This window comes from Rhodoferax mekongensis, assembly GCF_032191775.1.
In the GTDB taxonomy this organism is placed as follows: Bacteria; Pseudomonadota; Gammaproteobacteria; order Burkholderiales; family Burkholderiaceae_C; genus Allorhodoferax; species Allorhodoferax mekongensis.
In genome coordinates this window covers 1715640-1772998 of sequence record NZ_CP132507.1, presented here as the reverse complement: position 1 = coordinate 1772998, position 57359 = coordinate 1715640, and the positions used below count along the sequence as shown (strand labels likewise).

Sequence of the window (57359 nt, the reverse complement as noted above, 5' to 3'; positions counted from 1 at the left end):
TCAACAGCAGCGGCCCCCTGAGCGCCGCGCCCGAGGTGGACTTTGTGACTTCGCTGCGCCAGCCCGGCTCCACGCTCAAGCCGTTTTTGTACGGGCAGGCACTGGCGGAGCGGCGCATCACTGCCGCCTCCCTGCTCGAAGACTCTTCCACCCAGATCCAAACCACCGGTGGCCTCTACATCCCGCAGAACTACGACCGCCAGTTCAAAGGCTGGGTGTCGGCCCGCACCGCACTGGGCGCCTCGCTCAATGTGCCGGCGGTGCGCACGCTGGTCATGGTGTCGCCCGACGCTTTTCAGAAACAACTGGCCCGCATGGGAATGCCGCTCAAGGAGAGTGGCGACTTCTATGGCTACAGCCTGGCTTTGGGCAGTGCTGAGACCACGCTGCTCAACCTGACCAACAGCTACCGCACCCTGGCCAATGGCGGCCGCGCCAGCCCCACCCGCCTCACCGTGGGTCGCACGCCTCCGCCCTTCAGCCCGGCGCTGGATGCGCGGGCCGCCTTCATCGTAGGCGACATCCTCAGCGACCCCATGGCACGTGCCCGCACCTTCGGCACCGACAGCGTGCTGGCCACCCGCTTCTGGGCCGCGGTCAAAACCGGCACCAGCAAAGACATGCGCGACAACTGGGCCGTGGGTTTCAGCCAGCGCTATACCGTTGGCGTGTGGGTAGGCAACGCCAGCGGCGCCCCGATGTGGGACGTGAGCGGCACCACCGGCGCCGCCCCTATCTGGGCGGCAGTCATGAACCAGCTGCACCGCCAGCGAAGTAGCCGTGCGCCCCAGCCCCCTGCCGGTCTGGTGCAAAAAACGGTGACTGTAGAGGGCGAAGCACCCCGCAGTGAATGGTTCATCAACGGCACTGAGCAGAGTGTTTTTGCTATGGAAAAGGGAGCTACCCGCGCATATTCCACGGGCGCCAGAGGCCAAAATGATTCGAAAAGCTCCGGTAACAGCACCACCAACACCGCCCGCATTACCGCCCCGACCAGCGGCACCATCCTCGCGCTGGACCCCGACATTCCGCCCCAGGCCCAGCGCCTGAGCCTGGAGGCCGAAGGCAGCAATCTGCGCTGGTTGATCGACGGCAAGCAAATCGCCAAAGGCAACACGGCTTTGTGGCTGCCCTGGCCGGGGCGGCATGTGATCCAGATCGTCGACAACAAAGGCAAGGTGCTGGACCAGGTTCGGCTGGAGGTGCGGGGCGCCGGCGTCAAGGGCGGTGCGTCGGCCGCACCAGCACCCACACGGCGACCATAGCCACGGCCAGAGGCACCAGAAACCAAGCCCACAACACCGGGCCGCGCACCTTCCAATGTGCGGGCATCAGCGATGCGGCCCACAGCTGGGGTGCCCCGGGCAGCACGGCCCGCAGCTGCTTGACCGGCCGCAGCGGCACGATGTCGGGCACCATCGCAGGACCGGGAATCAGGCTTTCCAGCTCCACGGCAGCCTGCGCGGTGCCGGCCCGGCCGGCTGCCACGGTGTAGGGCCCTTGGCCTGTGGCCAGAAACAAAACCTGCATGGGCGACAGCTCTGCCGCCAGGCGCAAACCGCCGGCCGGCAAAGGCACGCCGTTACCGGCCTCTATGCGCAATTGCGCAATCTGTGCATCCGGCAGTGCTTGTGGCGGGTTGCTGCCCAATCCGCCCGGCAAGTCTTGCCGGTACACCACGGTTGAGGCCAGTAGCTTCCAAGGCTGTGCAGGGTCGGCGCGGGCCGAGATGCGCAAGGGCACAGGATCGTCACCCTGCAGCATGTGCAGGTGCACCGCGCTCAAGGGCGTAGCGAACGGGAAAGACCAGACAAAGCCTGACGCGCCATCGGCCACACCGGCCCCCAACTCGGCGCGCACTGCGGGCACCGGAGGACGCCAACCGGCCACCCGCCCTGTGAGGCTGGCGAGCTTGACGCCGGTATGACCCGGCCAAGTGATCCGCAGGTAGCGTCCCTCCACGCTCAAAGGCTCTTGCAGCTCCAACACGGTGTTCACCGGCGGCTCGGCGCCTTCAAAGCGGTAGACCGGCCCCTTCACGGGCACCGGGGTCCAGTCTTGCAGGTTGTCACTCACTGCCACTTGCAAAGAAATAAGCGTGTTGCGGTGCCACACACCCTTGATGTCCAGCGCTGCCAGCAACTGCACCTCGGTGCGCAGGTCGGCAATGGCCTGAGTGGCGGTGGATGTGAATGAAAAAGCCCGTGTCTGCACCGCATGGCGCTGGCGCACCGGACCGTCGCCCCCCGTCACCGCATAGGGGATCACCTCACCCGCGGCATTCAGCACCCGCACGTCATGGCCGGCGCGGCTTTGCAGGCGGGTCAATGCATCAGCAGGCAGGGCAATGCGCACCAAGCTGCCGGATTCCACCCCGGCCACGGTGCCCAACCATGCAAATTCGGACACCCGGGGTGCAAGGGAGGGCGGCTCGGCACCGGCCGCCATGGTGGCCAGCAGCAGGCCGGACACCAGCAAGCAGCGCGCCGATTCAATAATTTCACGCGCCGCAGGTCGGATTTCACGGGCAAACCACCGCCTGCGGACTACCATGCCGCATCGATGAAGGAGACTTTGCATGCCTGTGATCACGAATATTGAAGACTTGCGCGTTCTGGCTGAGAAGCGGGTTCCCCGCATGTTTTACGACTATGCCGACTCCGGCTCCTGGACCGAAGGCACATACCGTGCCAATGAAGAGGATTTCCAGAAGATCAAGCTGCGCCAGCGGGTCGCCGTGAACATGGAAAACCGCAGCACCGGCACCACCATGGTGGGCACCGCGGCCAAAATGCCGGTGGCCATCGCCCCGGTAGGCTTGACCGGCATGCAACATGCCGATGGCGAGATCCATGCTGCGCGGGCTGCCGAAAAGTTCGGCATTCCTTTCACGCTGTCCACCATGAGCATTTGCTCCATCGAAGACATTGCGGAGAACACCAGCGCCCCCTTCTGGTTCCAGCTCTACATGATGCGGGACCGCAAGGCCATGGCCAACATGATCGAGCGCGCCCGCGCTGCGCGCTGCAGTGCCCTGGTGCTGACCCTGGACCTGCAAGTCATAGGCCAGCGCCACAAAGACCTGAAAAACGGCCTGAGCGCCCCACCCCGCCCCACCCTGGCCAACATTATCAACCTGGCCACCAAGCCGCGCTGGTGCCTAGGCATGCTGGGCACCCGCCGCCACACCTTCCGCAACCTGGTGGGGCATGTGGAGTCGGTGAGCGACATGAAGTCCCTGGCCGCCTGGACCAACGAACAGTTCGACCCTCGCCTGTCGTGGGACGACGTGAAATGGGTCAAGGAAAAATGGGGTGGCAAGCTCATCCTCAAGGGCATTCAGGATGTGGAAGACGCCGTGTTGGCAGCCCAGAGCGGAGCGGACGCGATTGTGGTGAGCAACCATGGCGGCCGCCAGTTGGACGGCGCACCCAGCAGCATCAGCGCACTGCCTGCCATCGTGGCTGCCGTGGGCGATAAACTGGAAGTCTGGATGGATGGCGGCATTCGCAGCGGGCAGGACGTGCTCAAGGCCTGGGCTCTGGGCGCCAAGGGCACCATGATCGGCCGTGCGATGGTTTACGGCCTGGGCGCCATGGGCGAAGCCGGGGTGACCAAGGCGTTGCAAATCATCCACAAAGAGCTGGACGTAACCATGGCCTTCTGCGGTCACACCAACATCCAGAACGTGGACCGCAACATTCTGGTGCCCGGCACCTTCTGAACCGGCCCCTTGCGCCTCAGCGGTAACCCGCTGCGGCCATGATGTCGTTCACCCGGCGCACGATGTCGCTCAGGGCTTTGTCCGCCGGTTTCGCGCCGGTCATGCCCTGGTACACCGCGGCTCCCAAAGGGCCGGTGTTGATCTCATCCCACTCGGGGATGATGGGGCGCCAGTCAGGCTCCGAATAGCGCAATTGTTCTTTCAGGGTGATGAACTCTGGATACTGGCGCACGACCTCAGAGTCCGACATGGTAGACAAGCGGCTGGGCCCGCCCCCCAGCCGCACCACCGCCTTGTCTTGCGCCTTGGACGTCAACCACTGCAAAAGCAGGAAGGCCGCCTCACTGCGCGCCGAGTTACGCGCGATGGCCAGCCCCAACCCGCCGGATTGCGAGGCATAGCGGGTGCCACGCGGATGCAGCGCATAACTCACTTTGCCGTCCACCTTGGACAGTGGGGAACTGCGCACCGCGCCGAATACAGCGGTGGAGTCCAGGTACATCGCGCTCTCGCCCTGCAGAAAGCTTGCGAGCGAGTCGTTGTACGAAAACTGGGGTATTCCTTTGGGACCGGTATCGGCAATGTGCTTGAGCAACTCCAGCGCCTGCACGCCTTCACTACGGTGAAACAGCGGCATCCACTGATCGTCAAAAAAACGACCGCCCAGGGCATTGAAGTGCAGCAACCAAGCGTGTACACAGTTGTGCCCGGATTGGCCACGCGAGGTCAGTGCGCCTATGCCGGTTTTCTCACGCAAAGGGCCCAGCATGTCAGCCAGATCGGCATAGGTGCGAGGAGGTACAAAACCATGTTTTTCAAATACGTCTCGCCGGTAGGCCAGCACGGACGTCTCTGCACCGTAGGGCAAGCCGTACAGCTTGGCGCCCGGGCCGGGCAAATAACCTTTGGGCCCACCCACCAGGCCGATGTTTTGCACATAGCGCGGCACCAGGTCGCCAAAAGCGTAGTCCGGGTCGGCCAGCAGGCGGTTGTTCAGGAAGCCTTCCAGTGGCGCAATGAGTTTCTTTTTGACGTACTCGCCCTTCCAGGTGACGATGTAAGTGACGAGGTCCAGGCTACTTTGTGGCTTGGCCAGCTCGGCCATTTGCACATGTTTCATGCGCAAGATGTTGTCGCGCGCCACGTCCACCTTGATGCCCGTCTCTGCCGTGAACTGCGGCAGCAGCTTGAGCATGGCGTCAAAGTGCGGGTGATCCGGGATGCTGAAGGCCACCGTCTGCCCCTTGAATCGGGCATGGCGGTCCTGCGCGTGGCTGCTGGCCACCGGCAGCGCGCTGCCGAATAGGGTAAGCGCACTACCGGCCAGAAGTCTGCGGCGGCTGACGGCTTTGGAAAACAACGACGTACCTGCTATCCGTTTGTGCAGCGCTATGTAGTGTTTTGGACGCCGCGGATATCCCCGTGACCATGATATCCCAGCCGCTGGACAGGAGGCTTACGACTCCTCGGGCTTGATATCCTCGTGGACATGCAAGCTGAAAAGTCGCCCTCATCCCTTGTGCGCCGCATTGCGCACCTGGACATGGATGCGTTTTATGCGTCAGTGGAGTTGCTCCGCTACCCGCAGCTCAAGGGGCTGCCGGTGGTCATAGGCGGCGGGCGGCGGCATGCGGATGACGCGCTGCTGGTCAAACACGCAGACACGCCGCTGCACAAAATTCCGGTCGCCGATTTCCCGCTTTTGGGGGGCTACACAGGAAGAGGCGTCATCACCACCGCCACGTATGCCGCCCGGCAGTTCGGCGTGGGCTCGGCCATGGGGCTCATGAAGGCGGCCAAGTTGTGCCCGCAAGCCATTCTGTTGCCGGTGGACTTTGCGCAGTACCGGCACTACTCCCAGCGCTTCAAGGCCATCATCACAGACATAGCCCCGGTCATGGAAAACCGCGGGGTGGATGAGGTGTACATCGACTTCACCCACGTGCCCGGTGGGCAACGCCAGGGCGGGCGCGTGCTGGCGAGGCTGATCCAGAAGGCGATTTTTGATGACACGGGCCTCACCTGCTCGGTAGGCGTGGCCCCCAACAAACTGCTGGCGAAGATGGCCAGCGAGTTCAACAAGCCCAACGGCATTGCCATCGTACATGAGGAGGATCTGGAGTCCATGATCTGGCCTCTGGCTTGCCGCAAGATCAATGGTATAGGCCCCAAGGCGGACGAAAAGCTCAAAAAGCACGGCATAGAAACGATTGGCCAGCTCGCCTCACAAGAGTTGCAGTGGCTGATGGACACCTTCGGCCCACGCACCGGAGCCTGGCTGTTTGCTGCCGCCCACGGTAGGGACGACAGGCCGGTGGAAACCGAGAGTGAGCCGGTAAGCATGAGCCGCGAGACCACGTTTGACCGCGACTTGCACGCGGTGCGGGACAAAGCAGAGCTGGGCGCCATCTTTACCCGCCTGTGTGAACAAGTGGCGGAAGACCTGCAGCGCAAGGGCTACCGCGGAAAAACCGTGGGAATCAAACTGCGATTTGATGATTTCAAAAGCGTGACCCGAGACATCACGGTGGACTACTTCACGGCTGACGCCAAAGACATACGCCGCATTGCGGGCCTGTGCCTCAAGCGCGCGCCATTGCAAAAACGCCTGCGTCTCTTGGGCGTGCGTGTAGGCGCACTGCTCAGTGAGGACGAGGCGCTGGAACACACGAAAAACAAGCCTTCAGCGCCCATGAGGCATGCACATACAGCTACGAAAAATATAGCAAATGACCCTCTGACGGGTCAGCTTTTTTGAGGTGATCCGGGGACAGGCATGCATCACCCGCCACCCTCACAGCCCCAAGGGAAATTGCCCAGATCAAGTTTCCAGCCGGCAATTGACCTAAGTCAATCAGCCCGCAGGGACGTGCTATTTCCGGGCTTTAGAGAATTGACTTCAGGACCCGCCCTGAGGCCAAATGGATACAAAAGGGAGCTTCTAGCTTAAAACCACGTGTAAAGGGAGAGAGTCGACATGCGCGTCAATTTGCCGGTCAGCCAGCGGGAATACGACTACCCATCCGACAGGATGCTGGTATCGATGACAGACACCAAAGGAATCATCACCCACTGCAATCATGCTTTTGTGGAGACCAGCGGATTCAGTTACGAGGAGCTGATAGGTCAAAACCACAACCTGGTACGCCACCCGGACATGCCGCCAGCGGCCTACCGTGACATGTGGAACACGATAGGACGCGGGCATCCGTGGACAGCGTTGGTCAAAAACCGTCGCAAGGACGGAGACCATTACTGGGTGCAGGCGAATGTCACGCCTATCCTGGAGAACGGCAAGCCCAAAGGCTACATGTCCGTTCGCATCAAACCCAGCCGGCAGGATATCCAGGCAGCTGAGGCTCTCTACGCGCAGATGCGGGAAGAGGAAAAGTCCGGCAAGACCACCATCTTCCTGCGCGGTGGCCAAGTTCGTTACCAGGGATTGCGCGGTTGGGCCGGGGCTGTGGGGCGCATGACACTGACAGCGCGGCTCGGTGTGGCTCTCGGAATCATGGTCTTGCTGGGCATGTCGCCGCAGTTGATGGGGCTGCAGCCGGACACCTTGTTTTGGACCGAGCTTCTTTGCTTGCTCGCCGGTGCTGCCGGTGTGATGACCTGGTTCCAGATGCGCTTCTCCTCAGCCATCAGGGCTGCAGAGGAGTTCGCCTATGACTTGGCAGGCTGTAATTTGAGAACCAGCGTGGCGGGTGACTATCCACCCCCGCTGGGAAACATGATTGCAGCGCTGCGACAGATCCAGATCAACCTTCGTGCCGTGGTGGGGGATGTGCGTGAGGAGATTACCAATCTGGGCCGCTCTGCGGCAGAGATTGCTTCAGGAAGCATGGACCTGTCGGCCCGCACAGAGGCACAAGCCAGCAGCCTGGAGGAAACTGCGGCCTCCATGGAGGAACTCTCCAGCACGGTAAAACAGACCGCAGACACCGCAGCCCGGGTCTCCGAGCAGAGCGCTCGCAGCTCCCAGGTTGCCACAGAAGGAGGCGAAGCGGTCCATCACGTGATTGCCGCGATGGAGCGCATTGATCAATCCTCCAGCAAGATGCGGGACATCATTACCGTCATTGAGGGCATTGCCTTCCAGACGAATATTCTCGCGCTCAATGCTGCCGTAGAAGCCGCGCGTGCCGGGGAGCAAGGCCGGGGCTTCGCTGTCGTGGCCTCAGAAGTGCGGGCTCTGGCCCAACGCAGTGCCACCGCCGCCAAGGAGATACGCGAGCTGATTGCCCAATCGTCCGAGCAGATTTCCGAAGGTTCCAGTCAGATGAAGAACGCTGGGCGCACCATCGACGCGGTGGTTGCCAATGTGCAGGAAGTCGGCAACCTGATCCAGATGATCACCAGCGCCACCAAAGAGCAGGCCATTGGAATCTCTCAGGTCAATGAAGCAGTCACCCAACTGGATACGGTGACCCAGCAGAACGCCGCCCTGGTGGAAGAGTCTGCGGCCTCCGCTGACGGGCTCAATGACAGCGCCTCTTCCGTGGCGCGTGCGGTGCAGGTCTTCCAGCTACCATAGAAACTTGAACACACCACGCGCCGAACGTTCCCCCCCATGCCCGACAAGTTCCTGCGCACGCTGCAACAACATGATTTGATTCGGTTGCTGGAAGGAGTGCCGGTCCCGCTGTTCGTGAAGGACGCGCAGGGTCATGTCGTCTACGTCAACCAGTGTTGGCGTGAATCCATGGCTCCTGCGCTGGGGGGTGCACCGACGGACCGAGTCGGTGACATCCTGAGTGAAGAGCAACTTGTTTTCTTTCACCGCCGGGATCTGGAAGCATTCGGTACGGGAAGCGCAGTCACCCATGAGGATGTGCTTCAAGTCGGTTATCAGCACGATGCGCGCCACACCCTGACCACCCTGGTCCCCCTGTTTGACAACCAAGCACAACCCCAGTTCATTGTGGGGTCCACGGTCGATATCACCGAACAACGCCAACTACAGCAACAGAATGCGGCAGAGCGCGGCCTGTTGGAGATGCTGGCCTCTGATGTGCCCTTGCAGGACATCATGTCGGAGTTCATCCTGCGCTACGAGGCCATATTCACCGGCGTGATGGGCTCGGTGCTATTGATGGACGAAGAAGGCAAGCACCTGAGACATGGCGCTGCCCCGAATCTCCCCATCGAATACTGCAAAGCTATAGATGGCGGCGCCATCGGCCCCTCGGCGGGATCCTGCGGCACTGCAGCATTCACCGGCAAGGAAGTCCTTGTTTCGGACATCGCAAATGATCCCTTGTGGGCTGCCTACAAGGAACTAGCTTTGAGCCATGGGCTGCGGGCCTGCTGGTCGGTGCCCATCCGGTCCACCAAGGGCAAGGTGATCGGTACCTTTGCCAACTATTACGGCGTAGCCCGCATTCCGTCTGACTCTGAACTCCAGTCGGCACGCCGAAGTGCCTACCTGCTCAGCCTCGCGATTGAAAACGACTTGAATGACCGGCAGATCCGGCAGGACCGCCAGGCCATTGAAGAAGCGGGGCTCTATCGCCAGGCCATCCTCGACAGCATGGTTGACGGCTTGGTCACGCTGGATCTAAATGGGCGCATCCACACTTTCAACAATGCCGCCTGCCGAATGATGGGGCGTGACCCCGAGGCACCCCGCCCGCAGACGCTCAGCGAACTGTTGGGCACGCAACTTCCGCTCAATGCACAAGGACACCTCGAGTTGCTGAGCACGGTGGATGGCATTGAAGGCGCAAGCGCCGAGGTCACCGGACGGCATGCCAACGGGGCCATACGGCCCATCAGCGTGTCTGCCTCACGCATACCGCACACCGAGCACGATACCTTTGTGGTGACGCTGCGGGACATTACCCAGCAGCGCCAGGACGAAGAAGAAATCCGCCGCCTCGCCTTCTACGACCCGCTCACCGGCTTGCCCAACCGGCGCCTGCTGATGGACCGGGTGCGCCAGGCCATGGTCAATAGCGCGCGGCTGGGTCAGCATGGCGCGCTGATGTTTCTGGACCTGGACCATTTCAAGCTGCTCAATGACACCCTGGGCCACGATGTGGGGGACGAACTCTTGCAGCAAGTGGCCTACCGCCTGCGCAACTGCGTGCGCGAAGGCGACAGCGTGGCGCGTCTGGGCGGCGATGAATTTGTGGTGCTGCTGGAAGGCTTGAGCGAGAACCGCACTGAGGCCGCCAACCAGGCAGAAGTGGTGGCCCACAAGATTCTGGACGCACTGGCACTGCCCTACAGCCTGCGCGGTCACGGCTACAACAGCACCCCCAGTATCGGCATTGTGGTGTTCATGGAAGACCATGAAACCATGGACGACTTGTTGAAGAAAGCCGATGTGGCTATGTACCAGGCCAAGGCAGCCGGCCGCAACACCGCCCGATTCTTCGACCCGGTCATGCAAGCGGCGGTCACGACCCATGCCGAGCTGGCGAAAGAGATTCGTCTGGGCCTGCAACGACACGAGTTCGTGCTGCACTACCAAGTGCAAATCGACGGACAGGGCCGTTGCACCGGTGCAGAAGCCCTGGTGCGCTGGAACCACCGGGTGCGCGGCTTGGTGTCGCCCGCCCACTTCATTCCGCTGGCCGAAGAGACCGGCATGATCCTGCCACTGGGCGAATGGGTGATGGAGTCCGCCTGCCAACAACTGGTGGAGTGGAGCCGCAACCCCATGACCGCCCACTGGACCCTCGCTGTCAACGTGAGTGCCTCGCAGCTGGCGCAACCCGAATTCGTGGCCAGCGTGCGAGAGGCACTGCAACGCTCCGGTGCGCCGGCCGGTCAGCTCAAGCTGGAACTGACAGAGAGCATGCTGGTGGACGATGTGGAAGACATCATCGTCAAGATGATGGCGATCAAGGAGCTGGGAGTGAGCTTTTCGCTCGATGACTTCGGCACAGGCTATTCGTCCCTGTCGTACCTCAAGCGTCTGCCCCTGTCGCAACTCAAGATCGACCAGTCCTTTGTTCGCGACGTACTGACTGACCCTAGCGATGCGGTGATCGCTCGCACCGTGGTCGCACTGGGCCAGAGCCTGGGTCTGACGGTAATTGCGGAAGGCGTGGAAACCGCTGAACAACGCGATGCGCTGGCCGCGATGCAATGTGATGCCTTCCAAGGCTATTACTTCGGGCGCCCGGCGCCCGCTGATGCATTGATCTTGTCCGCTGGGACCCAAAATCTGAATCTGTGAAGGTTTTCACATAAAACTTTGCTCCTTGGCGTTAGGATGAAACCTGCAGATCAGCAGGAGGCGTACTGTGGAGAAAAAACTAAGCCCCCGCACGTTGTTGGCTTGGATGTTGGTACTCTGGACTAGCCTTGCGCAGGCTTGGGCTCAGGCCGCGCCACCAGCACCCGCGGGCGGACAACGCTTGCGCATCGTGGGCGGCTTGGCGGGCATACACCAGTACGTGCGCAATGAGGAGCCTTTCTGGACCCAAGAGCTGTCCCGTCTGACCGCAGGCAAATACAGCGCAGAGATAGCTCCTTTTGACCGGTCCGGAGTTCCTGGTGAAGAAATGTTGCGCTTGATGGAACTCGGCGTCGTGCCCTTCGGCACTGCGCTCATGAACCTGTCCTCCGCTCAAAACCCCATGTTGGGGGCGATAGACCTGGCAGGCTTGAACCCCGACATCGCCAGCCTGCGCCGCAACCTCGCCGCGTACCGCCCCTATTTGCAAAAGATGCTGCGGGAAAAACATGGGGTGGAACTGCTGGCTGTATATATCTACCCGGCGCAAGTGCTGTTCTGCAAACGCCAGTTCAGCAGCCTGCTGGATCTTGAAGGTCGGCGCATCCGTGTTTCCTCACCCACCCAATCCGACATGGTCGCTGCGTTGGGCGGAGTGCCCGTGCTGGTGGGATTCAGCCAGATCGTGGCGAATATGCAGTCCGGCAACACCGAGTGCGCCATCACCGGCACCATGTCCGGTTACACCATCGGTCTGCATGAAGTCACCGAGTATTACCACCCCATGCCCATCAGCTGGGGCTTGGCACTTTTCGGCGCCAATCTGAATGCTTGGAACGCACTGCCTGCAGACTTGCGCGCAGTGCTGGGGCGCGAAATACCCAAGCTGGAGGCCAACATATGGGCCGAGAGCGAACGTGAAACTGCCGAAGGACTTGCCTGCAACCGAGGCGATGCGTCCTGCACAGGTACACGCAAAGGCCAAATGAAAGAAGTCGCTCCTTCCAAGAAGGATGCTGAAAGAATGCAAGAAATCCTGCGCTCAGTGGTGATTCCGCGCTGGATGCAACGGTGTAACCAGCGCTGCAAAGACATGTGGGACAACACCATCGGCAGCGTATGGACCGCCGCGCCGCCCGGCGCCGCCACTCGCTGATGCCACAACGCTACTCCAAGGCCACTTTGTCTGCCGTCGTGGTGACGGTGGCCTTGATTTTGTCAGTAGCCGCCGCCACCACGCTGCTGGCCAGAAACCTTTACACCGGTGCCATCACGGATGGCAAATCGCAAGCAGACCGCTTTGTCACTGGAGCGCAAGCTGCAGTCAACCGCAGCTTGCTGGGGGTCGATGTGCTGCTGGCCAGTCTGAGCAGTCTGCTCAATCTGGACAGCATGCAGGCCGACTGGCTGGAGGGGCCGCTGGCCGGCAAACTGATTCAGGGTGCCACCCGGCAAAACCTGTTGGTGCGCAATGTCTGGCTCATGGACGCGCAAGGAACAGTCGTCGCCAGCTCCGAAAGCCAGGGTGCGGAGACCAACCCTGAGACACCACCGAGCTTTGTGAGTGAGGCCATCAACGTGCCGGTGTCTACCCTCATCATCAGCCAGCCGGTGATCAGCCCGCGCAGTGCGGAGCAGGTCTTGTTTTTCGGGCGGCACCTGAAACTGGCCGATGGCAGCAAGCTACTTGCAGTGGCGGAGGTACCAGTCAACCTGATCACCACCATCCTCGTGCAAGGGGCCGACATCAGCCAGCTGGAAGCCACCCTGGAGCGGGGGAACGGGCAACTTCTGGCCAGCATGCCGGCACAGGACGCGCTGAACGGCGTCATCCTCAACCCGGCTTTGGGTAGCAACGCCAGTGTGAACGCCCGGGAAATGCAGTCGCGCATCCAGCAGCGCCCTGCCCTGGTGGCCTCGCGCCCCATGCTCTATAACGACCTGCTGATCACGGCCAGCATTCCCATGGAAACCGTCATGGCAGATTGGCGCTTCCAGGTGCGACTCATCGGTCTGGTGGGACTGGCCTTCAGCCTGTTCCTGGCCGGGGCAGGCTTTGCCGCGGTGCGCTACCTGCAGAGCATGGGCCGCGCCCAGCGCTCCATCAGCGACGCCAAGGCCACGACCGACCGCGCCCTTGAATCCATGGAGAGCGGCTTTCTGCTGCTGGATGCCCAGCGCAAAGTCGTGACCTGGAACCGGCGCTACCTGGAGATGTACCCATGGCAGGCGGGTGAGATCAAGGCAGGCGCTTCCTTCGAGAAGATGCTGATGGTCACGGCACTGGAAACCCTGGGCGATGTGCCGGAAGAGGCCAGAGTGCAGTGGGTGGCCAACCGCATGTTGCTCATGTCGCAAGGGGTGCACAGCCACGAGCGCGAGTTTCCCAACGGCCGCATCATCGAAATCACGGAGCGTGGCACACCGGATGGCGGCGTGGTCATCGTCTACCAGGACGTGACCCGCCTGCGCCGTGCCAGCGCCGAGATCGAGCAGCTGGCTTTCTTCGACCCCCTCACCGGCTTGCCCAACCGTCGGCTGCTGACCGACCGGCTGCAACAGGCGCTGGTGGCCACCGTGCGCAGTGGCCGGCATGGCGCCCTGTTGTTCATGGACCTGGACCACTTCAAAACGCTGAACGACACCCTGGGGCACGATGTGGGGGACCTGCTGTTGCAGCAAGTGGCGCAGCGCGTGAAAGGCTGCGTGCGCGAAGCAGACACGGTGGCGCGGCTGGGCGGTGACGAATTTGTGGTCATGCTCTTGGACCTGAGCCCGGACGCCGCGGAAGCCGCCCGCCAGACCCGACTGGTGGGCGACAACGTGCTGCGATCCATCAACGAGCCCTATACGCTCAAAGGCAAGCACTACCGCAGCTCTTGCAGTCTGGGTGCAGCCATGTTCGGCGATAGCCAACAGAATGCGGCTGAGCTGCTCAAACAAGCGGACATTGCGATGTACCAGGTGAAAAACACCGGGCGCAATGCGCTGTGCTTCTTTGACCCTGGCATGCTAGCCATCATCGAGGCCCGGGCCAACCTTGAAAACGATCTGCGCCGCGGCATCAGCGAATCCCAGTTTGAGCTGTACTACCAGTTGCAGGTCACTGACAACGGTACACCGGTAGGCGCCGAGGCCTTGATCCGCTGGCACCACCCGTTGCGCGGCATGGTGATGCCGGCAGAGTTCATCAGTCTGGCGGAAGAGACCAACCTGATTCTGCCTATGGGCCAGTGGGTACTGGAGCAGGCGTGCAAACAGTTGGCCGAGTGGCAAGCTACCCCGGAGACAGCGGATTTGCAGCTGTCGGTGAATGTGAGTGCCCGCCAATTCCGGCAAGCCGAATTTGTGGAGCATGTGCGTGCCACGCTGCGCGCCAGCGGTGCCCGGGCCAGCCTGCTGAAACTGGAACTGACCGAGAGTCTGGTGCTGGACAACGTGGACGACACTGTAGAAAAAATGCACGCACTCAAGTCACTGGGTGTGCGCTTCTCCATGGACGATTTCGGTACCGGCCATTCGTCGCTGGCCTACCTCACGCGCCTGCCGCTGGACCAGCTCAAGATCGACCAATCCTTTGTGCACAACATCGGACTGCAGGCTACCGACTCGATGATCATCCAGACCATCATCGGCATGGGGAACAACCTGGGATTGGAAGTGCTGGCCGAGGGCGTGGAAACCGAAGCCCAACGCGCCTTCCTGGCCGCGCACGGCTGCCACTTGTGCCAGGGCTACCTGTTCGGGCGACCCCAGCCGGTAGATGCCTTCAACGGCGGGTTGATTTCTGAAGAAATCACTGCTTAGCGCACACCGGCTGTGCGCTAGCAGCTACTGTTTCAATAGCAAATACATGCCGGCGACCTGCCGGCAACAGGGTCACTGGCGTGCAGTGCGGGTGTTGGCAGGCAGCGCCTGTGGGTGGCTGGTCCGGAAAGGGTTGATATCCAGCCCGCCGCGGCGCGTGTAACGGGCATACACCGTGAGCTTGGTGGGGTGGCAGCGGCTCCAGATATCCATAAAGATGCGCTCTACGCACTGCTCATGGAACTCATTGTGGTTGCGATAGCTGATCAGGTACTGCAGCAGGCCTTCCTGATTGATCTGCGCGCCGGTGTAGCTGATCTGCACGCTGCCCCAGTCCGGCTGGCCGGTCACCAGGCAATTGCTCTTGAGCAGGTTGCTCACCAGCACTTCACTCACCACGCCCTCTTCGGCCGGCGCGGTGTTCAGCAGTTCCGGCGCGGGTTGGTAGCGGGTGCACTCCACGTCCAAGCGGTCCAGGTTCAGGCCGTCGAGCTCATACACCGGCTCGCGGTCAAACTGGTCGGCCGCTATCAGGCGCACCCCCACCGACTGCACGGGCCCGCCGCGCCAAGCGGCTTCTGCAATGTCGGTGCGCAGGCGCTGCAGCACGTCGGAAGCGTCAGCAAACTGCGTGTTGTTGAAGCTGTTGAGGTAGAGCTTGAAGGACTTGCTCTCGATGATGTTGGGCGACTCGGCAGGAATAGTGAAGTGCACCAAGGCCACTTGGGGCTTGCCACGTGTGTTGAGCCAGCTCAGCTCAAACGCAGTCCACATGTCGGCGCCGAAAAACGGGGCCGCGCCGGTAATGCCGATCTCGGCACGCTTGCCTGAGCGGGGAATGGGGAACAAAAGCGAGGCGTCGTACTGGTCAACATACGCCGACGATTTGCCGAGTTGGGATTGTTCAGGGGTGTTCATGCGATGTTCTCAAGCTGCTGGGTGGGCCGTGATGTGGGACAAGAGCGCGGCCAGAATGCGGCGCACCGGTTCCGGGGGCAGATCGTGCCCCATGCCTTCAATGGTCACCAGCTTAGCACCGGGTATGCGGCGCGCCGTGTCTTGGCCGCAGGCCAAAGGCACCAGCGGGTCGGCAGTTCCGTGCACCACCAAAGTAGGCGCCGCAATGCGCCCCAGCAGTGCTGCCCGCGCATGGTCGGATACCACGGCCACCATCTGCCGCAAGGTGCCCACGGGATAAAACGCCCGCTCCACCCCACGGGTGATGCGTGCTCGCAAATCCGCTTCCGGCAATGGGAAGGCCGGGCTGCCGATGGCGCGGAATAGCGCGAGGGAATGCTCAATCACGGCGGACTTGCTGCTGCCTGTTGGGCGACTCAGCATGGCGCGCAGCACCTCGGGGGTGGGACCCGGCAGGCCCTTGGCGCCGCTGCTGCTCATGATGCTGGTCAGGCTCAGCACCCGCTGCGGCACCGCCAGTGCCACGCGCTGCGCAATCATGCCGCCCATGCTCACGCCCACCACATGGGCTTGGCGCACCCCCAAAGCGTCCAGCACGCCGATCGCGTCTGCTGCCATATCGCTCAAGGAGTAAGGGGCTGCAGGCGTAAAGCCCAGCTTGTACTGCAGGCTGGCCCACATCAGGTTGGGCTTTCCTGCAGCATCCATACGGGTGCTCAGGCCCACATCGCGGTTGTCAAAACGGATGACGCGGTAGCCCGCATCCTCCAGCCCCTGCACCATGTCGGTCGGCCAGGCGATCAGTTGCAAACCCAGCCCCATGATGAGCAGTACCGCCGGCTTGGCCGCGAACGACGCGTCCTGCGTGACGCTGTCTTCGACTTCGATTTCGATACCATTCGCTCTTATTTTCATAGCTGCTCGCGCAAATTCAACGGGCGCTCAGGCCTGTTTTCTTCTAAAAACCAGCCGCTCGGGCGTGGACTCTTGCGCAGCAAAGGCGTAGCCGTCCACATCAAAGCCCCTGAGCTGCTCGGGCGTACTCAGGCGGTGCTCAATGGCATAGCGCGCCATCAGGCCGCGCGCCTTTTTGGCAAAGAAGCTGATGATCTTGTAGTTCCCGTCTTTGTATTCCTGGAACACGCACTCCACCACCCGGCCCTTCAAGGCCTTGAGGTCCACCGCTTTGAAATATTCGTTGGAGGCCAGGTTGACCACCACGGGCGTGGTGTCGACTTTCAAGCGCTTGTTCAGGTAGTCGGAGAGCTGGCTGCCCCAGTAGTGGTAGAGGTTGCTGCCGTGCGGGCCCTTCAGGCCGGTGCCCATTTCCAGGCGGTAGGGCTGCATCAGGTCCAGCGGGCGCAGCACACCGTAGAGGCCACTCAGGATGCACACGTGCTCTTGGGCCCACGCCAAGTCATCGGCGCCCAATGTCTTGGCATTGAGGCCGTCGTACACATCGCCGTTGAAAGCCAGCACGGCCTGGCGTGCATTCTTCTCGGTGGCTTTGGGCGACCAAGCCGCGTAGCGCGCCACATTGAGGGCAGAAAGCTTGTCGCTCAGATCCATGAGCCCGGCTATGTCCTGCGGCGAATACGCACGCAACAGGCTGATCAATTCCTTGGACTGCTTGACGAACAGAGGCGCGGTATGGGGCTGCCCATTCAAGGGCGTTTCATAGTCCAGCGATTTGGCGGGAGAAAGCAAAAACAACATGGCAATTCGGGGCTGCGCGAGGCGAGCCGACCAGTTTATCGCTAAGGCTTATGTCGCACAGATCGCAGGCGTGAAGGCCCGTGCAAGCGTCACGGTTTCTTCATATGCGCGGCTTAGTCTCGGCGCCTTCTTCAACCGGGAACCTTGACCACCATGAACGCTTTCTCCCCCACCCGCCTTGCAGCCGCGCTTGCACTGGCTGTGACCGCCTTCAGCGCCTCCGCCCAAACGGAAGTCACGGCCGTGCTGGCCGGCCACGCCGCCCTGCCCGCCTCCACCACGGTGGAAGCGCCCAAGTCCGCCGGCCCGTTCTTTGAGACCGCCGGCAAGTTCAACGCGGCGAACCGCCAGCGCACCGAGGCACTGGGCAGCATTGACGGCATCAGCTTTGTGGGCGACCCCAAGTACCCCCGCAAGTCCGGTGGCAGCTTGCCCATCAAGGGCCAATCCGTTCAAGGGTTCTCCGGCATCGTGTCGCTGGGCAACAGTGAATTCCTGGTGCTGACCGACAACGGCTTCGGCAGCAAGCTCAACTCGCAGGACGCGTTGCTGATGGTGCACCACGCCAAAGCTGACTGGGCCAAGGGCGAAGTCACCCGCCTCAAGACCACTTTCCTCCAAGACCCGGACCGCAAAGTGCCCTTTGCCATCCAGAACGAAGCCACCGCAGAACGCTTCCTGACCGGTATCGATTTCGACCCTGAATCCATCCAGATCGTGGGTGACGAATGGTGGATCGGTGACGAGTTCGGCCCCTATGTGCTGCGCGTGACCCCCCAAGGCAAGGTGCTGGGTGTGATCGAAACCGTGGTGGGCGGTAAGGCTTACCGCAGCCCCGACCACTACATGAACGGCCGCTTGCCCAACTACCCCGGCGAGGCCAACTTTGAAGTGCGCCGTAGCGGCGGCTTCGAGCCCATGGCCAAGTCTTTGGACGGCAAGACCCTCTACCCCATGTTTGAGTGGCCTCTGTGGGACGCTACCACCAAGGCCCAAGAAATGCACAAGGGCAAGCCCTACACCCGCATTCTGGAACTGGACGCCGCCAGCAAAACCTACAGCACCCGCCAGTGGAAGTACGCGTTTGAAGAAGCCGGCAATGTGGCGGCCGATTTCCAGATGCTGAGCGCTACCACTGGTCTGGTCATCGAACGCGACGACACGACCGAAGGCTCCGGCAACGTCTGCAAGGACGAGCCGCGCACCGACTGTTTCACCCGCCCTGCCAGGTTCAAGCGTGTCTACAAGATCGATTTCGCCCAGACCGACGCCGATGGCTTTGTGAAGAAAGTGGCCTTTATTGACCTCACCAAAATCGCCAACCCCAACCGGCTGGCCAAGCGCGGGCCGAATGAGGAAACTTTTGTGCTACCCCACCTCGGACCTGAAGGCCTGACCGTGGTGGACGCCAAGCACATCGTGGTGGTGAACGACAACAACTTCCCCTACTCCAGCGGCCGCACTCTGGGCAAACCGGATGACAACGAGTTGACCCTGCTCAACATCCAGGCGCTGATCGACGCGAAGTAAACAAGGCCCCCACGCTCCGCCGCTGCGCGGGTCACTGCCCCCCTAGGGGGCGCATTTTGCTTGGGAGCGGCCCGGCGCAAAACGGGTTCTCTCCCAGTGAAGCGTGTGGGCGGCGGTGCCATGCACAATGGCGGCACCATGCCTCTTACTACTTCGCCCCCCGTTTCTCTGGCGTTTTCTTCCCGGCCCCGCAATGCCGGGGCTTTGTTCCGCAGCCTGCTGGCGGGGCGTCCGGCGCAGGCCGCACCGGATCAACTTTCCATCGCCATCGATGCCCACTGGCACGGTGCTCAAGCAGACGCAAGGCGGCTGAAGCAGTACCGAGAAGTGTGCGGGCTCACGGATGTCGGCTTTCTGCCCCCGCTCTACCTGCACGCCATGGCCATGCCCCTGCATATGGCGGTCATGAGTCACCCGCAGTTTCCCCTGCGTCTGCTGGGCCTGGTGCATCTGGCCAACAGCATGCAGTGCCTGCGCCCCATCGGAGACTTTGAAACCTTGGACATGGACTGCCAGCTCCATGGCATAGAGGCGACCGAACGCGGCCAGACCTTTACTTTGCATACCCGGCTGCAAACTGCGGGCGAGACGGTATGGACCGAGACCAGCACCTTTCTGGCCCCCCTGCCCCGCAACGGGAAGCGTCAACCACCTGACGATCTGCCCGACTGGGGCAGCCCTGTGGCTCGCTGGGAGGTGGCAGGCAACGCCGGGCGCCGCTTTGCGGGCCCGTCCGGTGACTGGAACCCCATCCACATGAGTGCTTTCACGGCACGCCTGTTCGGCTACCCACGGGCGATTGCGCACGGCATGTTCAGTGCTGCCCGCTGCCTAGACTTGCTCTGCCGCGACCTGCCCGCTTGCGCCCCCCTGCACATCGACCTGCGCTTCAAGCGCCCCCTGTTGATTCCTGGCGAAGTGGCCTTACATACCCGCCAAGAGGCAGATAGCACCCGCTTTGTGCTGAACGTGCTGCCGCAGGGCGAGCCGCATATCGAAGGCACCTTGCGCAGGCTGTAAGCCCGCACAGCACCCGGCCCGGAAGCTGCCCGCCTCACCCATCATTGATTGCGAACGAGGAAACCACCATGAGCAACCCCGCAGATGCAGGCTCCGCCCTGACCCATTTCGACAACAAAGGCGATGCCCACATGGTCAATATCGCCGGCAAACCGTTGACGCACCGCAAGGCAGTAGCGGGCGGGCGCATCCAGATGCAGCAACACACGCTGGACCTGATCCAGAACGCGCAGGCTGCCAAAGGCGATGTGCTGGGCGTTGCGCGGGTGGCCGGCATCATGGCCGCCAAGAAAACCAGCGACCTGATTCCCCTGTGCCACCCCATCATGCTCACTCGGGTGGCTATCGAATTTGAAGTGATTCACGCCACGGCCACCACCCCGCCCGCCATCCAGTGCTTGGCCATTGCAGAAACCACCGGCGGCACCGGCGTGGAAATGGAAGCGCTGACCGCGGTGCAGGTCACCCTGCTCACCATTTACGACATGTGCAAGGCCGTCGACAAAGGCATGGTCATGACCGACGTGAAGCTGCTTGAAAAGCACGGCGGGAAGTCGGGCACCTACCTCGCCCCGCCCACCGCCTGACCTCGCTGCAAGCCGCTTAGTCCCCTGGCTGCGCGCCCTCGTAGCCCTCGATCAGGATCAAGTCGATCACCGACACGTCTTTGCGCAGGGTGATGGCGGCTTGGTATTCGGGCGAATGCCAGCAGTCCACCGCCGCCTGGTAGCTGGGGAATTCGATCACCACGTTGCGGCTGCGGCTCTCACCCTCGGGGTTCTCAAAGCGCCCGGCGCGCACCAGAAAGCGGGCGCCGTACTTTTTGAACGGCGCGGCGTTCGCGGCCTGATACGCCTTGTAGGCCTCGGGGTCGAACACTTCTACACGGCCTATCCAGTAACCCTTGGGCATGTTTGTCTCCTGTGGAATGCTGCGCAACAGTGTAGAAGATGCCGCCCCCGGCTGCCCCGTGCACGATTGCAAATGAAATATACCCCTAGCGCTCGTTGAATATGCGCCAATAGCTATCAAAAGCATAGCAAATACCGGGGTATCACCCTGCACCGGTAAAATCGCCGCTCGCTCTTAGAAGAACCTCCATGTCTGACAACGCCAACACCCCCATTGCCGCCCCCACCGCCCCCGAACAACCGGGTCTGCAATCCCTCTCCAAGTCGTTTGAACCCGCTGCGCTGGAAGCGCACTGGGGCCCTGAGTGGGAAAAGCGCGGCTACGGCATCGCCGGCTTCCGCGGCACCAGCGCGCCGGATGCGGCGGCGGCTGCACAGGGCAAAAACTTCTCCATCCAGCTGCCGCCCCCCAACGTGACGGGCACGCTGCACATGGGCCATGCGTTCAACCAGACCATCATGGACAGCCTGACCCGCTACCACCGTATGGCCGGTTTCAACACCGCATGGATTCCGGGCACCGACCATGCCGGCATTGCCACCCAGATCGTGGTGGAGCGCCAGCTGCAAGAGCAAAAAGTCAGCCGCCACGACCTGGGCCGTGAGGCTTTCACCAAGAAGGTCTGGGAGTGGAAAGAAAAGTCCGGCAACACCATCACCACCCAGATGCGCCGCATGGGCGACAGCGTGGACTGGAGCCGCGAATACTTCACCATGGACCCCAAACTGTCGCAAACGGTCACCGAGACCTTTGTGCAGCTCTACGAGCAAGGCCTGATCTACCGCGGTAAGCGCCTGGTGAACTGGGACCCGATCCTGATGAGCGCGGTGTCGGATCTGGAAGTGGAAAGCGAAGAAGAAGACGGCTCGCTATGGCACATCCGCTACCCGCTGGTGGACACGGATGGCACCCTTGCGGCTGCCGGGCTTCCGGCTTCCATCACCGTGGCCACCACCCGCCCTGAAACTATGCTGGGCGACGTAGCTGTGATGGTGCACCCCGAAGACGAGCGCTACACCGCGCTGATCGGCAAGCAGGTCACCCTGCCCCTGTGCAGCCGTACCATCCCTGTGATTGCGGACGATTACGTGGACAAGGCCTTTGGTACCGGAGTAGTGAAGGTCACCCCCGCGCACGACCAGAACGACTATGCCGTCGGTCAACGCCACAAGCTGCCCATGATCTGCGTGCTGACCCTGGACGCCAAGATCAACGAAAACGCCCCCGCTGCTTACCAAGGCCTGGACCGCTTTGTGGCCCGCAGGAAGGTCGTGGCGGACCTGGAAGCCGGCGGCTTTTTGGTGGAGGTGAAAAAGCACAAGCTCATGGTGCCGCGCTGCGCCCGCACCGGCCAGGTGATTGAGCCCATGCTCACCGACCAGTGGTTTGTCGCCATGAACCAGGTGGGCAAAGGCGACGCCACCGGCAAGTCCATCGCCCAAAAAGCCATCGACGCGGTGCAAAGCGGCGAGGTGAAATTTGTGCCCGAGAACTGGGTCAACACCTACAACCAGTGGATGAACAACATCCAAGACTGGTGCATCAGCCGCCAACTCTGGTGGGGCCACCAGATTCCCGCGTGGTACGACGAAGAAGGCAACGTTATTGTTGCCCGCAATGAGGCTGAGGCACAAGCCAAAGCTCCGGGCAAAACCTTGCGCCGTGACGAAGACGTGCTCGACACCTGGTACTCCAGTGCGCTGGTGCCCTTCAGCACAATGGGTTGGGGCAACGACGGAGCCAGTGGGCGTGCCGGGCACGAACCGGGCGATTTGGCGAGCGCAGCGAGTATGAGCACGGGGGTGTCCGGCACGCCCACTGGCGGTGCCAAAGCCAACAGCCTTGCAGACTACGACCTGTACCTCCCCAGCAGCACGCTGGTCACCGGCTACGACATCATCTTCTTCTGGGTCGCCCGGATGATCATGATGACCACACACTTCACCGGCCGCGTACCATTCAAACACGTTTACATCCACGGCCTGGTCCGCGACGCGCAGGGCAAGAAGATGAGCAAGTCCGAAGGCAATGTGCTCGACCCCGTGGACTTGATCGACGGCATCGCACTCGCCCCGCTGCTGGACAAGCGCACCACCGGCCTGCGCAAGCCCGAAACGGCACCTGCTGTGCGCAAAAACACCGAGAAGGAATTCCCCGAGGGCATTCCCGCCTACGGTGCCGATGCGCTGCGTTTCACCTTTGCCGCGCTCGCATCATTGGGCCGCAGCATCAACTTCGACAGCAAGCGCTGCGAGGGCTACCGCAACTTCTGCAACAAGCTGTGGAACGCCACCCGCTTTGTGCTGATGAACTGCGAAGGCCAAGACTGCGGCCTGATGGAGCACACCAAAGAACAATGCGCACTTGGAGGCGTTGCACATGGCTACCTGGAGTTCAGCCAGAGTGACCGCTGGATCGTTTCGCTGTTGCAAAAGACCGAGGCTGACGTGGCCCAAGGCTTTGCCGACTACCGCCTGGACAACGTCGCCAACACGATTTACGACTTCGTGTGGAACGAGTTCTGCGACTGGTACCTGGAAATCGCCAAGGTACAAATCAACACCGGCACTGATGCGCAAAAACGCGCCACTCGCCGCACCCTGATCCGCACCCTGGAGACCATCCTGCGCATGGCACACCCCATCACGCCCTTCATCACCGAAGAGCTGTGGCAAAAGGTGGCGCCCGTCGCGGGCCGTAGCGGTCCCTCGATCTCGATTGCGGCCTACCCTGTCAGCCAGCCCGAGCGCATTGACGAAGCCGCGATTGCGCACGTCGCCAAGCTCAAGCAACTGGTGGACGCATGCCGAAACCTTCGTGGTGAGATGAACGTATCGCCCGCGACCCGCCTGCCTTTGTATGTGGTGGCCCAGACAGAGGCCGAGGGTGCCTTCCTGCAATCGTCTTCCGCCGTGCTGCAGGCATTGGCCAAGCTGAGCGAAGTCAAGCTGTTCGACAACGAAGCTGCATGGCAAGCCGCAGCTCAGTCTGCCCCTGTAGCGGTGGTGGGCGAAGCCCGCGTGTGCCTGTTTGTGGAAGTGGACGTGGCGGCCGAAAAGCTGCGCTTGGGCAAGGAAGTGACTCGCTTGGAAGAGCAGATTGCCAAAGCCAGCACCAAGCTCAACAACGAGGCTTTTGTCGCCAAGGCGCCTGCTGCCGTGCTGGAGCAGGAACGCAAGCGCGTGGCCGACTTCGCCGCCACCTTGACCAAGGTGCAAGAGCAATTGGCTCGTTTGGGCTAAAGCCAAGTTTGCCGGTGCGCCAGCAGGCAACAAAAAAGCCGGCTTCAAGCCGGCTTTTTTGTTAGTGCGCTGATCGCAATGTCAGCGTCGCCGCAGCACGTGGATGAACATGGTGCCTACGGTTTGCTGATCCAGGAGTTCATGCCCGGTCTGCTTGGTGAAAGCCTGGAAATCGCGCAACGAACCGGGGTCAGTAGCCACCACCTTGAGGGTCTGTCCGCTGTGCAACTCGGCCAGCGCCTTCTTGGCTTTCAGGATAGGGAGCGGGCAATTCAAACCGCTGGTGTCAATTTCTTTGTCGAAGTTCATGCAGGCTGCTTTCTGGCGTTGGAACTGATTTTAGTCGGCCCGTTGCTCGATGTCTTTGCGCCACACCGGATCAATGAACTCCGGCTCATGGCCGCGAGACCGCAAAAATTCTGCAAGTGCATAGCCGGTGCCGGCAGGCCAGCATTTCACGTCCTGCAGGTCATAAAGACGGTAATCCACCAGTTCTGGGCTGAGCTTCACCTCCCCGTCGCACACTGCGTGGTAGGCAATGATGACCTGGTTCATGCGCTGGAAGTCATACACCCCCAAGAGCTTGAGGGCACTGGTGTGGAGGTTGGTCTCTTCCGCGATCTCCCGCGCAATGCCCTCCTCGGGCGTTTCGCCGGCTTCCATGAAGCCGGTGATCAACGCGTACATTTTGCCGGGCCAAGCCGCATTGCGGGCCAGCAGCACCTGCCCGCGGTACTCAATCACGGCCGCCAGCACGGGCGTGGGGTTGTTCCAATGGGTGAAGTCGCATGACGGGCACCGCAGGCGTGTTTTGTCACCTCCGTCTTCGGCCAGGGTGATCTCAGCCAATGGTGTAGCGCATTGCGGGCAAAACTTGAAAACTGCTGACATGGAAGCCTTTGCTATTGTTTCAGGAGCTGCCCGCGCAATATCCACGAGCGCCAATGGCTGATTTACCTTCAATATCAGGCGGGGAAAACGCCGGTAGACAAGTAACGGTCGCCGCGGTCGCAGACGATGAAAACGATCACCGCATCACGCTCGCGCTTGGCGATTTCCTGTGCCACCCAGCATGCACCGGCGGCAGAGATGCCACCGAAAATGCCCTCTTCGCGGGCCATGCGGCGGCACATGTCTTCGGCGTCGCCCTGGCTCACATAAATCAGCTCGTCAACGTTAGACGGGTCGTAAATCTTGGGCAGGTATTCCTGCGGCCACTTGCGGATGCCGGGAATGCGCGAGCCTTCAGAGGGCTGCGCGCCGATGATGCGAATGGCAGGGTTCTTCTCTTTCAGGAAGCGGGAGACACCTGTGATGGTGCCTGTAGTGCCCATGGCGCTCACAAAGTGGGTCACACGCCCGCCGGTTTGTTCCCAGATCTCAGGGCCGGTCGTTTCGTAATGGATGCGCGGGTTGTCGCCATTGGCGAATTGGTCCAGCACCCGACCTTTGCCCTCACGTTGCATCTGTTCTGCGAGGTCTCGCGCGTATTCCATGCCGCCGCTCTTGGGCGTGAGAATGAGCTCAGCACCGAAGGCCTTCATGGTCTGCGCGCGCTCGATGGACAGGTCCTCGGGCATGATCAAAATCATGCGGTAGCCCTTGACCGCAGCAGCCATGGCCAGCGCAATGCCAGTGTTGCCTGAGGTGGCCTCAATCAGCGTGTCACCGGGCTGAATGTCGCCGCGTTCCTGAGCGCGCTGAATCATGGAGAGTGCGGGGCGGTCTTTCACCGAACCCGCAGGGTTGTTGCCTTCAAGCTTGCCCAGCAACACATTGTTGCGGGCGAGGTTGTCGGTAGCCTGAATGCGTTGCAGGGCTACCAAAGGTGTTTTTCCGATTGCTTCTTCAATAGTTGGATATTTCATGCCATAAATGTGCCATAATTCGAGCTTCACGAAATACCTGCCCAGGTGGTGAAATTGGTAGACTCAGGGGACTCAAAATCCCCCGCCGCAAGGCGTGCCGGTTCGAGTCCGGCCCTGGGCACCAGATTAAAGCCGAATGTTCTTGCAACATTCGGCTTTTTCTTTGTCGGCTGGTCCACTTGCAATGTCCTGATCCGGCGTATGCCCGAAATGGCTTGCATCACAATCTGCTTTTTGTGTACGTCCCACACACCATGTCAATGCACTCCACAGAAGATCGCACACCTGCCCTGTTCTGGAAACTGGTGGCGGCTTCGATTTTGGTGGCACTGATACCCACCCTCTGGCCGGCGCTGGATCTTCGCGCGGCGGCTCTTTTCGCCGGCGCCACACCCACCATTGATTCAGTCAACTGGTGGTGGGTGGAATGGATCAATGCCTTGATGCCAGCCGCATTCCGGACCATGTTGGCCATTTGCGCAATCGCATGGCTCGTCTCGCACTTTGCGCAGCGATGGAAGGCGTGGCGCTTGCCGCTGGCTTTTGTGGTTTGCGCCGGCATTGCCGGACCGGGTGCGGTGGTTAATTGGGGTTTCAAAGAGCACTGGCAACGGGCACGCCCCTACCAGGTCGAAAATTTTGGCGGCACCCAGCAGTTCACCCGAGCCGCGGTGATAACAGACCAGTGCGACAACAACTGCTCTTTTGTCAGCGGGCACGTGGCCTGCGGCTTCTTCTTCAGCAGCCTGATGTTGATCCATGCGCGCAGGCGCAAGTTGTGGTTGGTGGTGGGAACTGTTTCCGGACTTGCCATCGGTTTCTCCCGCATGTCAGCGGTCGCCCATTGGTTGAGCGATGTGCTGTGGGCCTACCCGATCACGCTGATGAGCAGCTGGCTTGTCTGGCAGCTGCTTCTGAAGCCCTACGGGCTGAAGCGCACAGACACCAATCCGGCAGCCACATCCGGGTAACGCAATCGCAACCGAAGCTCAGTCTTCATGCGCCGGTTGTCGACTCGGCGCGACTCACTCATGAAGCTCAACAACATCACAGGCAGCTGCTTTTGAGCACTGTCTCGTGCCACTCGGGGCGGGCGTGGCAAACCGTACAAGTCTGCCGCCATGTCGAAGTAATCCCCCATCTTCAGTTGGGTGTCGTCGCTCACGTTGTAGATTCGCTGGGGAGCGCCAGCCCATAACGCCCTCAAGCAAGCGCGGGCCAGGTCATCCGCATGAATGTGGTTGGTGTACACGTCATCCTGCGGCTGGAGCACAGGCGTACCTTTTTGCAACCGGGCACGCGGCGTCCCACCTTCCCGGTCCGGCGCGTAGATGCCCGGAATACGCAACACAGCGATGGGTGTACCCGTTGCCTTGCCCCATGTGCGCAACACTGCTTCTGCATGCACACGGCGCTGCGCACGAGGGGTTTGCGGGGATACAGCGCGCGTCTCGGCGACCCATTCACCGGAGCAATCACCATAGACCCCTGTGGTCGAACCATAGACCGCGGAGTGCAAGGGAGTGCGCAATCGAAGTACCTGCGTTAAGGCTGAGGCGCGCGGATCGCTCCATCCCTCCGTGGGTGGCGGCGCCAGATACATCAAACGGTGCCCCAAGCCTGCCAATCTTCTCAGGCTGGACGCTTTATCCAGATTGCCCAGCAAAGGCGTCACACCGGCTTTACGGAGCTCAGCAATGCGCTCTTCGCTGGAGGTGAGCGCCATCCAACGAATGTGAGAACCGGACTGTCGAATGGCGCGCATCGCCACATCGCCGCAACCGACCACCAGCACACGCTGTCGTCTGAACCGCGCCGGGAGCGCACCGAGGGGGGATTGGTTTGAAGGCAAAATCGAGGGTTGTTGACAAAGCAGCCACCTAGGATACCGAAGATGAGCGAGACCGCATCCGCCACCATGACTTTTTCTGTTGCCGTGCAGCCCAGCGGACGCACCTTCAGCACACACAGCGACGAAACGCTGCTGGCTGCAGGCATACGCCAAGGAGTAGGCCTGCCCTATGGTTGCAAAGACGGCGCATGTGGCTCCTGCAAGTGCAGGATGCTGTCCGGAAGTGTGGTGCACGGCGCCCATCAACCCAAGGCACTGAGCCCCGAGGAAGAAGCGCAAGGACTGGTGTTGACCTGCTGCGCGACCGCTACCTCCGATGTGGTGCTGGAATCCAGACAGGTGTCAGCAGAAGGTGCTTTGCCGATCAAAAAGATGCCTACCCGTGTGACGACCCTCCAAAAGGTGTCTGACGACGTCATGGTGCTGCAACTTCAACTGCCCGCGAACGACACGTTTTTGTACCGCGCCGGTCAGTACATTGAATTCCTGCTCCGCGATGGCGCGCGCCGCAGTTACTCCATGGCCAACGCGCCGCAGGGTAACAGTGTGGAACTGCACATTCGCCATATGCCCGGTGGCAAATTCACCGACCACGTATTCGGCGCCATGAAGGAAAAAGAAATTCTGCGGGTGGAAGGGCCTCATGGGTCTTTCTTCCTGCGGGAGGACTCCGACAAACCCATGATCCTGCTGGCCTCCGGCACGGGCTTTGCACCCATGAAGGCGCTGCTGGAGCACATGCTCGCGCAAGGCATTGCGCGCAACACCACCCTCTACTGGGGCGGCCGCCGTCCACAAGACCTTTACATGGACGCTTGGGTAAAAGACTTCCAAAAGCAGATGCCTACCTTGGCCTACGTTCCGGTCCTGTCCGATGCCCTACCGGAAGACGCGTGGGCCGGCCGTACAGGATTTGTACATCGTGCAGTGTTGGCGGACCACACCGATTTGAGCGGGTATCAGGTTTATGCGTGCGGCGCGCCTGTGGTGGTGGAGTCTGCTCGGCGCGACTATGTTTCACTAGGCGGTTTACCTGAAGAAGAGTTTTTCGCGGACGCCTTTACCTCTGAGGCTGACAAAGCCCAAGCCTAAAAACAAAATGCCGCTGTGATTTACAGCGGCTTGTTGAAGACGGGGGCTTGTTAACCCTTGCGATCCCGCTTGCCGTCGTGGTTCAAGTCAACCTGACGGTCATGCTTTTGAAAATAGATAGCCTTGCTTTCGGCACGCTGCATCGCGGTGATGTGCTTGCGCTCATGGCGCGTCACCTTGCCGTCGGCTTCTGCGTGATCCTCCGCCTTGTCGATGCGGGCTTCGCCCCGATTGAGCCGGCGGGCTTCACGGGCCGTCAAAGCACCGGACGTGGTGCCTTGCGCAATGCGCTTTTCCTGAATCACTTCACGCTTGTCGATGCCCGGCGTAGCTAATGGATCTTTAGGTACAGGTGCGTTTTGAGCAAACGTCACACCCGCCGACAGCAAAACGGCAGTAGCAATCAAAGCATGGTATTTCATGCGAAGCTCCTTTTCAAAGTGGCATGGAACAGTTCCATGCACTTTCAACGGAGAGCCAGCAAAAGACTCCGACATCCGGAATGCAAAGCTGTGTAACAGCCTGTATCCGGATGTCGGCGGTGTCGCTTATTCGCCCAAGTAGGCGGCCCGCACCTTGGGGTCGGTCAGCATGTCAGCAGCATTGCCGGTCATAGTGACAATGCCGGACTCCATCACATAGCCACGGTTGGCGATAGATAGGGCTCGGCTGGCATTCTGCTCTACCAACAACACGGTTACGCCTTGGGCGTAAACGTCTTTCACCACTTCAAAAATCTTGTCCACCATGATGGGAGACAGACCCATGGAAGGCTCATCGAGCAACAGCACCTTGGGGCGGCTCATCAGTGCACGGCCCATAGCCAGCATCTGTTGCTCACCACCGGACATAGTGCCCGCCAATTGGTCCTTGCGTTCGCGCAGTCGTGGGAAGATGGTGAACATTTTTTCAATGTCCGCCAGGATGCCTTCCTTGTCGTTGCGGATGTAAGCACCCATTTGCAGGTTCTCGGTGATGGTCATGCGGGTGAACACACCGCGACCTTCCGGCACCATGGCCAGGCCTTGTTTCACCAAGTCCCAAGGGCCTTGACCCTTGATGCTTTTCCCGAGGTATTCGATATCACCGGCGTTGATGGGCAAGGTACCCGTGATGGCTTTCATGGTGGTGGTCTTGCCGGCACCGTTAGAGCCGATCAGGGAGACCAATTCACCCTCGTGCACTTCGAAATCCACACCTTTGACGGCCTGAATGCCGCCATATGCCACTTTCAGGCCTTTTACTTTGAGCAGAGTCTGGGTAGTCATTTGTCAATCCTTAGTGGCCGCTCGTGCCCAAGTAGGCCTCAATCACTTTTTCGTTCTTCTGCACGTCCGCAGGTGTGCCCTCGGCGATTTGCTTGCCGTAGTCCAGCACCGTCACGCGATCACACAGGCCCATAACCAGCTTCACATCGTGTTCGATGAGCAAGATGGTGCGGTTGTCCTTGCGAATGCGATCGATCAGTTCACGCAACATGACTTTTTCCGTCGCGTTCATGCCGGCGGCTGGCTCGTCAAGGGCGATGAGCTGGGGGTCTGTTGCCAATGCACGGGCGATTTCCAGACGGCGCTGGTCGCCATAGCTCAAGGTGCGGGCTTTGTAGTCGGCAAACTTGCCGATGCCCACATAGTCCAAAAGCTCTTGGGCGCGTTGAGCAATCGCAGCTTCTTCCGCTTTGAAGGAGCTGGTGCGGAACACGGCGCCCAACAAGCCTGAATGCGTACGGATGTGGCGGCCCACCATCACGTTTTCCAAGGCTGTCATTTCAGCGAACAAGCGAATGTTCTGGAAAGTGCGGGCAATACCGGCTTTGGCCACGGTGTGAACCGCTGTCGGTTGGTATGGTCTGCCGGCCAGTTCAAATTTACCGCTATCCGGTGTGTACAAGCCGGTCAGCACGTTGAAGAAGGTGGTCTTGCCGGCACCGTTGGGACCGATCAGGCCATAGACCTGGCCACGTTCAATTTTGATGCCCACATCGCTCAAGGCCTGCAAGCCACCGAAGCGCTTGGAGACGCCGGAGACGTTCAATACTGTATCTGTCATAGGTATTCCAATCAGTTGAAGGTCCCCGCCACACGGATGCAGCGGGAAGCTCGCAAAGTTCAGCTCTTGGCGTTTTGCAAGGACTTGCCGTGCTCAGGCGAAGGCCACAGACCACGGGGGCGCAGCAGCATCACGCTGATCATGGCCAATGCAATCAGCAACTGGCGGAGGATGGAGGCATCCAGGCGGCCATCGGTCATGGTTTGCAGAGGACCCGCGACATAGCGCAGCACTTCCGGCAAGGCCGCCAACAGGACAGCGCCCAGAATGACACCCGGCAGGTGACCGACACCTCCCAACACCACCATGGCTACAATCATCACAGACTCCATCAGGCTGAAGGACTCGGGAGAGATAAAGCCCTGGAAAGAGGCAAACATGGCACCGGACACACCGCCGAAAGTAGCGCCCATACCGAAGGCCAACAACTTCATATTGCGGGTGTTGATGCCCATCGCTTTGGCAGCAATTTCGTCTTCACGGATGGCCATCCAGGCACGTCCCACGCGGGACAACTCCAAACGATGGCAAATGATCACGCTGACCACCACCAATGTCAGGAACAGGTAGTAGTACAAGGTCACCGACGCAATCTCAAAGTCGCCGATCATGAGTTTCTTGCCCAGGTTCAGGCCAAAGAAGTGCAGTGAATCAATTTGATTAATGCCTTTGGGTCCGTTCGTGATGTTGACCGGGTGATCCAGGTTGTTCATGAACACACGGATGATTTCACCGAAGCCCAAAGTCACGATGGCCAGGTAGTCACCGCGCAGACGCAGGGTGGGAGCACCCAGCAACACCCCGAAGATGCCCGCGAGCGCCGCTCCCAAAGGAATGACCACCCACAAAGGCGTGTGCATGCCATCCGGGAACATGGCCGCGATGGCAGGGAAGGTTTCAATAAGGTGTGGCGAGGACATCAAGCCGTACATGTAGGCGCCGATGGCGAAAAACGCCACGTAGCCCAAGTCCAGCAGGCCGGCATAACCGACAACGATATTCAAGCCGAGTGCCAGCAATACGAAAAGCAATGCCATGTCTGCAATGCGCACCCAAGCGTTGCCGAAGCCTTGCAGAACGAACGGCAGAATCAGCAAGCCGGCAGCAGCCAGCAGCATGGTGAAAAGACGTTTTTGGGGGTTCATGTGCGGGTTCTCCTCAAGCACGGTCCGCAACGCGCTCACCCAGCAAACCGGAAGGACGCAGAGTCAGCACAATAATCAACACGATAAAGGCAAAAATGTCGGAGTAGTGGCTGCCCAAAACGCCGCCGGTCAAGGCGCCGATATAGCCGGCACCGATGGCTTCGATCAAGCCGAGCAAAAGTGCACCAACCACAGCACCGGCCAAGTTGCCGATACCGCCGAACACCGCAGCCGTAAAGGCCTTCAAACCAGGCAGGAAGCCCATGGCGTGCTGGGCAGTACCGTAGTTGGATGCGTACATCACACCAGCAATGGCCGCCAACACGGCGCCGATGATGAAGGTGGCAGAAATCACAACGTCGGGCTTCACACCCATCAGGGCAGCAACGCGCGGGTTCTCAGCGGTCGCACGCATGGCACGACCCAGCTTGGTGTAATTCACCAACCACATCAGGACTGCGAGGGACGCCGCTGTCACGCCCAGAATCATGACCTGGGTGGGGGTGATCACCGCGCCACCGATGTCAATGGGATTACCAGGCAACAGCGTCGGGTAAGACTTGTAGTTGGGCTTCCAGATGATCATGGCCAAGGTCTGCAAAAGAATGGACATGCCGATGGCAGTGATCAGCGGTGCCAGTTTGGGACTGTTGCGCAAAGGACGGTATGCGACCTTTTCGATCACGAAGTTCAACGCAGCGGCAACGACGCATGCGATCACCAGTGAAATCAAAAGAATGACAGGGCCTGGAGTGCCGGGCATGGACTCTTGCATCAATCCGATGATGGTCCAACTGGTGAGAGCCCCCACCATCACGACTTCGCCGTGGGCAAAGTTAATCAAATTGATGATGCCGTACACCATCGTGTAGCCCAGCGCGATGAGCGCGTACATGCTACCCAACACCAGACCGTTGATGATCTGCTGTATCAAAATATCCATAGAAAACTCCGTTGTTCTTGTGTGCGAACGGCCATGGCCGTTAACACTAGTGGCGTCAGACCATCGAAAGCAATAAGCCTGCCACGTCAGGTTCACTGGCGGTGCAGGCCAAAAGCAGTGCCGCGATTCTAGCGATGTCAGGCTTGGGGGTCTCGGGGGTACAGGGTGGGTTTACCCTTGAGTCTTATGCCGATTCAGCAATTCATCCCGCATTTCATGCACTATTAGTTTTTCTTCTGATTGCGATCTTTCAAATCTCGCAGCTTCTCCGCAATACGGATTTCCAGCCCCCGTTCCACGGGGCGGTAAAAGTCGGTATCTGGCATGCCGTCCGGCAGATAGCGTTCACCCGCTGCAAAGCCGCCCTCCTCGTCATGGGCGTAGCGATAACCTTTGCCGTAGTCCAGCTCCTTCATGAGCTTGGTCGGCGCGTTGCGCAGGTGCATGGGCACAGGGCGCGTACCGTCTTTTTTAACGAACGCTTTGGCCTCATTGAAGGCCTTGTAAACCGCGTTGCTCTTGGGCGCGACCGCCAGATAGACCACGCATTCGGCCAAGGCCAATTCCCCCTCCGGGCTGCCCAAGCGCTCGTATACATCCGCCGCATCCAATGCCAAACGCAGGGCACGGGGATCGGCTAAGCCAATGTCTTCAGCAGCCATTCGAATGAAGCGGCGTGCCAGGTAGCGCGGATCTGCCCCTCCATCCAACATACGGGTGAACCAATAGAGTGACGCGTTCGGGTCGGAACCCCGCACGCTTTTGTGCAGGGCGGAAATCGTGTCATAAAACTGCTCGCCGCCCTTGTCATAACGCCGCATGCGTTCGCCCAGCACCTTGAGCAGCCATGCATCCGTAATCTCTGGTACTTGCTCCTGGCGGGCAGCAATGGCGAGCGTTTCCAGAGTGTTGAGAAGACGGCGTGCATCACCATCTGCATAGGCAATCAATCGGTCAATTGCTATGCTTTCAATAGCTGGAAGCGCATATTTCCCATGCGCTTTCAGCACAATTTGCTTCAAACTCTCAGCGTCGAGAGGCTGCAACACGTACACCGCGGCACGCGACAGCAAAGCGGAATTCACTTCAAACGACGGGTTCTCGGTGGTTGCACCGATGAAAGTGAATAAGCCACTCTCTACATGCGGCAGAAACGCGTCCTGCTGACTCTTGTTGAACCGGTGCACCTCGTCCACGAAGACGATGGTGCGACGCTGCTCGAGGCCATCACGCGCATTCAGGGCCTGATCCACCGCCTCACGGATTTCCTTGATTCCGCCCAACACCGCACTGATGGTGATGAATTGGGCGTCAAAGGCGTCGGCCATCAGGCGCGCAATCGTGGTCTTGCCCACGCCGGGCGGCCCCCACAGGATGCAGCTGTGCGGTTGGCCCGACTCGAAAGCCAGACGCAAGGCCATGCCCTCCCCCAGCAGATGCTGCTGACCGATGACTTCACCCAGTGTTTTGGGGCGCAGCAGTTCGGCCAGCGGCTGGTGTTTGGATGGGGGAGTTGCCACAGGAATGCGTCAGGCCTTCAGGCGTTACAGGTTGCGATGTGCCACCGGCGTTTCAGGCACGGGGTAGCCGGCTGCACCGAAGGTCTGCACCACCGCTTTATGGGTGTCGAAATACACCTGCCAATAGTGGTCGGTGTGGGTGTAGGGGCGCACGCACAACAATGGCCCTTCGGGTGTGAACTGAAGAATCTCAATATCCGGCGCAGGCGAAGTTGCCACGTTCGGAATCGCAGTGACGGCCACACGCAAGCGGGCAATAGCATCTTGCACATCTACGCTGTTGGCGACTTTGGCCACGCAGTCCACACGGCGATGGGGCAAGGCGCTGAAGTTCTGGATAGAGCCAGAAAACACGGTGTTGTTGCCCACAATGGTGACCACGTTGTCCGGCGTGATCAGTGTGGTGCCGAACAGGCCCAGCTCTTTCACCGTACCGGTAATGCCGCCCGCGGTCACAAAATCGCCCACCTTGTAGGGGCGCAGTACCTGCATGAACACACCTGCTGCAAAGTGGGTGAGCAAACCGCCCCAGGCGGTGCCGATGGCCAGACCCGCACCCGCCAGCAAAGCGGCGAACGACGTGGTCTTGACGCCGAAGATATCCAGAATGGCGAGGATCAACACAATGTTGAGCAGCACCGAGATGATGGAGGTCAGGTAGTTGGACAGGGTCAGGTCCACCTTGCCGCCCCGCTGCAGCCCCGCCCCGAGCAGTCGCAAAGCCATACTGATCAGCCAGCGGCCGATGATCCAGGCAGCCAAAGCACCCAACAATTTCAGGCCGAAATCAGCCCCTTGGGTCGTCAAAAAATTCCAGATGACTTCTGTATTCATACGCAAACTTCCTCCGATTGAGACCTGTGCCACATGCGCGGCGGCAGGACCCGGAACACCGTCTATTGACGGACAACATCCGCCCCAGCGGGCGGCTTGAACTGGAATAGTTCAGGGTCCGTAACGGGGTTGCTCTGGAATCCGTTGAACGTCAGCACGGATTTCTGGCCAAAAGTGTCAACTATTTCAAGTATTTCGAGTTTTCCTTGCCGGAATCCGACCCGCACACTTTGCAACTGGCTGTCTTTGGCCTTGGGTGCGCCCTGCACCCATTGCAGACCATCTTTGTCTGGGGAATCAGCGAGATTGAAGTCCGCCTGCAGAGCCTTGATGTCTGCCGACGATGCAATCAATGCTGCTGGCGTGGAGCCCAGGGCTTGGGCTTGTTTGCGTGCAGTGACCTGGTTCAGATCCACGTCATAGAGCCACAGCGTCTGCCCATCTGCAACGATGGTTTGCTCAAAAGGCTTCTTGTAGGTGAACTTGAAGCGCCCGGGGCGCAAAAACTCAAAGGTACCGCTGGAGACTTTGCTTCGGGCGACCTGCCCTTCCTTGGCAGGCGCTGTGACGACTTGGCTGAACTCCGCTTTCCCCGACTTGACGCCCTTGACAAAGGATTCCAAGTCATTCAAGCCGGTAGCGCCCGCAGATAGTGCGCAAGTAGCTATAAAAAAAGTAGCGAATCGCTTCATGCAAACCTTATTCGTTGCGACTAGGAACCAGGATATCCCGCTGCCCACTGCCACTCATGGCACTGACCAGCCCAGCCTTCTCCATGTCTTCTACCAGACGGGCAGCCCGGTTGTAGCCGATCTTCAGGTGGCGCTGCACCAATGAAATGCTGGCCTTGCGGTTCTTCAGCACCACCTCAACGGCCTGGTCATACATCGGGTCTTTTTCGCCGCCGCCCTCTTCGCCGCCGGCGCCATCCTCGCCATCGACCGTACCACCTTCCAGCACGCCCTCGATATAGTCCGGCTCCCCCTGGCTTTTGAGGTAGCTCACCACGCGGTGCACCTCGTCGTCGCTCACAAATGCGCCGTGTACCCGCACCGGAAAACCGGTGCCGCTGGCCATGTACAGCATGTCACCCATGCCCAGCAAGGCTTCAGCCCCCATTTGGTCGAGAATCGTGCGGCTGTCGATCTTGGACCCCACAGAGAAGGCAATGCGGGTCGGAATGTTGGCCTTGATGAGACCCGTAATCACGTCTACGCTGGGACGCTGGGTGGCGAGGATCAAGTGGATACCCGCCGCACGCGCCTTCTGGGCCAGCCGCGCGATCAGCTCTTCAATCTTCTTGCCCACCACCATCATCAGGTCCGCCAGCTCATCGATGATGACCACGATGTGCGGCAAGCGCTGCAGAGGCTCAGGGCTTTCCGGGGTCAAACTGAAGGGGTTGTAAATGAACTCGCCTTTGGCTTTAGCCTCATCAATTTTGGCGTTAAAGCCCGCCAGATTACGCACACCCATCTTGCTCATGAGCTTGTAGCGTTTTTCCATCTCTGCCACGCACCAATTGAGGCCGTGCGCCGCCTGCTTCATGTCGGTGACCACCGGTGCCAACAAATGCGGAATGCCTTCGTACACGGACATTTCCAGCATCTTGGGGTCGATCATCAAAAGACGCACATCACGCGCCTCCGCCTTGTACAACAAGGACAGGATCATGGCGTTGATACCCACCGACTTGCCGGAGCCCGTGGTACCCGCAACCAGCACGTGCGGCATCTTGGCCAAATCGGCCACGATGGGGTTACCGATGATGTCTTTCCCCAGACCCATGGTGAGCATGGATTTGGCTTCGTTGTAGACCTGCGATCCCAGAATCTCCGACAAGCGGATGCTCTGGCGCTTCGCGTTGGGCAACTCCAGCGCCATGTAATTCTTGCCAGGGATGGTCTCCACCACGCGGATGGACACGAGGCTCAAGCTGCGCGCCAAGTCTTTGGCCAGGCCCACAATCTGAGAGCCCTTCACGCCCGTGGCGGGTTCGATCTCGTAACGGGTAATGACCGGGCCGGGTTGGGCCAGCACCACACGTACTTCCACGCCGAAGTCTTTCAGCTTTTTCTCGATCATGCGGCTGGTCATTTCCAGCGTCTCAGGAGACACCGTTTCCTGCCGCATTTGCGGGTCGTCCAGCAATGCAACTTGCGGCAACTTGCTGTCCGGCATTTCGCTGAAGAGGGGTTTCTGACGCTCTTTGGCAACCCTCACGCTGGGCGGCAGCTCCACCAAAACGGGCTCAATCACCACCGGTGCCGGTGGCGGGTGAACGATCAGTTCATCACCACGCTCTTCGAGAAAAATTTCTTCCCGCTCCCGCACTGCCAGTTGCCCGAGCTCGCGGTCCTGCGCCTCCTCCTTCTTTTCACGCCGGGATTCGACCAGCGAATACAGAAAACTGCCGATGCGCTCAGCCACTCTCGGCCACGAAAAATTGAACACCCAGGACACACCGACCAATCCCAACACAATGGCCACCAAGCCGGACCCCGCAAACCCCATCCAGCGCACGCTCCACGGTCCCAGCAATTGCCCCATGGCACCACCGCTGGCACCGGGCAACATCAATTCCAAGCGATAAAGGCGCGCCCATTCCAGAGAGGTGCTGGCATACATGAGCAGCAACAAGCCCCCCCAAAACATCCAACGCCGCTGACGACGGTTGACCACCGTGTCAGCTTCCACGTCCTCGTCCCCTCGAAGCCGGTAGGCCAGCAGGGACAGCCAAACGCGGCCCGCAGCAGCCACGCACCACCACACGGAGAAACCGAACAGAAAATAGCTCAGGTCCGACCAAAGGGCCCCCAAACGTCCGACATGGTTGTGGGTAGGTGCACCGGAGCCGGATGTGGACCAGGCGGCATCCTGCAAAGAGTGGCTCAACAATGCAATGAGCCACAAGGCCAGCAACACGAAACCGACCACAAGGGCGATTTCATTGGCAAAGCGGCTCAGGCCCGGGTTGGCAGGTTCCGGCGCCTTCTTGCGGGTGGGGGAATGGAGAGTGTGCAGGGAATAAGTCATGTCATGGTGCGCAACGGCTCAGAAGGTTGCGCGAACGGAATCACCGTGGCTTGGAGCGACGCTCCCAGACCCGGATACCGCCATCTTTGTTGGTTTTGATGAAGCCTTGGTCTTCGAAGTCTTTCATCACGCGACTCACCATTTCACGTGAGGCCCCGACCATTTTGGACAGGTCTGAACGGGACACTTTCTCTCGGATCAGCATTTCACCTTTGTCGATGGGTTCCGCCATGTCCAACAGGACGTTGGCGACGCGGCCATACACCCCCATCAGTGCAAGCGACACAATCTTCTGGTCCGCTGTGCGCAAGCGTTGCACCAAGCCGCGCATCACAGCGCCGGCGATGGCCGCATTGTTGGTGACACAACGGGTGAAATCTTCGCGCCCCAACACCAGCACATCCATCTGGGTCTCTGCCTGAACCGTGGCTGAATGGGCCTCGTTGTCAATCAAGCTCATCTCACCGATGTAGTCCCCTGCCTTCAGGGTCGCCAGAATGACTTCTTTGCCCTTGCTGTCGGTCATCACCACATGCGCCCGGCCGGAAAGTATCAAAAACAGCGCGTTGGAGTTATGCCCTTGCCGGACAACGTCCTCCCCTTTTTTGATCTTGCGTTTGGTGACATTCGCCGCCAGATCGTCAATCTGTTCCTGGGTCAAATTGGCGAAAAGGGGCACCCGTCGAATCAAATCCTGGTTGCTCAACATTGCCATTGATTGGGGTTCCTGCTTGCTAATGTGCTGCTTCTTACAATCAGGGGTCCGGCTGCTAGCAGCCTTGCAGATCCCGTATCAGCATCCATATGGAAAGCTGTCCTACCGAACTGTACACGGCTCGGTCAACGATTTTCGTCCAATAAGGTTACATCATGTCCAACACCAAACACGCCAAGGTAATGATCCTGGGCTCCGGTCCCGCCGGCTACACCGCCGCCGTCTATGCGGCACGTGCCAACCTGAATCCCGTATTGGTCACCGGCATTGCCCAAGGCGGCCAACTCATGACTACCACCGAGGTGGACAACTGGCCGGCCGATGTAAATGGCGTGCAAGGCCCCGAGCTGATGCAGCGTTTTCAGGAACATGCGGAGCGGTTCAAGACCGAGATCATCTTTGATCACATCAATGCCGTCGACCTCTCCAAGCGCCCCTTCACCTTGAAAGGCGACACAGACTCTTACACCTGTGACTCTTTGATCATCGCCACCGGTGCCTCAGCCAAATACCTCGGCCTGCCCTCCGAGTCGGCATTCATGGGACGCGGAGTGTCCGGCTGTGCAACTTGCGACGGTTTTTTCTACCGCAATGAAGTCTGCTGCGTAGTAGGTGGTGGCAATACGGCGGTGGAAGAGGCACTGTACCTCTCCAACATCGCCAGCAAGGTGTACCTGGTGCACCGTCGCGACAAGTTCAAAGCTGAACCCATCCTCGTAGACAAACTGATGGACAAAGTTGCCGCCGGCAAGATCGAGCTCAAAACCTTCAAGACCCTGGAGGAAGTTTTGGGCGATGCGTCCGGCGTTACCGGCATCCGCCTCAAGAGCGTGCATGACGGATCCACAGAGGACGTAACTTTAAAGGGCTGCTTCATTGCCATCGGCCATGCGCCGAACACTGACATTTTCCAAGGGCAACTGGCACTGGAAAACGGATACATCGTGACCCAAGGAGGCCTCAAGGGTTTTGCGACCCAAACCAGCGTTCCGGGGGTCTTTGCTGCCGGCGATGTGCAGGATCACGTTTACCGCCAGGCGATCACCAGTGCGGGAACCGGCTGTATGGCCGCGCTGGACGCCCAACGTTTTCTGGAACAGCAGGAATAAGAGAATTGGCGGGATCCGGCAGGACCCGCTATAATTTGAGACTTTGCTGAATTCGCCCCGTGAGGGGCCGCCCTCTGTCCGAGGGGTTCGGCAGGTTCCGCCGAGTCATCGGCGGGGGGTTACCGCCACCCTTTCTTATGGCGAGGTGAGGCCGGCGCACTTTTGTACCGGCCGTATCAATCGGAGTGTCCAGATGGCACGCGTATGTGAAGTAACGGGCAAAGGCCCCATGGTCGGAAACAATGTTTCCCACGCCAACAACAAAACCAAGCGCCGGTTCCTGCCGAACCTGCAATACCGCCGTTTCTGGGTGGAGTCTGAAAACCGCTGGGTTCGCCTGCGTATTTCTAACGCCGGCCTGCGTCTGATCGACAAAAACGGTATCGATTCTGTGCTCGCCGATCTGCGCGCACGTGGTCAAGCTTAAGGAGTAAAGCACCATGGCAGCTAAAGGCGGACGCGAAAAAATCAAGCTGGAATCCACAGCTGGTACCGGTCACTTCTACACGACCGACAAGAACAAGAAGACCATGCCCGAGAAAATGTTGATCAAGAAATTTGATCCCGTTGCTCGCAAGCACGTCGACTACAAGGAAATCAAGCTGAAGTAATTCACGCTTGCCTTCATGAAAAGCCCGCCTTGAGCGGGCTTTTTTACGTCTGATGTTTCGCAGGACCACCCCGCCCGAGAGGAGGTGATGAGTACGCCGGCTTTGCGTAGGTCAAGGAGGAGCCCGAAGGGCGGGGGACACGAAGCAAAACTGCTGCGCTTACCGACTCTGGAGCGGCATGAAAAGGGAAACATGCAAGCGTAAAAAAGCCCGCACAATGCGGGCTTCAATGCCAAGAGGCAAAGCTTAAACGCGTGCTGCGCGCAGTTTCATGGAGAAGTCACGCAAAGCGGCAATGCCACTTTCTTCCGCACGATGGCACCAGCCTTGCAGGTCCTTGGTCAACTGTTCGCGGGACACGCTGGTGTTGAGCCACATCTGACGCAGCTCTTCACGCATGGTGACCATCTTGTCCAGCACAGGAGAAGCAGCGCGGGCTTGGGCCAGTTGAGGGGCAGCAGCCGCTGGCACCTTTTCCACATCGCGGTGCATCCAGCGCTTGGCGGCTTGGATCATGGCGGCATCCGCACTGCGAGCCTTCATGGCTTCCAGCTCGTCGCGAGCAGCCTGACGAACGCCCTTGGCGTAGGTCGCCATGATTTCGTAGCGGTTCGCGATAAGCGCCTCCAGAGTTTTCTCGTCAGCCACAGGGCGCACATCACCGTATGCAGCTTTGGGAGGCGTCTTTTTGACCTTGGCTAGACCCAAGGCACTCATGATGGAGATGTACATCCAGCCGATGTCAAACTCGTAGGGCTTGACCGACAACTTGGCGGATGTGGGGTAGGTGTGATGGTTGTTATGCAACTCTTCCCCGGCAATGATGATGCCCCAAGGGGAAATATTGGTCGACGCATCAGGTGCTTCGAAGTTGCGGTAACCCCAGTAGTGAGCCGCACCGTTGATGATGCCAGCCGCTGTAATGGGCGTCCACGCCATTTGCACGGCCCAGACAGCCAAACCTGCCGCACCGAACAGGAACAGGTCAATGATCATCATCAAGCCCACGCCCTGCCACGAGTAGCGGGTGTAGAGGTTGCGTTCGATCCAGTCATCCGGCGTGCCATGCCCGAAGCGGGCCATGGTTTCCTTGTTCTTTGACTCGGCACGGTAGAGCTCAGCACCCTTGAACAGCACAGTCTTGATACCGTAAACGTGAGGGCTATGAGGATCTTCCGCCTGCTCGCACTTGGCGTGGTGCTTGCGGTGGATGGCAGCCCACTCTTTGGTGACCTGGCCGGTAGTCAGCCACAGCCAGAAACGAAAAAAATGGGAGGCGATGGGGTGCAAGTCCAGCGAGCGGTGCGCTTGGTGGCGGTGCAAAAACACGGTCACGCTGATCATGGTCACATGCGTCAGCGCAAAGGTAAACAACACCATTTGCCACCAGGCAATATTCCAGGCACCGTGGGCCAGCCAATCAATTGCTGCGTTCAGCACAGCCCAGTCAGGTAAGAACATAGTTCGCTCAATCTCTCAACGAGGTTTGGTTATGTATGACAAGGGGACGACGCACGCCCCCTTGTGAAGCCGCTATTTTAGATGCAGCAGTTAGTTTTAGCCAGATAAATCAACGTGAAGTTAAAAAACATTAACTTTCGTCAAAAGATTCACTTCTTTTGCCAAACCGCTGCGAAAAATCCGTCGGTTTGATGCAAATGTGGCCACAAACGCAGATACAACTGTCCGTTATTGCCCCCGCTGCACAGGCTTGGTGCATTTTCAACCTTGAGGTTGGCAAGGACTTCCCCTGCGGACAAGGGCACAAATTCCGGGTTGGCCGCGGAAAACGCATCCGCAATCGCCTCGTTCTCTTGTGGCAAGACGCTGCAAGTTGCGTAGACCAAGCGCCCGCCGGACTTCACCATGCGGGAAGCGCTTTGAAGGATGGCGGCTTGCTTCACTGCCATTTCTTCCACGCCTGCCATGGTTTGGCGCCATTTAAGGTCCGGATTGCGGCGCAAAGTTCCCAGTCCGGTGCACGGCGCATCTACCAACACGCGATCCAGCTTGCCGGAGAGGCGCTTCACGCGGTCGTCGCGCTCATGGGCAATCGCTGCAGGATGTACGTTGGACAAACCGCTGCGGGCCATACGGGGCTTGAGCGCGTCCAAGCGGTGCGCGGATGTGTCGAAGGCGTACAGGCGCCCGGTGCTGCGCATGGCGGCGCCCAGCGCCAATGTCTTGCCACCGGCGCCTGCGCAGAAGTCCACCACCATCTCGCCGCGCTTGGCGTCGACCAGCATAGCCAGGAGCTGGGAGCCTTCGTCCTGCACTTCAAAGTCACCACGCAGGAAGGCTTCGTTCTTGTTCAGGGCCGGCTTGCCGGCAATGCGCAGCCCCAAGGGAGAGAACGGCGTGGGCACAGCCTTGATGCCGGCTTGCTGCAGTTCTTTTTGTACATCTGCACGCTTGGCCTTGAGGGCGTTAACGCGCAAATCCAAGCCAGCGCCCAGATTCAGGTTTTCGACCAGAGGCCAAAAACCATCCCCCAGCTGATCTTTCAGGGGCTGCACCAGCCACTCCGGCAGGTTGTGGCGATGGCGCTCCATCAGGTCGTCAGGCTTGACGGCTTCGCACTGGTCCAGCCAGCGCTTTTCCTGGTCAGTCAATGCGCTACGCAGGAAATCGCCGGGGCCATAAAAGCCCAGAATGGCCAGACGGCGCTCTTTGGGGCCGCTTCCGGAAGGAGCAAGGTGGTCAAACAGCAGTTTTTTCCGGAGGACGGTGTACACCGTTTCAGCCAATGTGGCACGCTCACGCGGTCCCAAGCCGCGGTTGTCACGGAAGAAACGGGAGACGATAGCGTCTGCAGGGTGGTCGAATTTGAGGGTGAGCCGGACCAGTTCGGTACAGGCTTCAAGCAGGGCTTTTGGATGCATAACCTAGTATTGTCCCATGTTCGATGAAAAACTACCCCCTCTCGTGATCACCCCGCCCGGCCGCTATCGCCATTACAAGGGCATGGAATACCAGGTGCTGGACACGGTGTGCCACAGCGAAACCTGTGAACCCATGACGCTGTATCGCGCGCTTTATGGCGAACAAGGCCTCTGGGTCCGACCCGCAGCGATGTTTCTGGAAACGGTGGTGATTGAGGGGGTAGCGCAGCCCCGTTTCACCAGGATTGATGGCTGAATAACCTCTAGCGCCCGCGGGATATGCGCAAGCAGCTCCTGATTTGATAGCGTCTTCAGATGACTGGCAAGGCCAACTCGGCCTCCAAGCCACCATGCGGGAGGTTTCGCAGTAGCAGGCTACCACCGTGCTGCCGGGCAATGTCATGGGCTGCGGCCAGGCCCAAGCCAACCCCGCCGGTATGCCTATTGCGCGAGCTTTCCACCCGGTAGAAAGGCTGCAAGACCTTGGTGAGTTCGCCTTCGGGAATGCCGGGGCCCCGGTCCCGCACCAGCACCCGCAGAGTTTTGTCTGCTAGTTCCAATTGCACCTTGACCCCACCGCCGTAGCGCACGGCGTTGTCCAGCAGGTTGTTGAGGCATCGTCGCAGTGCGCTGGCTTGGGTGCGCACGGGGGGAAACCCCTGCAAAGCAGTGGCCTCCACGGACACGTCGTGACCACAGTCCTGCTGGTCATGCGCGAGGCTGCTGACCAGCGAACCCATGTCCAACGGCACCCAAGGCTCCGCCTCTGCCGCCCCCCGCAGATAGTCCAAGGTCGCGCGGATCATGGCATCCATCTCGGCAATGTCTTTGGCAAAGCGCTGCCGCTCCACCTCGTCGCCCAATGACTCTGCCCGCAGCGCCAAGCGGGTAAGCGGCGTGCGCAAATCATGCGAAACCGCAGCGACGAACTGGTCGCGCTGCTCGAGCTGCGCACAGATGTGCTGCTGCATCTGGTTGAACACCTGCGTGGCTTCGCGGCACTCCAGGGTGCCTGTCTCAGGCAAGGGCGCTCGGTGGATGTTATGGCCCAACTCACGGGCAGCACCGGCAAGCCGGCGCACCGGGTCGGAGAGCCAGCGCGCCCCCACCCAAGCCGCCAAAAGCAAGGCCCCCAAACGCACCCCGATGTCCAGCAGAATTCCGGCAGGCGGCGGACCACCGTGGGACCCCGGTCCGGGATGAGGAGGAGGCTCCGGCAGTGCTTGACCCTGTAATCCCGTGCCAGCATCCGCAATAGGTGTGGCAAATGACATCTGCTCACCGGGTGCGCCACGCGGAGGAAAACCCGGCTTGAAGTCGGGCCGCATTTCAAACAGCAGGGTCAATGCCAGCACATGGCTACTGAGCACCGCCACAGCCAATAGCAACGCGAGACGTCCGAACAAGGTATCCGGCACGCAACGCGCGGCCATCCCCTTCCATCGTGCCAGCCATGCCGTCGAGGCCCTCATACCCGCCAAGCCATCCGCCCTTGCACCGACTGCACATTGAACATATAGCCCGCTCCGCGCACGGTTTTGATCATGGAAGGCTCGTCGGGGTCATCCGCCAGCTTCTGCCGCAAGCGGGACACCAGCAGGTCGATGCTGCGTTCAAACGCGTCCATGGCCCGGCCGCGTGCCTGCTCCATCAGCTGGTCACGGCTGAACAAACGGCGGGGCGTCTGCAAAAAGGTATTCAGGAGCCGGAATTCGGCATTCGACAGGGCCACCACCAATCCGGAGGGCGACACCAGCGTGCGTTCCTCACGGTGCAGCTCCCATCCGTCAAAGCAGACCACATCACTGCGTGCCACATTGGGAGAAGCCTCTTTGACACCTTGCGTACGACGCAGCACGGTGTGGATACGGGCGACCAGCTCACGCGGCTCAAAGGGTTTGCCCATATAGTCGTCCGCGCCGTTTTCCAGCCCCATGATGCGGTCAAACGTGGTGGTCCGGGCGGTGAGCATGATCACCGGGATCTGGGAGCGTTCCCGGATTTCGCGGGACAAGGTAAGACCATCCGTACCGGGCAGCATCACATCCAGCACTACTAGATTCACCGCATGGCGGGCCAACTGGGCACGCATGCTGTCTGCGTCGCAAGCCGTGTGTACCTCGAAGTTGAATCGGCTGAGGTATTCGCCCAACAGCTCGGTGATTTCGGCGTCGTCGTCAACGATGAGGATGGATATCTTGGTATGCATGGACAGTCCCTTCGGCCCGCTCAGTGTAGAAAACCACCCGCCTCGCAAAGCCCTGAATTGGCAGGTGTGCGGCCCGCTTCTCAACGCTTGAAACCGCCTTTTGTATCAAGCCCGGTACAAAGCCGACAAACCGGCGATACCTCCGCTTTCAAGAATCAAGCTGTCGCTCGGCTCTTGGGGTTCCGGGTGGCACTTCACCCACCTACCGAGAAAGGAAATGACCATGAGCACCATCAGCGGGGTCAGCGGTTCCAGCAGTGCCTGGGCCGCGGTCAGTGCGCAACGGGCCCAGCACCAGGCGAAGATGTTCGCCAAGGTCGACACCGACAGCAGTGGCAGCGTCGACCAGACCGAACTCAGCAGCATGTTGAGCGATATCGCCAGCAAAACAGGCACCAATCTGGGCGACAGCAAAGAACTGTTCACCCAAATGGACAGCAACTCCGACGGCAGCCTCTCCGGCGACGAGCTGGACAAGGGCATGAAAGACCTGATGCCGCCTCCGCCCTCGACCATGGACTTCGCCCAGTCCCGGGGCATGGGTGGCAGCAATGGCAGCCAGGACGACCTGTTCGCCAAGGTTGATACCGATGGCGACGGCTCCGTCAGCAAGGACGAGCTGCAAGTGTTGACCGACAAGATCAAGTCGGACACGGGTCAGGATGTCAGCCAGAATTTCAGCCAGCTCGACACCGACGGCAGTGGCTCCCTGTCGCAAGCGGAGTTCGATGCCGGCCGGCCCCAGCCACCTGAGGATTCCCGAGGCAGCAGTGGCACACAAGGTGCGCAGGACCCCGGTGGACCGCCCCCCGGTGGCGGGCATGGCGGTGCCGGGAAAACAGAGTCCAGCAGCAGTGCGACCTACGACCCCTTGGACACCAACCAGGACGGCACGGTGTCAGAGATTGAGCGCTTGGTGGGAGAAATCAAGAACGCGGTGGCGTCGCTGTCGGGAAATGACAGCGATTCCGGGTCAGACAGCACGTCGTCTGCATCTGCCACCGGCACGGATGACAGCAAAACCAGTGCTGTGATTGCCAACCTTGCCAAGCAGATCTATGCCCAAGTCGCGCAGGGTCTGGGCGGAAGCACAAGCAGTCTGCTCAGCGCTTCAGCATAAAAAGTGCTGCTAGCGCAAACGGAATGTGCGCTGGCAGCTACTTTTTTGATAGCAATTCTGCAACCGCCCGGGGGTAAATGCGGTGCTCCTGCGTGAGCACCCGGGCGGCCAGGGTGTCTGCTGTATCGCCAGGCAACACCGGCACCACGGCCTGCTCCAGGATCGGTCCATGGTCCAGCTCAGGCGTCACCAGGTGCACGGTGGCACCGGCAAATTTGCAACCGGCATCCAGCGCCCGTTGGTGCGTGTTCAAGCCGCCAAAAGCCGGCAAGAGCGAGGGGTGAATGTTCACCAGTCGCCCTGCATACCTCCCCACGAAGCCCGCGGTGAGAATGCGCATAAACCCGGCCAGCACCACCAGTACGGGTTCCTGCGGCGTGTCATAGAGGTTGATCACCTCCGCCAGGGCGGCATCAAACGCTTCGCGGTCGGCATAGGTTTTATGGTCCAGCACATGGATATTCAGGCCCTGCTCCTTGGCAAACACCAGGCCGCCTGCAGTGCCTTTGTTGCTGACAACGGCAGCCACCCGGGCGCCATACCGGCCTGCCCAGTCTTCTTTTTGGGATGCGCGCACGATGGCAGCCATGTTGGAGCCACCGCCAGAGATCAAAATCACGATGTTTTTCATAACTGGCTGAATTATGACCACCCCCCTCCTGCTCACCCCTGTCGAAGCCCGCGTGCTGGCCACCCTGATGGAAAAAGCCCGCACGGTGCCCGACAGCTATCCGCTTACCCTGAACAGCCTGTTGCTGGGCTGCAACCAAAAGACCAGCCGGGAGCCGCTGATGGAGCTGAGCGAATCCGAAGTCAGCAGCGCCGTCGACAGCCTGCGCGAAGCCGGTTTGGTGCATGAAACCAGCGGCGGACGCGCCGTCAAGTTCACCCACAACGCCCAACGCGGCATCGGTGTGCCCGAGCAAAGCGCGGTGCTGCTGGGCCTCTTGATGCTGCGCGGCCCGCAGACCGCGGCCGAACTGCGCTTGAATGCAGAGCGCTGGTACCGTTTTGCCGACACCTCGTCGGTCGAAGCGTTTCTGGACGAGCTGCAAGAACGCAGTGAAGAAAAAGGCGGCCCCCTGGTCATCAAGCTGGACCGCGCACCTGGTGCCCGCGAACAACGTTGGGCCCACCTGCTGTGCGGGCCGGTGGACGCCAGCGCGGCACTGGGCAGCCGGTCCGGCGCCGTAACGGGCCCGGCCAACGTGGAGCTTCAGGCCCGTGTAACGCAACTGGAAGCGGAGGTAGCCGACCTGCGCGCCACCGTACTAAAACTGTGCGCCGAACTCGGAATGTCACCACCTGGACAAGAATAAACGAACGACCGTGCTAAAACTCAAGATAGAGTTCAGCTGAACCTGATAACGAGACCGAGGAGACTGCAATGGATCTGGCATTCACGCCTGAGGAACAGGCTTTCCGCGAGGAGGTGCGCGCTTGGGTGACTTCCCACCTGCCCGCCGACATCGCCCACAAAGTACACAACGCCCTGGAGCTGACCCGCGAAGACCACCAGCGGTGGGCCAAAATTTTGGGCGCCAAAGGCTGGCTGGGTTTCGGCTGGCCCAAGGAATTTGGCGGCCCCGGCTGGACGGCCATCCAAAAGCATTTGTTTGAAGAAGAATGCGCGCTCGCCGGTGCGCCAAGGGTCATCCCCTTCGGCCCGGTGATGGTGGCGCCGGTCATCATGGCCTTTGGCAATGCCGAACAGCAGCAGCGCTTCCTGCCCGGCATTGCCAGCGGTGAAGTGTGGTGGAGCCAGGGCTACAGCGAACCGGGTTCCGGTTCAGACCTGGCTTCAGTCAAGACCCGCGCGGAGCGCCAGGGCAACAAGTACATCGTGAACGGCCAGAAGACCTGGACCACGCTGGGCCAATACGGCGAGTGGATCTTCTGCCTGGTGCGCACCAGCAACGAAGGCAAGCCACAAACCGGCATCAGCTTCCTGCTGATCGACATGAAGAGCCCCGGCGTGACGGTGCGCCCCATCATCATGCTCGACGGCGGCCACGAGGTGAACGAAGTCTTTTTTGACAACGTGGAAGTCCCGGTGGAGAACCTCATCGGTGAAGAAAACAAGGGCTGGACCTACGCCAAACACCTGCTCAGCCACGAGCGCACCAACATTGCCGACATCAACCGCTCCAAGCGCGAGCTGGAGCGCCTCAAGCGCATCGCCAAGCGCGAAGGCGTATGGGAAGACAGCCGTTTCCGCGATGAAATCGCCAAACTGGAAGTGGATGTGGTGGCCCTGGAGATGCTGGTGCTGCGCGTGCTGTCGGCGGAGAAGAGCGGCAAGAACTCGCTGGACATTGCCGGCTTGTTGAAGATCCGTGGCAGCGAGATCCAGCAGCGTTATAGCGAATTGATGATGCTGGCTGCCGGCCCATTTGCCCTGCCCCTCATCCGTGAAGCCATGGAAGCCGGCTGGCAAGGCGACTTCCCCGGCGGCGAGGTGGGCAATGCGCCCTTGTCATCCACCTACTTCAACCTGCGCAAGACCACCATCTATGGCGGCAGCAACGAGGTGCAACGAAACATTGTGGCCCAAGTTGTCCTTGGCTAGCGCCATAGGACAACCCGGGCCTAGCCGACAAGACGATCACCCCCAAGCCCCCTCTCAGAAGGGGGCTCCAGAACGAGCTTCGCTCACTATTGGAGAGAGTTATGGACTTTGATTTTTCTGACGACCAGGAACAACTGCGCGACGCGGTGCGCAAATACGTTGACAAGGGCTACACCTTCGATCGCCGCCGCGCGGCCGAGAAAGCCGGTGGCTTTGATGCCGCCGCCTATGCCGAGCTGGCGGAGCTGGGACTTACCGGCCTCTATGTGCCGGAAGACGACGGCGGCATGGGCATGGGCCCCATTGAAGGCATGGTGGTGATGGAAGAGCTGGGCCGCGGCTTGGTGATGGAGCCTCTGGCGCAGAGCCTGATCGCCGGTGCGGTATTGGCAGGCTATGCGGATGCCGCCACCCGTACCGCCTGGCTGCCCGGTGTGGCCAGCGGCGAAAAGTTGGTGACACTGGCCTACCAGGAGCGCGGCAGCCGCTACGCTCTGGACGCCATTGCAGGAAAAGCGCACCAGGCGCCCGGTGGCTATGTGCTGAACGCTACGAAAAGCATAGTGGCTGCCGGCGACAAGGCCGATGCGTACATCGTCTCCGCCAAGGTCAACAGCGTGATGGGCCTGTTTTTGGTGGAGCGCGAATCCGCGGGCGTCAGCACCCGGGGCTACAACACCCAGGGCGGTGGCCGCGCGGCTGAAGTTGCCTTCAAAAATGCTCCTGCCACCCTGATCACCACCCAAGGCCAGGCTGCGCTGGAACACGCAGTGGACATCGGCATTGCCGCCACCTGCGCAGAGGCCGTGGGCGTGATGGACAAGACACTGGACATCACCGCCGAGTACATGAACACCCGCAAGCAGTTCGGGGTGGCGATCAGCAGCTTCCAGGCGCTACGCCATCGCATGGCCGACATGAAGATGCAGCTGGAGCTGGCCCGCTCCATGAGTTTTTATGCCAGCCTCAAGCTCAATGCACCCGCACCGGAACGCCGTGCCGCCATGGCCCGCGCCAAGTACCAGCTGGGCACCAGCATGCGCTTCATCGGCCAGCAGGCGGTGCAATTGCATGGCGGCATTGGTGTGACGGACGAGTACATCGTGAGCCACTACTTCCGCAAGCTCACCGAACTGGAATTGAGTTTTGGCGACACCCTGCACCATCTGGGTGAAGTGTCAGCGCGCATGCAAGACACCGCAGGGGTGTTTGCCTGAGTGGAACAGGGGGTCACTCAGGCCACGACCTCGTGACAAGCCACACACAGCTTGTTCCCTTCCGTATCCCTAAAGTAGGCCCCGTAGTAGTGGGCGTGGTACTCAGGTCGCAGGCCCGGCGCACCCTCACTGCCGCCGCCGTGGGCTAACGCGGCTTGGTACACCGCATCCACCTGCGCACGGCTACCGGCCAGGAAGGCTGTCATCTGCCCATTGCCCGCGGCATGCTCGTCTTCAAACGGCTTGCCGATAAGGAACAAGGGCCGCGCCACGCCTTCGGTCTGCCAGCCGGCCCAGGGACGGCTGCGGTCCACAAAGCGCTGTTGTTGGCCCAGCGCCTGCATCACGGGGGTGTAGAAGCGCATGGCGCGCTCGAAATCCTTCACGCCAACGAAGATGTGGGAAAACATGGGCTCCTCCGGTGAGCTATCCTGCCGACGGGCGGGTGCAGCGGCCTCAACACGCTATCAAAAGAGAAGCTACTCGCACTGCATCCACCGGCGCTACAAGCCTAAAAGATTAAAAAATCAGACCAAGCCAACTTCCAGCAATTCGCGCTTGATATAGGCGTAATACAGGGGCGCGGCCACCAGGCCTGCGACACCGAAGATCGCTTCGCCCACAAACATCACCGTGAGCAACTCCCATGCGGAGGTGCCGGTGCGCTTGCCTACGACTTTGGCGTTGATCACGTACTCGAACTTGTGGATGGCAATCAAAAACATCAGGCAGGCCAAGCCCACCATGGGCGCGACCGATACACCGGCCAGCGTCAGTACCCCGTTACACAAGAGGTTCCCGACAATCGGGATCAGTCCGGCAAAAAACGTCAGCGCCACCAGCATGCCCGAGTAGGGAATATGCACGTCCACCAGGGGCAAAGCGCCGAACAGAAACAGCGCCGTACACACGGCATTGAAGGCGGCGATCCAGAACTGGGCCACCACGATCTGCCGGAACGCACTGATGAAATACCGGGCCCGTGCACGGGCGGCGGCACGCAAAGGCGCTGGATTGTCTGCACCGGGCGAGCCCACAATCAGCGCGCCGATAACCAAGCCCACGTAGGCCAAAAGCCCGCCTTGCAGGCCGGCAGAGCCAAAGCCCGTCAGCGCATGGGCCTGGCTCTGCAGGTAGGCAGCCAGCCAGGCTTGTGCAGCGACGAGCTCATCAGGAAGGTGGGCGGCCAGGTTGGGTGGCAACTTCTGGCGGATTTCCAGCACCGTGCCCGCCAGATGGTGAAGCAAGGCCTCGTACTGCGCAACCGCACCGAAGACCATGCCTTTGGCGTTGGACAAAATCAATGCCAGCACGACCAGCGGAACGATGATCACCCAAGCTGCTGCCGCAAATGCACTGGGCCGCAGGCGCCCCAAGCGGCGACTGGTGCTCAGGGCCTGTGTCGCCATGAATCCGAGGCATACCGCCAAAAGGCCGGGCAGCAGGCCATAGACCAGAACCGCAAGGCACACCCCCCCCGCCAGCACATAGGCGCTGGCGGTGACCATTCGAGGGGGGAAACGGGAGGAAGAGTGAGGGGTGGCTTTGAGCGTCATGAGTGACGCGATGGTATCAACTCAAGTATCCCAATCCGAGGACGAGTCCCCGGAAACTCCGGGGTCGTCCCAGGTGGTGCTGTCGTTGATACCAAAATCTGCTCCGCCCATGTCGCGGTTGATGTCATTGTTCAGGTGGCTGCTGTCCGGTATCGGGTTACCGACGTTGAACTGTTCACGCACCGTGTCGTGCCCGCCCATGAGGTTGCGGCCAATAGCCTCAGCCACCATCACGCCGGCGCCCACCGCCAGCCCGGTGGCAACACCGCCCATGATCTTGCTCCCCAGACCACTGCCAGGGGCTTGACCATACCCGGCACCATAAGTCGGGCCGTAGGACTGCGGACCATAGGTATTGGGTGCGGGGCTGCCAAAAGTCTGAGGGCCACTCAACCCTCCGCCCATGGTGGAGCCATAAGCAGGCTGGAGCACCTGCACATCCGGTGTACGGCGGCGGAAAGCAAAAAACGCCAAAGCCATCACGCCGCCGGCCAGCAGGACTGGCAGCACCCAGCCGCCTGACGAGGAGGGTGCGGGGCTGCTGTAAGCCACCGGAGCCGCGTTGGTATGAGCCACCGCAGCGCTACCCTGGCTGCCCGCGAGCTGGCTGCGCAAAGCCTGCACCGCCTCGGGTTTGGCAAAGGGCAGACCGGGAGCCAATTTTTCCGCTTTGGCCAGCGACTCACGTGCGCTGGCAAGTTGGCCCTGTCGGGCATACAGCTCGCTGCGCACATAGTGGGCCTTGGCACTGTTGGGGTGCGAAACCAGTACCTGCTGCACCATGACCTGCGCCTGCTCCAGCTTGCCGGCCTGCGCGGTGGCGTAAATCTCGTTGAGGGACGGCTCCTGCTGAGCCCACGCGGCACTGCCGGCCACCATACCCAGTACCAGTGCCCATTTCCAGATGCTTTTGTTCATCGCTACAAACTCCTTGCGGTTGTGTCGGTGCGTTCGCCTGCGAGGCACAGTTTGCGTCGCGTCTGTGCAAATCAAGTCGCCGGTAGGTGAACCTTGTGTAAAGGCTTGATGCAGCCCTTATTGCCCCACATCAAGACTCGTGTCAGCTTGGCTGCCTAGACTGGCAAAAAACCAGATGCAGGAGACGCGATGCTGCCCGCCTTTATTTCCCACCCCGACTGCGCCCGACATGAAATGGGGCCGGACCACCCAGAGTGCCCCGAACGCTTGGGCGCCATCCAGGACATGCTGCTGCTGCGCGGCCTGCTGGACTACATGAACACCTATGACGCACCGCTGGCCACCGAAGCACAGCTGGGTCGGGCCCACGCCATCAACTATGTGCATGAGCTGATGGAAGCGTCTCCCAAAGAGGGTTACCACAAGGTGGACCCGGACACCGACATGAACCCCTTCACCGTACGTGCGGCCTTGCGCGCGGCGGGGGCTGCCGTGCAGGCCACCGATCTGGTCATCAGCGGGCAAGTACCCACCGCTTTTTGCAGCGTGCGCCCGCCGGGCCACCATGCAGAACGCTCGGCTGCCATGGGGTTTTGCTTTTTCAACAATGTGGCCGTCGGCATACGCCATGCGCTGGACGTGCACGGGCTGGAACGCGTGGCCTTGATTGACTTCGATGTGCACCACGGCAATGGCAGTGAAGACATTTTTCGCGGCGATGAACGGGTGCTCATGTGTTCCATTTTCGAGCAGGGACTCTATCCCTACAACGGGGAGAAGGCCGTGGGCCCCAACATGATGAATGTGGGTCTGCCCGCACGCTCGGGCAGCGACAAATTCCGCGAGGCGGTAGCCACCCAGTGGGTGCCTGCGCTGGACGCCTTTGCCCCGCAGCTCATCTACATCTCGGCCGGCTTTGACGCACACCGTGAAGACGATATGGGCAACCTCGGTCTGGTCGATGCCGACTATGCTTGGGTCACCCGACAGCTGATGGCAGTGGCCCAACGGCATTGCCAGGGGCGCATCATCTCTTGTCTGGAGGGCGGCTATGTGCTGAACCCGCTGGCCCGAAGCGTGGCCGAGCACGTCAAAGTCCTCATCGGCGCCGATTGAATCTGGAGTCACACCCCATGGAAAAGCATTACCTGTCCCCTCTGTTTACCCCGCAATCGGTCATCGTGTTTGCCGGGCAGGTGGATGCACCTGAGCAACTGCCGCCTCAGGCATGCATGCTGGTGGCCGCCCTGCAGGCCCAGACATTTACCGGCCTCCTGCGTTTTCTGGACATCCACAGCACCGGCACCCTGGCAGACCTGGCGCAATCGCGCGCAGACCTGGCGGTCATCGCCCTCCCACCTGAGGATCTGACCGCTGCGCTGGAAATTGCAGGGCGCATTGCCTGCAAAGCCGCAGTGATTGTGTCCAGTGGCATCAGTGCAGAGCTGGCAGCATCCCTGGCCAAAATCGCCAAACGGGAAGGCGTGCAACTGCTGGGCCCGAATTCTTTGGGCTTGCAACGCCCGCAGTTGCAGCTCAATGCCAGCCTCGCCGGCCCCTTGGCACACCGCGGGCCGCTGGCGCTGGTGTCGCAGTCGGGCGCCCTGGCCTCTTCCATGCTGGACTGGGCTGCCAACAACGCTGTAGGCTTCTCCACCGTCGTGTCATTGGGCCCCCACACCTCCGTGGATTTGGCGCACGTGCTCGACTTTCTGGCCAATGACGCACAGACCCAAAGCATCGTGGTCTACATGGAGGGCATTTCGGATGCCCGCCGGTTCATGAGTGCCCTGCGTATGGCTGCCAACGCCAAACCGGTGGTGGTGCTCAAGGCCGGGCGTCGCCCTGCCGGCAATGAGGCCGCCCAAACCCACAGCGGCGCCATAGTGGGCAGTGACGATGTGTTCGACGCTGCTCTGCGCCGCGCAGGCGCCGTGCGGGTGCGCTCTTTCGTGGAGCTGTTCTCGGCAGCCAAGTGCCTGGCATCGCGCTACCGCCCCGTCGGCAAGCGCTTGGCACTGGTCACCAACGGGGGCGGCCCCGGCGTGCTGGCCGCCGACTGGATCAACGAACTCCAGCTGGAACTCGGCAGGCTTTCTGCCAATACCGCAGAAACCCTCAAACCCCTGCTCCCGCCGTTGGCCTCCTTAACGGATCTGATTGATCTGTCGGAGGAAGCGGACGCTGAACACTTCAAGGCAGCGCTGGACGCTGCCGGCAAGGACCGGGGCGTAGACGGCGTGTTGGCCATCTATTCGCCCAAAGCGGGCCACGACGCGTCTGCGGTGGCCACCGCCCTGGCAGAGGTCAAAAAAACCATAGGTAAACCCTTGCTCTCCTGTTGGATGGGCGACAGCACGGTCAACGCGGCACGTGGCATCCTGAAAGCCGCCGAGATACCCAGCTTCAGAACTCCGGAAGCCGCAGTGGGCGCCTTCGGGAACATCGCTTCGTTCTATCAAAACCAGCTGCTCTTGCAGCAAACGCCACCACCGCTCTCCACGCTGGCCAAGCCGGACATTGAAGGCGCGCGCCTGGTGATCGAAAGCGTGCTGGCCGAGCGGCGCAAAGTGCTTACCGAGATGGAGTCCAAGACCCTGCTCTCGGCATTCCACGTTCCCGTCACCCGTACCATCCTGGCCCGCAGCGCCAACGAGGCCATGATGATTGCCACACAGCTGGGTTTTCCGGCAGTGCTCAAGATCGACTCGCCCGACATCAGCCACAAATCGGATGTGGGCGGCGTGGCGCTGAACATCATGAACGCCACCGGTGTGCGTGACACCTACAACGACATGATGCAAACCGTGCAACGCCTGCGCCCCGATGCGCGCATCAACGGCGTCACGGTGCAGAGCATGGTGCGCTCCCGCCATGGCCGTGAGATCTATATCGGACTGGTCACGGATGACCCGTTCGGACCGGTCATTGCCTTCGGCGCCGGCGGCACCATGATCGAGTTAATCAACGACCGCGCCATGGAACTGCCCCCGCTCAACCAGTTTCTGGCGCGCCGCCTCATCGAGCGCTCGCGCGTGGCCGAGACCTTGGGTGAATGGCGCGACAACGCACCCGCCAACATCGACCTGCTGGAGCAGATATTGCTGCGCATCTCCGAGATGGTGTGCGAGCTGCCCCAGCTGCGCGAGATGGACATCAACCCCATCATCGTGGATGAACATGGCGCGCTCGCGGTGGATGCGCGCATCGTCATCGACAACGCGCCGCAAGGCGTCAGCAGCCGCGTTCACAACTACAACCACCTTTCCATACTGCCCTACCCCGCCCAGTACGAGCAACTCTGGCCCATGCGCGGGGGCGGTGAATACACCGTGCGCCCGGTGCAACCGGACGACGCGCAGATGCTGCAGGACCTGGTGCAAGGCCTTTCCAAGGAGAGTCGCTACTTCCGCTTTGTCTCCAGCATGCATGAGCTGCCCCCCGCCATGCTCGCCCGCTTCACACTGATTGATTACGACCGCGAAATGGCGCTGGTCGCAGTGCACAAAACCCGCACTGCGGGCGAAGACGGTGAGATGCTGGAAACCGAACGCATCATCGGTGTGTCGCGCTATGTGACCAACCCTGACAAATCGAGTTGTGAGTTCTCTTTGGTGGTGGCAGACGAGTTTGCCGGCAAAGGCCTGGGCTCGCGGCTGATGATGTCCATCATGGACGTGGCACGCGACAAAGGCCTGAGCGAAATCGAAGGCCTGGTGCTCACCCACAACCCCGGCATGCTCAAGCTCATGCGCAGCCTGGGCTTCACCGTCAAAACCTTTGAAGAAGACGCCGATTTCAAGCTGGTAAGCCACCCGCTGTAGCCCCTGCCGCGGGGGCAGCCTCTGCACACAGACACTTCACATTTCTTTGCATTTTCGGGCTGGAACTCGGGCCGGCGCGTCCCTATCTGAAGCAGGTCTTGACTGTTTCTTGAAGGATGACACCATGCAAACGAAAGATCGTTCCCTCTACCTCAAAGCAACATTCATCGGCGTCCTGGCGTCCAGCTGCTTTCTGGGCGGCTATGCGCTATCGCAGCGCAATCCTGCCGCT

The 57359-nt window shown here is 60.4% G+C and carries 52 protein-coding genes and 1 tRNA gene (2 of these 53 cut by a window edge); 25 read left to right on the top strand and 28 right to left on the bottom strand.

Going from position 1 to position 57359, the window contains the following annotated elements; translation table 11 throughout:
* Positions 1–1265, top strand: the 3' portion of a protein-coding gene (gene pbpC, locus RAN89_RS08615) for a penicillin-binding protein 1C (RefSeq protein ID WP_428984503.1). It extends 1006 nt beyond the left edge of the window; the window shows 1265 of its 2271 coding nt (coding positions 1007–2271); the start codon falls outside the window, past its left edge; it ends in the stop codon at positions 1263–1265.
* Here the strand turns inward: pbpC and RAN89_RS08610 are convergent.
* A complete protein-coding gene (locus RAN89_RS08610; protein ID WP_313869172.1) occupies positions 1219–2580 on the bottom strand; it encodes a DUF3999 family protein in 1362 nt (453 codons plus the stop codon). The genes pbpC and RAN89_RS08610 overlap by 47 nt on opposite strands.
* Here RAN89_RS08610 and RAN89_RS08605 point away from each other — a divergent pair.
* Positions 2579–3724, top strand: a complete 1146-nt coding sequence (locus tag RAN89_RS08605) for an alpha-hydroxy acid oxidase (protein ID WP_313869171.1) — start codon at positions 2579–2581, stop codon at positions 3722–3724. The two genes, RAN89_RS08610 and RAN89_RS08605, sit on opposite strands and share 2 nt — an antisense overlap.
* Positions 3725–3740: 16 nt before the next feature.
* Here RAN89_RS08605 and RAN89_RS08600 read toward each other — a convergent pair whose 3' ends face one another.
* Positions 3741–5084, bottom strand: coding sequence for an ABC transporter substrate-binding protein (locus RAN89_RS08600; protein WP_313869170.1), 1344 nt, complete (start codon positions 5082–5084; stop codon positions 3741–3743).
* Between the two features lie 129 nt (positions 5085–5213).
* Between RAN89_RS08600 and dinB the strand changes: the two genes are divergently transcribed.
* The 5 genes from dinB (at position 5214) to RAN89_RS08575 (ending at position 14720) form a co-directional block, all read left to right on the top strand.
* Positions 5214–6482, top strand: a complete 1269-nt coding sequence (gene dinB, locus RAN89_RS08595; protein WP_313869366.1) for a DNA polymerase IV — start codon at positions 5214–5216, stop codon at positions 6480–6482.
* A 219-nt stretch (positions 6483–6701) separates the two neighbouring features.
* Positions 6702–8261, top strand: a complete 1560-nt coding sequence (locus tag RAN89_RS08590) for a methyl-accepting chemotaxis protein (protein WP_313869169.1) — start codon at positions 6702–6704, stop codon at positions 8259–8261.
* 36 nt (positions 8262–8297) lie between these two features.
* A complete protein-coding gene (locus RAN89_RS08585; RefSeq protein WP_313869168.1) occupies positions 8298–10913 on the top strand; it encodes an EAL domain-containing protein in 2616 nt (871 codons plus the stop codon).
* A 106-nt stretch (positions 10914–11019) separates the two neighbouring features.
* Entirely contained in the window at positions 11020–12069 is a 1050-nt protein-coding gene (locus RAN89_RS08580; protein ID WP_428984502.1) for a TRAP transporter substrate-binding protein, read from the top strand.
* Positions 12033–14720 (top strand): bifunctional diguanylate cyclase/phosphodiesterase, encoded by a 2688-nt coding sequence (locus RAN89_RS08575; RefSeq protein ID WP_313869166.1) that lies wholly within the window; start codon positions 12033–12035, stop codon positions 14718–14720. The genes RAN89_RS08580 and RAN89_RS08575 overlap by 37 nt, the downstream gene beginning before the upstream one ends.
* Before the next feature lie 72 nt (positions 14721–14792).
* On the opposite strand, the gene queF is transcribed toward RAN89_RS08575, so the two are convergent.
* The 3 genes from queF to yaaA are packed head-to-tail and all read right to left on the bottom strand — an operon-like array spanning position 14793 to position 17354.
* Complete coding sequence (gene queF, locus RAN89_RS08570) at positions 14793–15638, bottom strand: NADPH-dependent 7-cyano-7-deazaguanine reductase QueF (protein ID WP_313869165.1); 846 nt, start codon at positions 15636–15638, stop codon at positions 14793–14795.
* A gap of 9 nt (positions 15639–15647) precedes the next feature.
* The gene (locus RAN89_RS08565; RefSeq protein ID WP_313869164.1) at positions 15648–16553 is read right to left on the bottom strand and encodes an alpha/beta fold hydrolase; all 906 of its coding nucleotides are present in this window, start codon (positions 16551–16553) and stop codon (positions 15648–15650) included.
* 27 nt (positions 16554–16580) lie between these two features.
* On the bottom strand, positions 16581–17354 hold the full coding sequence (gene yaaA / locus RAN89_RS08560) for a peroxide stress protein YaaA (protein ID WP_313869163.1): 774 nt from the start codon (positions 17352–17354) through the stop codon (positions 16581–16583).
* A gap of 153 nt (positions 17355–17507) precedes the next feature.
* On the opposite strand from yaaA, the gene RAN89_RS08555 reads away from it, so the two are divergent.
* The 3 genes from RAN89_RS08555 to moaC all read left to right on the top strand — a co-directional run bounded on the left by RAN89_RS08555 (position 17508) and on the right by moaC (position 20491).
* The gene (locus RAN89_RS08555) at positions 17508–18884 is read left to right on the top strand and encodes an esterase-like activity of phytase family protein (protein WP_313869162.1); all 1377 of its coding nucleotides are present in this window, start codon (positions 17508–17510) and stop codon (positions 18882–18884) included.
* Positions 18885–19022: 138 nt separating this feature from the next.
* Entirely contained in the window at positions 19023–19904 is an 882-nt protein-coding gene (locus RAN89_RS08550; protein ID WP_313869161.1) for a MaoC family dehydratase, read from the top strand.
* 68 nt (positions 19905–19972) lie between these two features.
* The gene (moaC, locus tag RAN89_RS08545; RefSeq protein WP_138516496.1) at positions 19973–20491 is read left to right on the top strand and encodes a cyclic pyranopterin monophosphate synthase MoaC; all 519 of its coding nucleotides are present in this window, start codon (positions 19973–19975) and stop codon (positions 20489–20491) included.
* A 16-nt stretch (positions 20492–20507) separates the two neighbouring features.
* Here the strand turns inward: moaC and RAN89_RS08540 are convergent, their stop codons facing one another.
* Positions 20508–20816: a DUF1330 domain-containing protein gene (locus RAN89_RS08540; protein WP_313869160.1), complete on the bottom strand. Its 309-nt coding sequence runs from the start codon at positions 20814–20816 to the stop codon at positions 20508–20510.
* A gap of 188 nt (positions 20817–21004) precedes the next feature.
* Between RAN89_RS08540 and RAN89_RS08535 the strand changes: the two genes are divergently transcribed.
* Positions 21005–24058 carry a valine--tRNA ligase gene (locus RAN89_RS08535; protein WP_313869159.1) on the top strand — a complete coding sequence of 1018 codons (3054 nt, stop codon included), beginning with the start codon at positions 21005–21007 and terminating at the stop codon, positions 24056–24058.
* Between the two features lie 81 nt (positions 24059–24139).
* Here the strand turns inward: RAN89_RS08535 and RAN89_RS08530 are convergent, their stop codons facing one another.
* The 3 genes from RAN89_RS08530 to cysM form a co-directional block, all read right to left on the bottom strand.
* Positions 24140–24367, bottom strand: coding sequence for a sulfurtransferase TusA family protein (locus tag RAN89_RS08530; protein WP_313869158.1), 228 nt, complete (start codon positions 24365–24367; stop codon positions 24140–24142).
* Between the two features lie 30 nt (positions 24368–24397).
* Positions 24398–24949 carry an NUDIX hydrolase gene (locus RAN89_RS08525; protein WP_313869157.1) on the bottom strand — a complete coding sequence of 184 codons (552 nt, stop codon included), beginning with the start codon at positions 24947–24949 and terminating at the stop codon, positions 24398–24400.
* Between the two features lie 74 nt (positions 24950–25023).
* Positions 25024–25926 (bottom strand): cysteine synthase CysM, encoded by a 903-nt coding sequence (gene cysM, locus RAN89_RS08520; protein WP_313869156.1) that lies wholly within the window; start codon positions 25924–25926, stop codon positions 25024–25026.
* 39 nt (positions 25927–25965) lie between these two features.
* Between cysM and RAN89_RS08515 the strand changes: the two genes are divergently transcribed.
* Positions 25966–26050 (top strand) — tRNA-Leu (locus tag RAN89_RS08515).
* 130 nt (positions 26051–26180) lie between these two features.
* Positions 26181–26897, top strand: coding sequence for a phosphatase PAP2 family protein (locus RAN89_RS08510; RefSeq protein WP_313869155.1), 717 nt, complete (start codon positions 26181–26183; stop codon positions 26895–26897).
* Here RAN89_RS08510 and RAN89_RS08505 read toward each other — a convergent pair.
* Complete coding sequence (locus tag RAN89_RS08505; protein ID WP_313869154.1) at positions 26849–27778, bottom strand: SDR family oxidoreductase; 930 nt, start codon at positions 27776–27778, stop codon at positions 26849–26851. The two genes, RAN89_RS08510 and RAN89_RS08505, sit on opposite strands and share 49 nt — an antisense overlap.
* Before the next feature lie 42 nt (positions 27779–27820).
* Between RAN89_RS08505 and RAN89_RS08500 the strand changes: the two genes are divergently transcribed.
* Positions 27821–28870 carry a CDP-6-deoxy-delta-3,4-glucoseen reductase gene (locus RAN89_RS08500; RefSeq protein ID WP_313869153.1) on the top strand — a complete coding sequence of 350 codons (1050 nt, stop codon included), beginning with the start codon at positions 27821–27823 and terminating at the stop codon, positions 28868–28870.
* A 50-nt stretch (positions 28871–28920) separates the two neighbouring features.
* Here RAN89_RS08500 and RAN89_RS08495 read toward each other — a convergent pair whose 3' ends face one another.
* The 10 genes from RAN89_RS08495 to RAN89_RS08450 all read right to left on the bottom strand — a co-directional run bounded on the left by RAN89_RS08495 (position 28921) and on the right by RAN89_RS08450 (position 39112).
* Positions 28921–29367, bottom strand: a complete 447-nt coding sequence (locus RAN89_RS08495; RefSeq protein WP_313869152.1) for a hypothetical protein — start codon at positions 29365–29367, stop codon at positions 28921–28923.
* 51 nt (positions 29368–29418) lie between these two features.
* The gene (locus RAN89_RS08490) at positions 29419–30138 is read right to left on the bottom strand and encodes an ABC transporter ATP-binding protein (protein WP_313869151.1); all 720 of its coding nucleotides are present in this window, start codon (positions 30136–30138) and stop codon (positions 29419–29421) included.
* Positions 30139–30148: 10 nt separating this feature from the next.
* Complete coding sequence (locus RAN89_RS08485) at positions 30149–30919, bottom strand: ABC transporter ATP-binding protein (protein ID WP_313869150.1); 771 nt, start codon at positions 30917–30919, stop codon at positions 30149–30151.
* A gap of 59 nt (positions 30920–30978) precedes the next feature.
* Complete coding sequence (locus tag RAN89_RS08480) at positions 30979–32064, bottom strand: branched-chain amino acid ABC transporter permease (RefSeq protein WP_313869149.1); 1086 nt, start codon at positions 32062–32064, stop codon at positions 30979–30981.
* 13 nt (positions 32065–32077) lie between these two features.
* The gene (locus RAN89_RS08475) at positions 32078–33007 is read right to left on the bottom strand and encodes a branched-chain amino acid ABC transporter permease (protein WP_313869148.1); all 930 of its coding nucleotides are present in this window, start codon (positions 33005–33007) and stop codon (positions 32078–32080) included.
* 224 nt (positions 33008–33231) lie between these two features.
* Positions 33232–34527: a replication-associated recombination protein A gene (locus RAN89_RS08470; protein ID WP_313869147.1), complete on the bottom strand. Its 1296-nt coding sequence runs from the start codon at positions 34525–34527 to the stop codon at positions 33232–33234.
* Positions 34528–34551: 24 nt separating this feature from the next.
* Positions 34552–35361 (bottom strand): mechanosensitive ion channel family protein, encoded by an 810-nt coding sequence (locus tag RAN89_RS08465; RefSeq protein WP_313869146.1) that lies wholly within the window; start codon positions 35359–35361, stop codon positions 34552–34554.
* Between the two features lie 62 nt (positions 35362–35423).
* Positions 35424–36053, bottom strand: a complete 630-nt coding sequence (lolA, locus tag RAN89_RS08460; RefSeq protein ID WP_313869145.1) for an outer membrane lipoprotein periplasmic chaperone LolA — start codon at positions 36051–36053, stop codon at positions 35424–35426.
* Positions 36054–36060: 7 nt separating this feature from the next.
* Positions 36061–38397, bottom strand: coding sequence for a DNA translocase FtsK (locus RAN89_RS08455; RefSeq protein ID WP_313869144.1), 2337 nt, complete (start codon positions 38395–38397; stop codon positions 36061–36063).
* A gap of 40 nt (positions 38398–38437) precedes the next feature.
* Positions 38438–39112 (bottom strand): Crp/Fnr family transcriptional regulator, encoded by a 675-nt coding sequence (locus tag RAN89_RS08450; protein WP_313869143.1) that lies wholly within the window; start codon positions 39110–39112, stop codon positions 38438–38440.
* A gap of 155 nt (positions 39113–39267) precedes the next feature.
* Here RAN89_RS08450 and trxB point away from each other — a divergent pair, with 155 nt between their 5' ends.
* The 3 genes from trxB to rpmG all read left to right on the top strand — a co-directional run bounded on the left by trxB (position 39268) and on the right by rpmG (position 40832).
* Positions 39268–40221, top strand: a complete 954-nt coding sequence (trxB, locus tag RAN89_RS08445; protein WP_313869142.1) for a thioredoxin-disulfide reductase — start codon at positions 39268–39270, stop codon at positions 40219–40221.
* Positions 40222–40414: 193 nt separating this feature from the next.
* Complete coding sequence (gene rpmB, locus RAN89_RS08440; protein WP_087496789.1) at positions 40415–40648, top strand: 50S ribosomal protein L28; 234 nt, start codon at positions 40415–40417, stop codon at positions 40646–40648.
* Positions 40649–40661: 13 nt separating this feature from the next.
* Positions 40662–40832: a 50S ribosomal protein L33 gene (gene rpmG, locus RAN89_RS08435; protein WP_313869141.1), complete on the top strand. Its 171-nt coding sequence runs from the start codon at positions 40662–40664 to the stop codon at positions 40830–40832.
* Between the two features lie 246 nt (positions 40833–41078).
* Here the strand turns inward: rpmG and RAN89_RS08430 are convergent, their stop codons facing one another.
* Positions 41079–42293 carry a DesA family fatty acid desaturase gene (locus tag RAN89_RS08430; RefSeq protein WP_313869140.1) on the bottom strand — a complete coding sequence of 405 codons (1215 nt, stop codon included), beginning with the start codon at positions 42291–42293 and terminating at the stop codon, positions 41079–41081.
* A 149-nt stretch (positions 42294–42442) separates the two neighbouring features.
* Positions 42443–43714 (bottom strand): RsmB/NOP family class I SAM-dependent RNA methyltransferase, encoded by a 1272-nt coding sequence (locus RAN89_RS08425; RefSeq protein WP_313869139.1) that lies wholly within the window; start codon positions 43712–43714, stop codon positions 42443–42445.
* A gap of 16 nt (positions 43715–43730) precedes the next feature.
* Here RAN89_RS08425 and RAN89_RS08420 point away from each other — a divergent pair, with 16 nt between their 5' ends.
* Positions 43731–43970, top strand: coding sequence for a DUF1653 domain-containing protein (locus RAN89_RS08420; RefSeq protein WP_313869138.1), 240 nt, complete (start codon positions 43731–43733; stop codon positions 43968–43970).
* A gap of 55 nt (positions 43971–44025) precedes the next feature.
* Here RAN89_RS08420 and RAN89_RS08415 read toward each other — a convergent pair whose 3' ends face one another.
* Both RAN89_RS08415 and RAN89_RS08410 read right to left on the bottom strand, forming a co-directional pair.
* On the bottom strand, positions 44026–45147 hold the full coding sequence (locus RAN89_RS08415; protein WP_313869137.1) for an ATP-binding protein: 1122 nt from the start codon (positions 45145–45147) through the stop codon (positions 44026–44028).
* 35 nt (positions 45148–45182) lie between these two features.
* Complete coding sequence (locus tag RAN89_RS08410; RefSeq protein ID WP_313869136.1) at positions 45183–45923, bottom strand: response regulator; 741 nt, start codon at positions 45921–45923, stop codon at positions 45183–45185.
* Positions 45924–46146: 223 nt separating this feature from the next.
* Between RAN89_RS08410 and xopAW the strand changes: the two genes are divergently transcribed.
* Entirely contained in the window at positions 46147–47043 is an 897-nt protein-coding gene (xopAW, locus tag RAN89_RS08405) for an EF-hand domain-containing protein (RefSeq protein ID WP_313869135.1), read from the top strand.
* Positions 47044–47080: 37 nt separating this feature from the next.
* Here xopAW and purN read toward each other — a convergent pair whose 3' ends face one another.
* On the bottom strand, positions 47081–47674 hold the full coding sequence (gene purN / locus RAN89_RS08400) for a phosphoribosylglycinamide formyltransferase (protein WP_313869134.1): 594 nt from the start codon (positions 47672–47674) through the stop codon (positions 47081–47083).
* 13 nt (positions 47675–47687) lie between these two features.
* On the opposite strand from purN, the gene RAN89_RS08395 reads away from it, so the two are divergent.
* The 3 genes from RAN89_RS08395 (at position 47688) to RAN89_RS08385 (ending at position 50829) form a co-directional block, all read left to right on the top strand.
* On the top strand, positions 47688–48362 hold the full coding sequence (locus RAN89_RS08395; RefSeq protein WP_313869133.1) for a YceH family protein: 675 nt from the start codon (positions 47688–47690) through the stop codon (positions 48360–48362).
* A 68-nt stretch (positions 48363–48430) separates the two neighbouring features.
* Positions 48431–49612 (top strand): acyl-CoA dehydrogenase family protein, encoded by a 1182-nt coding sequence (locus tag RAN89_RS08390; protein ID WP_313869132.1) that lies wholly within the window; start codon positions 48431–48433, stop codon positions 49610–49612.
* Between the two features lie 101 nt (positions 49613–49713).
* Positions 49714–50829, top strand: coding sequence for an acyl-CoA dehydrogenase family protein (locus RAN89_RS08385; protein WP_313869131.1), 1116 nt, complete (start codon positions 49714–49716; stop codon positions 50827–50829).
* A gap of 17 nt (positions 50830–50846) precedes the next feature.
* Here RAN89_RS08385 and RAN89_RS08380 read toward each other — a convergent pair whose 3' ends face one another.
* The 3 genes from RAN89_RS08380 to RAN89_RS08370 all read right to left on the bottom strand — a co-directional run bounded on the left by RAN89_RS08380 (position 50847) and on the right by RAN89_RS08370 (position 53303).
* Entirely contained in the window at positions 50847–51239 is a 393-nt protein-coding gene (locus tag RAN89_RS08380) for a VOC family protein (protein WP_313869130.1), read from the bottom strand.
* A 117-nt stretch (positions 51240–51356) separates the two neighbouring features.
* Positions 51357–52385 carry an AI-2E family transporter gene (locus tag RAN89_RS08375; RefSeq protein WP_313869129.1) on the bottom strand — a complete coding sequence of 343 codons (1029 nt, stop codon included), beginning with the start codon at positions 52383–52385 and terminating at the stop codon, positions 51357–51359.
* A gap of 21 nt (positions 52386–52406) precedes the next feature.
* The gene (locus RAN89_RS08370) at positions 52407–53303 is read right to left on the bottom strand and encodes a tetratricopeptide repeat protein (protein WP_313869128.1); all 897 of its coding nucleotides are present in this window, start codon (positions 53301–53303) and stop codon (positions 52407–52409) included.
* A gap of 189 nt (positions 53304–53492) precedes the next feature.
* Here RAN89_RS08370 and RAN89_RS08365 point away from each other — a divergent pair, with 189 nt between their 5' ends.
* The 3 genes from RAN89_RS08365 to RAN89_RS08355 all read left to right on the top strand — a co-directional run.
* Complete coding sequence (locus RAN89_RS08365; protein WP_313869127.1) at positions 53493–54419, top strand: histone deacetylase family protein; 927 nt, start codon at positions 53493–53495, stop codon at positions 54417–54419.
* 17 nt (positions 54420–54436) lie between these two features.
* Positions 54437–57127: a bifunctional acetate--CoA ligase family protein/GNAT family N-acetyltransferase gene (locus RAN89_RS08360; protein WP_313869126.1), complete on the top strand. Its 2691-nt coding sequence runs from the start codon at positions 54437–54439 to the stop codon at positions 57125–57127.
* A gap of 124 nt (positions 57128–57251) precedes the next feature.
* Positions 57252–57359: the beginning of a DegQ family serine endoprotease gene (locus tag RAN89_RS08355; protein WP_313869125.1), read on the top strand. It continues 1356 nt past the right edge of the window; the window shows 108 of its 1464 coding nt (coding positions 1–108); the start codon lies at positions 57252–57254; the stop codon falls past the right edge of the window.

Coding starts and splice junctions, on each gene's coding strand:
- RAN89_RS08610 (WP_313869172.1), bottom strand. CDS start 2,580: ATGCAAAGTCTCCTTCATCGATGCGGCATGGTAGTCCGCAGGCGGTGG.
- RAN89_RS08500 (WP_313869153.1), top strand. CDS start 27,821: ATGAGCGAGACCGCATCCGCCACCATGACTTTTTCTGTTGCCGTGCAG.
- RAN89_RS08565 (WP_313869164.1), bottom strand. CDS start 16,553: ATGAAAATAAGAGCGAATGGTATCGAAATCGAAGTCGAAGACAGCGTC.
- RAN89_RS08555 (WP_313869162.1), top strand. CDS start 17,508: ATGAACGCTTTCTCCCCCACCCGCCTTGCAGCCGCGCTTGCACTGGCT.
- RAN89_RS08430 (WP_313869140.1), bottom strand. CDS start 42,293: ATGTTCTTACCTGACTGGGCTGTGCTGAACGCAGCAATTGATTGGCTG.
- RAN89_RS08360 (WP_313869126.1), top strand. CDS start 54,437: ATGGAAAAGCATTACCTGTCCCCTCTGTTTACCCCGCAATCGGTCATC.
- RAN89_RS08455 (WP_313869144.1), bottom strand. CDS start 38,397: ATGACTTATTCCCTGCACACTCTCCATTCCCCCACCCGCAAGAAGGCG.
- yaaA (WP_313869163.1), bottom strand. CDS start 17,354: ATGTTGTTTTTGCTTTCTCCCGCCAAATCGCTGGACTATGAAACGCCC.
- RAN89_RS08575 (WP_313869166.1), top strand. CDS start 12,033: ATGGACCGCCGCGCCGCCCGGCGCCGCCACTCGCTGATGCCACAACGC.
- RAN89_RS08585 (WP_313869168.1), top strand. CDS start 8,298: ATGCCCGACAAGTTCCTGCGCACGCTGCAACAACATGATTTGATTCGG.
- RAN89_RS08530 (WP_313869158.1), bottom strand. CDS start 24,367: ATGAACTTCGACAAAGAAATTGACACCAGCGGTTTGAATTGCCCGCTC.
- dinB (WP_313869366.1), top strand. CDS start 5,214: ATGCAAGCTGAAAAGTCGCCCTCATCCCTTGTGCGCCGCATTGCGCAC.
- RAN89_RS08535 (WP_313869159.1), top strand. CDS start 21,005: ATGTCTGACAACGCCAACACCCCCATTGCCGCCCCCACCGCCCCCGAA.
- moaC (WP_138516496.1), top strand. CDS start 19,973: ATGAGCAACCCCGCAGATGCAGGCTCCGCCCTGACCCATTTCGACAAC.
- RAN89_RS08605 (WP_313869171.1), top strand. CDS start 2,579: ATGCCTGTGATCACGAATATTGAAGACTTGCGCGTTCTGGCTGAGAAG.
- RAN89_RS08450 (WP_313869143.1), bottom strand. CDS start 39,112: ATGGCAATGTTGAGCAACCAGGATTTGATTCGACGGGTGCCCCTTTTC.
- trxB (WP_313869142.1), top strand. CDS start 39,268: ATGTCCAACACCAAACACGCCAAGGTAATGATCCTGGGCTCCGGTCCC.
- cysM (WP_313869156.1), bottom strand. CDS start 25,926: ATGAAATATCCAACTATTGAAGAAGCAATCGGAAAAACACCTTTGGTA.
- RAN89_RS08370 (WP_313869128.1), bottom strand. CDS start 53,303: ATGAACAAAAGCATCTGGAAATGGGCACTGGTACTGGGTATGGTGGCC.
- RAN89_RS08375 (WP_313869129.1), bottom strand. CDS start 52,385: ATGACGCTCAAAGCCACCCCTCACTCTTCCTCCCGTTTCCCCCCTCGA.
- RAN89_RS08590 (WP_313869169.1), top strand. CDS start 6,702: ATGCGCGTCAATTTGCCGGTCAGCCAGCGGGAATACGACTACCCATCC.
- RAN89_RS08510 (WP_313869155.1), top strand. CDS start 26,181: ATGTCAATGCACTCCACAGAAGATCGCACACCTGCCCTGTTCTGGAAA.
- RAN89_RS08490 (WP_313869151.1), bottom strand. CDS start 30,138: ATGACTACCCAGACTCTGCTCAAAGTAAAAGGCCTGAAAGTGGCATAT.
- RAN89_RS08385 (WP_313869131.1), top strand. CDS start 49,714: ATGGACTTTGATTTTTCTGACGACCAGGAACAACTGCGCGACGCGGTG.
- RAN89_RS08475 (WP_313869148.1), bottom strand. CDS start 33,007: ATGGATATTTTGATACAGCAGATCATCAACGGTCTGGTGTTGGGTAGC.
- rpmB (WP_087496789.1), top strand. CDS start 40,415: ATGGCACGCGTATGTGAAGTAACGGGCAAAGGCCCCATGGTCGGAAAC.
- RAN89_RS08390 (WP_313869132.1), top strand. CDS start 48,431: ATGGATCTGGCATTCACGCCTGAGGAACAGGCTTTCCGCGAGGAGGTG.
- rpmG (WP_313869141.1), top strand. CDS start 40,662: ATGGCAGCTAAAGGCGGACGCGAAAAAATCAAGCTGGAATCCACAGCT.
- RAN89_RS08365 (WP_313869127.1), top strand. CDS start 53,493: ATGCTGCCCGCCTTTATTTCCCACCCCGACTGCGCCCGACATGAAATG.
- xopAW (WP_313869135.1), top strand. CDS start 46,147: ATGAGCACCATCAGCGGGGTCAGCGGTTCCAGCAGTGCCTGGGCCGCG.
- RAN89_RS08580 (WP_428984502.1), top strand. CDS start 11,020: ATGTTGGTACTCTGGACTAGCCTTGCGCAGGCTTGGGCTCAGGCCGCG.
- RAN89_RS08525 (WP_313869157.1), bottom strand. CDS start 24,949: ATGTCAGCAGTTTTCAAGTTTTGCCCGCAATGCGCTACACCATTGGCT.
- RAN89_RS08425 (WP_313869139.1), bottom strand. CDS start 43,714: ATGCATCCAAAAGCCCTGCTTGAAGCCTGTACCGAACTGGTCCGGCTC.
- queF (WP_313869165.1), bottom strand. CDS start 15,638: ATGAACACCCCTGAACAATCCCAACTCGGCAAATCGTCGGCGTATGTT.
- RAN89_RS08480 (WP_313869149.1), bottom strand. CDS start 32,064: ATGAACCCCCAAAAACGTCTTTTCACCATGCTGCTGGCTGCTGCCGGC.
- RAN89_RS08380 (WP_313869130.1), bottom strand. CDS start 51,239: ATGTTTTCCCACATCTTCGTTGGCGTGAAGGATTTCGAGCGCGCCATG.
- RAN89_RS08485 (WP_313869150.1), bottom strand. CDS start 30,919: ATGACAGATACAGTATTGAACGTCTCCGGCGTCTCCAAGCGCTTCGGT.
- RAN89_RS08465 (WP_313869146.1), bottom strand. CDS start 35,361: ATGAATACAGAAGTCATCTGGAATTTTTTGACGACCCAAGGGGCTGAT.
- RAN89_RS08415 (WP_313869137.1), bottom strand. CDS start 45,147: ATGGCCGCGCGTTGCGTGCCGGATACCTTGTTCGGACGTCTCGCGTTG.
- lolA (WP_313869145.1), bottom strand. CDS start 36,053: ATGAAGCGATTCGCTACTTTTTTTATAGCTACTTGCGCACTATCTGCG.
- RAN89_RS08420 (WP_313869138.1), top strand. CDS start 43,731: ATGTTCGATGAAAAACTACCCCCTCTCGTGATCACCCCGCCCGGCCGC.
- RAN89_RS08495 (WP_313869152.1), bottom strand. CDS start 29,367: ATGTCGGAGTCTTTTGCTGGCTCTCCGTTGAAAGTGCATGGAACTGTT.
- purN (WP_313869134.1), bottom strand. CDS start 47,674: ATGAAAAACATCGTGATTTTGATCTCTGGCGGTGGCTCCAACATGGCT.
- RAN89_RS08540 (WP_313869160.1), bottom strand. CDS start 20,816: ATGCCCAAGGGTTACTGGATAGGCCGTGTAGAAGTGTTCGACCCCGAG.
- RAN89_RS08550 (WP_313869161.1), top strand. CDS start 19,023: ATGCCTCTTACTACTTCGCCCCCCGTTTCTCTGGCGTTTTCTTCCCGG.
- RAN89_RS08410 (WP_313869136.1), bottom strand. CDS start 45,923: ATGCATACCAAGATATCCATCCTCATCGTTGACGACGACGCCGAAATC.
- RAN89_RS08395 (WP_313869133.1), top strand. CDS start 47,688: ATGACCACCCCCCTCCTGCTCACCCCTGTCGAAGCCCGCGTGCTGGCC.